This window comes from Pseudomonas sp. F007, assembly GCF_057814275.1.
On the sequence record NZ_JBVATA010000007.1, the window covers coordinates 1 to 54,645 of the forward strand.

The 54,645-nt window shown below is 61.4% G+C and carries 59 protein-coding genes, 1 tRNA gene and 1 rRNA gene (1 of these 61 only partly in view); 40 read left to right on the forward strand and 21 right to left on the reverse strand.

Annotated elements, in window-relative coordinates:
* From rrf to ACZYR5_RS17820, 5 genes are all read left to right on the forward strand, one after another.
* Positions 1-74: ribosomal RNA gene (gene rrf, locus ACZYR5_RS17800) — 5S ribosomal RNA — on the forward strand; the annotation flags it as partial.
* A 214-nt stretch (positions 75-288) separates the two neighbouring features.
* Entirely contained in the window at positions 289-1,893 is a 1,605-nt protein-coding gene (locus ACZYR5_RS17805; protein WP_489090818.1) for a response regulator, read from the forward strand.
* Entirely contained in the window at positions 1,890-2,582 is a 693-nt protein-coding gene (locus tag ACZYR5_RS17810) for a sensor histidine kinase (protein WP_489090819.1), read from the forward strand. Before ACZYR5_RS17805 ends, ACZYR5_RS17810 begins: the two co-directional genes overlap by 4 nt.
* Positions 2,583-2,779: 197 nt before the next feature.
* Positions 2,780-4,021, forward strand: a complete 1,242-nt coding sequence (locus tag ACZYR5_RS17815) for a glutamine synthetase family protein (RefSeq protein WP_489091218.1) — start codon at positions 2,780-2,782, stop codon at positions 4,019-4,021.
* 71 nt (positions 4,022-4,092) lie between these two features.
* Positions 4,093-5,490: an MFS transporter gene (locus tag ACZYR5_RS17820; protein ID WP_489090820.1), complete on the forward strand. Its 1,398-nt coding sequence runs from the start codon at positions 4,093-4,095 to the stop codon at positions 5,488-5,490.
* Between the two features lie 50 nt (positions 5,491-5,540).
* Here ACZYR5_RS17820 and ACZYR5_RS17825 read toward each other — a convergent pair whose 3' ends face one another.
* The 4 genes from ACZYR5_RS17825 to flgA all read right to left on the reverse strand — a co-directional run bounded on the left by ACZYR5_RS17825 (position 5,541) and on the right by flgA (position 8,120).
* Entirely contained in the window at positions 5,541-6,287 is a 747-nt protein-coding gene (locus tag ACZYR5_RS17825; RefSeq protein WP_489090821.1) for a flagellar brake protein, read from the reverse strand.
* Between the two features lie 95 nt (positions 6,288-6,382).
* Complete coding sequence (locus tag ACZYR5_RS17830) at positions 6,383-6,847, reverse strand: flagella synthesis protein FlgN (protein WP_489090822.1); 465 nt, start codon at positions 6,845-6,847, stop codon at positions 6,383-6,385.
* Positions 6,848-6,894: 47 nt separating this feature from the next.
* Complete coding sequence (flgM, locus tag ACZYR5_RS17835; RefSeq protein ID WP_489090823.1) at positions 6,895-7,212, reverse strand: flagellar biosynthesis anti-sigma factor FlgM; 318 nt, start codon at positions 7,210-7,212, stop codon at positions 6,895-6,897.
* Positions 7,213-7,358: 146 nt separating this feature from the next.
* Positions 7,359-8,120 (reverse strand): flagellar basal body P-ring formation chaperone FlgA, encoded by a 762-nt coding sequence (flgA, locus tag ACZYR5_RS17840; RefSeq protein ID WP_489090824.1) that lies wholly within the window; start codon positions 8,118-8,120, stop codon positions 7,359-7,361.
* Between the two features lie 81 nt (positions 8,121-8,201).
* Between flgA and ACZYR5_RS17845 the strand changes: the two genes are divergently transcribed.
* The 6 genes from ACZYR5_RS17845 to flgE all read left to right on the forward strand — a co-directional run bounded on the left by ACZYR5_RS17845 (position 8,202) and on the right by flgE (position 13,201).
* On the forward strand, positions 8,202-9,134 hold the full coding sequence (locus ACZYR5_RS17845; RefSeq protein ID WP_489090825.1) for a chemotaxis protein CheV: 933 nt from the start codon (positions 8,202-8,204) through the stop codon (positions 9,132-9,134).
* Between the two features lie 46 nt (positions 9,135-9,180).
* Complete coding sequence (gene cheR / locus ACZYR5_RS17850; RefSeq protein WP_489090826.1) at positions 9,181-10,008, forward strand: protein-glutamate O-methyltransferase CheR; 828 nt, start codon at positions 9,181-9,183, stop codon at positions 10,006-10,008.
* A 219-nt stretch (positions 10,009-10,227) separates the two neighbouring features.
* Complete coding sequence (gene flgB / locus ACZYR5_RS17855; protein WP_489090827.1) at positions 10,228-10,635, forward strand: flagellar basal body rod protein FlgB; 408 nt, start codon at positions 10,228-10,230, stop codon at positions 10,633-10,635.
* A 3-nt stretch (positions 10,636-10,638) separates the two neighbouring features.
* Complete coding sequence (gene flgC / locus ACZYR5_RS17860; protein ID WP_007937507.1) at positions 10,639-11,082, forward strand: flagellar basal body rod protein FlgC; 444 nt, start codon at positions 10,639-10,641, stop codon at positions 11,080-11,082.
* Positions 11,083-11,097: 15 nt separating this feature from the next.
* Positions 11,098-11,823, forward strand: a complete 726-nt coding sequence (gene flgD, locus ACZYR5_RS17865) for a flagellar hook assembly protein FlgD (RefSeq protein WP_489090828.1) — start codon at positions 11,098-11,100, stop codon at positions 11,821-11,823.
* Between the two features lie 31 nt (positions 11,824-11,854).
* The gene (flgE, locus tag ACZYR5_RS17870; RefSeq protein WP_489090829.1) at positions 11,855-13,201 is read left to right on the forward strand and encodes a flagellar hook protein FlgE; all 1,347 of its coding nucleotides are present in this window, start codon (positions 11,855-11,857) and stop codon (positions 13,199-13,201) included.
* Between the two features lie 270 nt (positions 13,202-13,471).
* On the opposite strand, the gene ACZYR5_RS17875 is transcribed toward flgE, so the two are convergent.
* Complete coding sequence (locus tag ACZYR5_RS17875) at positions 13,472-14,905, reverse strand: M48 family metalloprotease (RefSeq protein WP_489090830.1); 1,434 nt, start codon at positions 14,903-14,905, stop codon at positions 13,472-13,474.
* A gap of 97 nt (positions 14,906-15,002) precedes the next feature.
* On the opposite strand from ACZYR5_RS17875, the gene ACZYR5_RS17880 reads away from it, so the two are divergent.
* Both ACZYR5_RS17880 and ACZYR5_RS17885 read left to right on the forward strand, forming a co-directional pair.
* Positions 15,003-15,242, forward strand: coding sequence for a sulfurtransferase TusA family protein (locus tag ACZYR5_RS17880; protein WP_489090831.1), 240 nt, complete (start codon positions 15,003-15,005; stop codon positions 15,240-15,242).
* Between the two features lie 29 nt (positions 15,243-15,271).
* Entirely contained in the window at positions 15,272-16,342 is a 1,071-nt protein-coding gene (locus ACZYR5_RS17885) for an AI-2E family transporter (protein WP_489090832.1), read from the forward strand.
* Positions 16,343-16,449: 107 nt separating this feature from the next.
* Here ACZYR5_RS17885 and ACZYR5_RS17890 read toward each other — a convergent pair whose 3' ends face one another.
* A complete protein-coding gene (locus tag ACZYR5_RS17890; RefSeq protein WP_489090833.1) occupies positions 16,450-16,923 on the reverse strand; it encodes a peroxiredoxin in 474 nt (157 codons plus the stop codon).
* Between the two features lie 11 nt (positions 16,924-16,934).
* Complete coding sequence (locus ACZYR5_RS17895; RefSeq protein WP_489090834.1) at positions 16,935-17,495, reverse strand: glycine cleavage system transcriptional repressor; 561 nt, start codon at positions 17,493-17,495, stop codon at positions 16,935-16,937.
* A gap of 328 nt (positions 17,496-17,823) precedes the next feature.
* On the opposite strand from ACZYR5_RS17895, the gene dapA reads away from it, so the two are divergent.
* From dapA to ACZYR5_RS17920, 5 genes are all read left to right on the forward strand, one after another.
* A complete protein-coding gene (dapA, locus tag ACZYR5_RS17900) occupies positions 17,824-18,702 on the forward strand; it encodes a 4-hydroxy-tetrahydrodipicolinate synthase (RefSeq protein WP_489090835.1) in 879 nt (292 codons plus the stop codon).
* A gap of 17 nt (positions 18,703-18,719) precedes the next feature.
* Complete coding sequence (gene bamC / locus ACZYR5_RS17905; RefSeq protein WP_489090836.1) at positions 18,720-19,835, forward strand: NlpB/DapX family lipoprotein; 1,116 nt, start codon at positions 18,720-18,722, stop codon at positions 19,833-19,835.
* A gap of 4 nt (positions 19,836-19,839) precedes the next feature.
* Positions 19,840-20,598, forward strand: a complete 759-nt coding sequence (locus ACZYR5_RS17910; RefSeq protein ID WP_027619253.1) for an MBL fold metallo-hydrolase — start codon at positions 19,840-19,842, stop codon at positions 20,596-20,598.
* Positions 20,599-20,626: 28 nt separating this feature from the next.
* On the forward strand, positions 20,627-21,340 hold the full coding sequence (purC, locus tag ACZYR5_RS17915; protein WP_095171833.1) for a phosphoribosylaminoimidazolesuccinocarboxamide synthase: 714 nt from the start codon (positions 20,627-20,629) through the stop codon (positions 21,338-21,340).
* Positions 21,341-21,423: 83 nt separating this feature from the next.
* Positions 21,424-21,513: transfer RNA gene (locus ACZYR5_RS17920), tRNA-Ser, on the forward strand.
* Between the two features lie 60 nt (positions 21,514-21,573).
* Here the strand turns inward: ACZYR5_RS17920 and ACZYR5_RS17925 are convergent.
* The 3 genes from ACZYR5_RS17925 to ACZYR5_RS17935 form a co-directional block, all read right to left on the reverse strand.
* Positions 21,574-22,341, reverse strand: a complete 768-nt coding sequence (locus tag ACZYR5_RS17925; protein ID WP_489090837.1) for a hypothetical protein — start codon at positions 22,339-22,341, stop codon at positions 21,574-21,576.
* Complete coding sequence (locus ACZYR5_RS17930; protein WP_489090838.1) at positions 22,320-23,354, reverse strand: hypothetical protein; 1,035 nt, start codon at positions 23,352-23,354, stop codon at positions 22,320-22,322. The genes ACZYR5_RS17925 and ACZYR5_RS17930 overlap by 22 nt, the downstream gene beginning before the upstream one ends.
* 132 nt (positions 23,355-23,486) lie before the next feature.
* On the reverse strand, positions 23,487-24,605 hold the full coding sequence (locus tag ACZYR5_RS17935; RefSeq protein ID WP_489090839.1) for a succinylglutamate desuccinylase/aspartoacylase family protein: 1,119 nt from the start codon (positions 24,603-24,605) through the stop codon (positions 23,487-23,489).
* Here ACZYR5_RS17935 and ACZYR5_RS17940 point away from each other — a divergent pair.
* The 8 genes from ACZYR5_RS17940 (at position 24,604) to ACZYR5_RS17975 (ending at position 32,590) form a co-directional block, all read left to right on the forward strand.
* A complete protein-coding gene (locus tag ACZYR5_RS17940; protein WP_489090840.1) occupies positions 24,604-24,771 on the forward strand; it encodes a hypothetical protein in 168 nt (55 codons plus the stop codon). The genes ACZYR5_RS17935 and ACZYR5_RS17940 overlap by 2 nt on opposite strands.
* 84 nt (positions 24,772-24,855) lie before the next feature.
* Positions 24,856-26,457, forward strand: coding sequence for a 5-guanidino-2-oxopentanoate decarboxylase (locus ACZYR5_RS17945; RefSeq protein WP_489090841.1), 1,602 nt, complete (start codon positions 24,856-24,858; stop codon positions 26,455-26,457).
* Positions 26,458-26,489: 32 nt separating this feature from the next.
* The gene (locus ACZYR5_RS17950; protein WP_489090842.1) at positions 26,490-28,073 is read left to right on the forward strand and encodes a zinc-binding metallopeptidase family protein; all 1,584 of its coding nucleotides are present in this window, start codon (positions 26,490-26,492) and stop codon (positions 28,071-28,073) included.
* Positions 28,074-28,124: 51 nt separating this feature from the next.
* Entirely contained in the window at positions 28,125-28,940 is an 816-nt protein-coding gene (locus tag ACZYR5_RS17955) for an ABC transporter ATP-binding protein (protein WP_489090843.1), read from the forward strand.
* Between the two features lie 191 nt (positions 28,941-29,131).
* Positions 29,132-29,905, forward strand: a complete 774-nt coding sequence (locus ACZYR5_RS17960; protein WP_489090844.1) for a transporter substrate-binding domain-containing protein — start codon at positions 29,132-29,134, stop codon at positions 29,903-29,905.
* 39 nt (positions 29,906-29,944) lie between these two features.
* Positions 29,945-30,658 carry an ABC transporter permease gene (locus ACZYR5_RS17965; protein ID WP_051550545.1) on the forward strand — a complete coding sequence of 238 codons (714 nt, stop codon included), beginning with the start codon at positions 29,945-29,947 and terminating at the stop codon, positions 30,656-30,658.
* A gap of 12 nt (positions 30,659-30,670) precedes the next feature.
* Positions 30,671-31,360, forward strand: a complete 690-nt coding sequence (locus ACZYR5_RS17970) for an ABC transporter permease (protein ID WP_027619245.1) — start codon at positions 30,671-30,673, stop codon at positions 31,358-31,360.
* Positions 31,361-31,408: 48 nt separating this feature from the next.
* On the forward strand, positions 31,409-32,590 hold the full coding sequence (locus ACZYR5_RS17975; protein ID WP_489090845.1) for a pyridoxal phosphate-dependent aminotransferase: 1,182 nt from the start codon (positions 31,409-31,411) through the stop codon (positions 32,588-32,590).
* A 135-nt stretch (positions 32,591-32,725) separates the two neighbouring features.
* Here the strand turns inward: ACZYR5_RS17975 and ACZYR5_RS17980 are convergent, their stop codons facing one another.
* Positions 32,726-32,935, reverse strand: a complete 210-nt coding sequence (locus ACZYR5_RS17980) for a hypothetical protein (RefSeq protein ID WP_489090846.1) — start codon at positions 32,933-32,935, stop codon at positions 32,726-32,728.
* A gap of 233 nt (positions 32,936-33,168) precedes the next feature.
* Between ACZYR5_RS17980 and ACZYR5_RS17985 the strand changes: the two genes are divergently transcribed.
* Positions 33,169-34,089: a LysR family transcriptional regulator gene (locus ACZYR5_RS17985; RefSeq protein ID WP_489090847.1), complete on the forward strand. Its 921-nt coding sequence runs from the start codon at positions 33,169-33,171 to the stop codon at positions 34,087-34,089.
* A 77-nt stretch (positions 34,090-34,166) separates the two neighbouring features.
* On the forward strand, positions 34,167-34,532 hold the full coding sequence (locus ACZYR5_RS17990; protein WP_489090848.1) for a 5-carboxymethyl-2-hydroxymuconate Delta-isomerase: 366 nt from the start codon (positions 34,167-34,169) through the stop codon (positions 34,530-34,532).
* Positions 34,533-34,541: 9 nt separating this feature from the next.
* Here the strand turns inward: ACZYR5_RS17990 and ACZYR5_RS17995 are convergent, their stop codons facing one another.
* Together ACZYR5_RS17995 and ACZYR5_RS18000 are read right to left on the reverse strand one after the other, a co-directional pair.
* Entirely contained in the window at positions 34,542-35,477 is a 936-nt protein-coding gene (locus ACZYR5_RS17995; protein WP_489090849.1) for a LysR family transcriptional regulator, read from the reverse strand.
* 92 nt (positions 35,478-35,569) lie between these two features.
* Positions 35,570-36,754 carry a cyanate transporter gene (locus ACZYR5_RS18000; protein WP_489090850.1) on the reverse strand — a complete coding sequence of 395 codons (1,185 nt, stop codon included), beginning with the start codon at positions 36,752-36,754 and terminating at the stop codon, positions 35,570-35,572.
* 542 nt (positions 36,755-37,296) lie between these two features.
* Here ACZYR5_RS18000 and ACZYR5_RS18005 point away from each other — a divergent pair.
* The 6 genes from ACZYR5_RS18005 (at position 37,297) to ACZYR5_RS18030 (ending at position 43,820) form a co-directional block, all read left to right on the forward strand.
* Entirely contained in the window at positions 37,297-38,667 is a 1,371-nt protein-coding gene (locus tag ACZYR5_RS18005; protein ID WP_489090851.1) for a glutamine synthetase family protein, read from the forward strand.
* Between the two features lie 147 nt (positions 38,668-38,814).
* Positions 38,815-40,464: a phosphoethanolamine transferase gene (locus ACZYR5_RS18010; RefSeq protein WP_489090852.1), complete on the forward strand. Its 1,650-nt coding sequence runs from the start codon at positions 38,815-38,817 to the stop codon at positions 40,462-40,464.
* Positions 40,465-40,534: 70 nt separating this feature from the next.
* Positions 40,535-41,218: a class I SAM-dependent methyltransferase gene (locus ACZYR5_RS18015; RefSeq protein ID WP_489090853.1), complete on the forward strand. Its 684-nt coding sequence runs from the start codon at positions 40,535-40,537 to the stop codon at positions 41,216-41,218.
* 119 nt (positions 41,219-41,337) lie between these two features.
* Positions 41,338-42,471: a ribonuclease D gene (gene rnd / locus ACZYR5_RS18020; protein WP_489090854.1), complete on the forward strand. Its 1,134-nt coding sequence runs from the start codon at positions 41,338-41,340 to the stop codon at positions 42,469-42,471.
* Complete coding sequence (locus ACZYR5_RS18025) at positions 42,468-42,761, forward strand: YcgL domain-containing protein (RefSeq protein ID WP_489090855.1); 294 nt, start codon at positions 42,468-42,470, stop codon at positions 42,759-42,761. The genes rnd and ACZYR5_RS18025 overlap by 4 nt, the downstream gene beginning before the upstream one ends.
* A 126-nt stretch (positions 42,762-42,887) precedes the next feature.
* Positions 42,888-43,820: a D-2-hydroxyacid dehydrogenase gene (locus ACZYR5_RS18030; protein WP_489090856.1), complete on the forward strand. Its 933-nt coding sequence runs from the start codon at positions 42,888-42,890 to the stop codon at positions 43,818-43,820.
* 39 nt (positions 43,821-43,859) lie between these two features.
* Here the strand turns inward: ACZYR5_RS18030 and ACZYR5_RS18035 are convergent, their stop codons facing one another.
* Positions 43,860-44,453 (reverse strand): nitroreductase family protein, encoded by a 594-nt coding sequence (locus ACZYR5_RS18035; RefSeq protein WP_489090857.1) that lies wholly within the window; start codon positions 44,451-44,453, stop codon positions 43,860-43,862.
* A gap of 277 nt (positions 44,454-44,730) precedes the next feature.
* Here ACZYR5_RS18035 and ACZYR5_RS18040 point away from each other — a divergent pair, with 277 nt between their 5' ends.
* Both ACZYR5_RS18040 and ACZYR5_RS18045 read left to right on the forward strand, forming a co-directional pair.
* Positions 44,731-45,180 (forward strand): YcgN family cysteine cluster protein, encoded by a 450-nt coding sequence (locus ACZYR5_RS18040; protein ID WP_489090858.1) that lies wholly within the window; start codon positions 44,731-44,733, stop codon positions 45,178-45,180.
* 39 nt (positions 45,181-45,219) lie between these two features.
* The gene (locus tag ACZYR5_RS18045; protein WP_489090859.1) at positions 45,220-46,443 is read left to right on the forward strand and encodes a hypothetical protein; all 1,224 of its coding nucleotides are present in this window, start codon (positions 45,220-45,222) and stop codon (positions 46,441-46,443) included.
* 34 nt (positions 46,444-46,477) lie between these two features.
* Here ACZYR5_RS18045 and ACZYR5_RS18050 read toward each other — a convergent pair whose 3' ends face one another.
* On the reverse strand, positions 46,478-46,855 hold the full coding sequence (locus ACZYR5_RS18050; RefSeq protein ID WP_489090860.1) for a YgaP family membrane protein: 378 nt from the start codon (positions 46,853-46,855) through the stop codon (positions 46,478-46,480).
* A gap of 78 nt (positions 46,856-46,933) precedes the next feature.
* Positions 46,934-47,404 (reverse strand): RNA methyltransferase, encoded by a 471-nt coding sequence (locus ACZYR5_RS18055; RefSeq protein WP_027619228.1) that lies wholly within the window; start codon positions 47,402-47,404, stop codon positions 46,934-46,936.
* Positions 47,405-47,510: 106 nt separating this feature from the next.
* Between ACZYR5_RS18055 and ACZYR5_RS18060 the strand changes: the two genes are divergently transcribed.
* Positions 47,511-48,434 (forward strand): LysR family transcriptional regulator, encoded by a 924-nt coding sequence (locus ACZYR5_RS18060; protein ID WP_489090861.1) that lies wholly within the window; start codon positions 47,511-47,513, stop codon positions 48,432-48,434.
* Here ACZYR5_RS18060 and ACZYR5_RS18065 read toward each other — a convergent pair.
* On the reverse strand, positions 48,431-49,570 hold the full coding sequence (locus ACZYR5_RS18065) for a porin (protein WP_489090862.1): 1,140 nt from the start codon (positions 49,568-49,570) through the stop codon (positions 48,431-48,433). The two genes, ACZYR5_RS18060 and ACZYR5_RS18065, sit on opposite strands and share 4 nt — an antisense overlap.
* 386 nt (positions 49,571-49,956) lie before the next feature.
* Here ACZYR5_RS18065 and ACZYR5_RS18070 point away from each other — a divergent pair, with 386 nt between their 5' ends.
* Both ACZYR5_RS18070 and ACZYR5_RS18075 read left to right on the forward strand, forming a co-directional pair.
* A complete protein-coding gene (locus ACZYR5_RS18070) occupies positions 49,957-51,276 on the forward strand; it encodes an MFS transporter (protein WP_489090863.1) in 1,320 nt (439 codons plus the stop codon).
* A 3-nt stretch (positions 51,277-51,279) separates the two neighbouring features.
* Positions 51,280-52,455, forward strand: coding sequence for a M20 aminoacylase family protein (locus tag ACZYR5_RS18075; RefSeq protein WP_489090864.1), 1,176 nt, complete (start codon positions 51,280-51,282; stop codon positions 52,453-52,455).
* Between the two features lie 48 nt (positions 52,456-52,503).
* On the opposite strand, the gene ACZYR5_RS18080 is transcribed toward ACZYR5_RS18075, so the two are convergent.
* Positions 52,504-52,878, reverse strand: a complete 375-nt coding sequence (locus ACZYR5_RS18080; RefSeq protein WP_027619223.1) for a YajD family HNH nuclease — start codon at positions 52,876-52,878, stop codon at positions 52,504-52,506.
* 51 nt (positions 52,879-52,929) lie between these two features.
* Positions 52,930-53,616, reverse strand: coding sequence for a spermine/spermidine synthase domain-containing protein (locus ACZYR5_RS18085; protein WP_489090865.1), 687 nt, complete (start codon positions 53,614-53,616; stop codon positions 52,930-52,932).
* Between the two features lie 111 nt (positions 53,617-53,727).
* On the opposite strand from ACZYR5_RS18085, the gene ACZYR5_RS18090 reads away from it, so the two are divergent.
* Entirely contained in the window at positions 53,728-54,018 is a 291-nt protein-coding gene (locus tag ACZYR5_RS18090) for a hypothetical protein (RefSeq protein ID WP_489090866.1), read from the forward strand.
* Here the strand turns inward: ACZYR5_RS18090 and ACZYR5_RS18095 are convergent.
* Together ACZYR5_RS18095 and ACZYR5_RS18100 are read right to left on the reverse strand one after the other, a co-directional pair.
* Positions 54,015-54,485 (reverse strand): cyclic nucleotide-binding domain-containing protein, encoded by a 471-nt coding sequence (locus tag ACZYR5_RS18095; RefSeq protein ID WP_489090867.1) that lies wholly within the window; start codon positions 54,483-54,485, stop codon positions 54,015-54,017. The genes ACZYR5_RS18090 and ACZYR5_RS18095 overlap by 4 nt on opposite strands.
* A 4-nt stretch (positions 54,486-54,489) precedes the next feature.
* A protein-coding gene (locus ACZYR5_RS18100; RefSeq protein ID WP_489090868.1) for a S9 family peptidase crosses the window boundary here: on the reverse strand, positions 54,490-54,645 show its end. The gene runs 1,899 nt beyond the window's last position; the window shows 156 of its 2,055 coding nt (coding positions 1,900-2,055); its start codon lies beyond the right edge, outside the window; the stop codon is at positions 54,490-54,492.

A 54,645-nucleotide genomic window follows, 5' to 3' on the forward strand; every position in this document is an offset into this window, starting at 1 on the left:
AACTCAGCAGTGAAACGATGCATCGCCGATGGTAGTGTGGGGTTTCCCCATGTGAGAGTAGGTCATCGTCAAGATTAAATTCCGAAACCCCTATCTGCGTATGCAGGTAGGGGTTTTGTTTTTGCGCCCGGGAAATCCATCAGCCAATGACCCGGCGATTAAGTCAAAATCTCGTCCAGATAAATTCACGAATGTTCTTCCAGCCCTTCAAGAGAACGGCACTTGCGGCCGATAACCCGATAGACGGTTGTCTTTTGGGTTCATCTTTCTAATTGCCTGGAATCTTCGATGCTGGCGTACCACCAAAAAAGCTTTTTGATCGTCGATGATTTCTCGGATTTCCGCAGTTCTGTCCGATCAATGTTGCGTGAGCTGGGGGTCAAGGACGTCGACACCGCCGACACCGGCGAAGTCGCCCTGCGTATGTGCTCGCAGAAGCGCTATGACTTCATCCTCCAGGACTACCACCTGGGCGACGGCAAGAAGAATGGTCAGCAGGTACTCGAAGACCTGATGATTGAAAAACTGATCAGCCATGAAAGCGTATTTGTCATGGTCACCGCCGAGAGCAGCCAGGCCATGGTGCTCAGCGCCCTTGAACATGAGCCGGATGCCTACCTGACCAAGCCTTTCACACGCGCCGGCCTGGCTCAGCGCCTCGAGCGCCTGGAGCAGCGCAAGACCCTGCTCAAGCCGATCATGCAGGCATTGGATCGCGGCAAGCCGGTCGAGGTGCTGAACGCGTGCATTGCCCTGTGCAAGCAGGATCCACGCTACTCGCCGCTGTGCCTGCGCTATCGAGCCGATGCGCTGCGCGACATGAATCAGAATGAAGTGCTGGAGCGGCTTTACAACACGATACTGGCCGATCGCCCGTTGCCATGGGCCTACGTTGGATTGGGCCGCTTGCTGTTCAAGCGTGGCCAAATCGGGCAAGCCAAGGCTCTGTACGAAAAGGCCTTGAAAGTCTTTCCGATGATGCCCGGTCTGTACGACGGTCTGGCGGATGTGCTGGTTTCCCAGGGCGAGACCAAATCTGCCCAGCGTGTGCTTGAGGAAGCGGTGCGGCTTTCCCCCCTGGCGGTGCGTCGACAAGCGCTATTGGGCAAGCTGGCCATGACCAACGAGGACTTCGACGCTGCCGCTCGAGCCTATCGCCAGGCGGTCTCCCAGGGGGCACAGTCACGCTTCAAGGATCCCGAAAGCAACCTCGGGCTGGCCCACGCACTGATCAGCAAGGGCAGCGACAGAGGGCTGGATACCCGAGCCCGGCTGGAGATCAACCAAACCCTGAGTGCAGTCGCCAAGGACAACCCCGGTGACCCGGGTATACAGATTCGTGCACGGTTGATGAAAGCCACCAGTTTGCTGATCAACGACGCCGAGACCGCCGACAAGCTCACCGAGCAGGCAATGACTCGCCTCGATGGCATGGAAAAATTCATGAGCGCCGACGCGGCGTTGCTGGTGGCCAAGCAATTGAAGTTGCTTGGCCAGGCACAGGCCAGTGATTCGATGCTGAAGAACTGCGCGGAAATCTACGGTGATGACCCTGCGGTGATGCGCGGCATCGCCAAGCAGACCGACGACCCGGCGATTCTCAACTCAGGCACGGCCGCGGCAGACCTCAATCGCCAAGGCGTTCGCAGCTACAAGGCCGGTGCGCTGACCGAAGCCCGCGAGCTGTTCCGTGGTGCCCTGTTGCTGCAACCGAAGAACATCAGTATTGCCCTCAACATGGCGCAGTCGATCCTGCATGGCGCCACCGCCAGCCTTGATCCGGGACTGCTGGATGAATGCCGTCGCTGTCTGAAGATGGTTGGCTTGATGCCCGAGAGCGACGCACGTTACCCGCGATATCAGAAGTTGCAGAGCAAGGCGTTGGAACAATGAATGAAGCTGACCAGGGGCTGGATTTCTCCACGGTGATCGCCTCCACCGTACACGACATGAAGAACTCCCTGACGGTGCTCATGCAGGCCCACGGGCAGTGGCTTGCGCGCTTGCCCGACGCCCAGGCCCACACCGACGAGCAAGGCGTGATCGATTTCGAGTTTGCTCATCTCAACGGCATGCTGGTGCAGTTGTTGGGCCTCTATAAGCTGGGTGTCAACCAGTTGCCGATACGGCCCGATTACCATGAGCTGGATGACTTCATCGAGGCGCAGTTGGCGGCCCATCAGGAAGTGTTCAAGAGTCGCAACCTGCTGGTCACCTATGAGGTTGATCCGCTGAGCCCGCTGGGTTTCTTCGACCGCGAACTGATCAGTACGGTGCTGGCCAACGCAATCAACAATGCCATTCGCTACGCGCGGCAGTCGTTGCTGATTGGCGTTGGAGAGGAAACCGGGCAATTGGTACTCACGATCAATGACGATGGCGAGGGATACCCGGCGCAGATGATCGAGCGGCAGGCTGAATACGTCCAGGGTATCAACCCAAGCAGCGGCAGCACCGGATTGGGCTTGTACTTCGCTTCCCGCATCGCCCAATTGCATCAGCGCAATGGCGTGCATGGGCGTACCGAAATCAGCAACGGCGGTCCGTTGGGGGGTGGTTTGTTCAGTCTTTATCTGCCTTGATAACTGAGCTGACGGTAGTGCTTGAAATTCCGAACGGCTGAAGCCTATTTTGTACGGGACGCCGTTCGCGGCCCGCACATAACAAGGATAGAGTCATGACGACCGACGGCCAGGGATCACTCGCGCAGCGATTGACCGGTATCTACGAGATTGAATGTGTCACCCCTGACCTGAATGGTGTACCCCGCGGCAAGGTGATGACCGCTGAAGGCTTTCTCGAAGGGCGGCGCCTGCAGATGGCCCGCGGTGTGTTGTTGCAATGCATCATGGGCGGTTATCCGGCGGCACGCTTCTACGGCAGCGACGACGGTGACCTGGCACTGAACGCCGACCCCCGGCAGATCCACCGCCTGCCCTGGAGTGCCCAGCCGCGCGCGCTGGCCATATGCGATGCCGATGAGCTGAGCGGCGAGAGTTCTCGACTGTCCACCCGTGGTCAGCTCAAGGCGGTCATCGCGCGCTATGCGGCACTCGATCTGGCGCCGGTGGTAGCGACCGAAATGGAGTTCTTCGTTTTTGCCCCAAACACCGATCCGACCCAGCCCTTCCAGCCACCGCTTGGCCTGGACGGTCGGCGCGAGGACGGTAGTTCAGCGTTCAGTGTCAGCTCCAACAATGGCCTGCGCCCGTTCTTCAATGAAGTCTATGAATGCATGGCCGCCCTGGGGCTGCCGCGCGATACCTTCATGCACGAGATGGGTGTCAGTCAATTCGAAATCAACCTGCTGCACGGCGATCCCCTGCTGTTGGCCGACCAGACATTCCTGTTCAAGCACCTGCTCAAGGAAGTGGCGCTCAAACATGGCATCACCGTCGTGTGCATGGCCAAGCCACTGGCACACACCGCGGGCAGTTCGATGCACATTCACCAGAGCGTGGTCGAGACAGGTAGCGGGCGAAATGTGTTCAGTGACGAGGCGGGCGCGCCGACCGCGATGTTCCGCCACTTCATCGGTGGGCAACAGGCGGCTTTGGCCGAATTCACCGCGCTCTTCGCGCCGCACGTGAACTCCTACCAGCGGCTGTGCCATCCGTTCGCATCGCCCAACAATGCCTGCTGGTCCCACGACAACCGCGCCGCCGGGCTACGTATTCCCGCCAGCTCGCCTGTCGCGCGTCGAGTCGAGAACCGCTTGCCGGGTGCTGATGCCAACCCCTACCTGGCCATCGCTGCCAGCCTGGCGGCGGGGTTGCATGGCATTGAACATCAGCTGGAGCCCACCGCGCCGATCCAGGGCGAATTCAGCGTACCGGAAAGTTTGTCGCTACCTTGTACCCTGCATGCTGCACTCGAGCGTCTGAAACGTAGCCAATTGGCAAAGGAACTGTTCGGCACAGAGTTCATCGAAGGCTACATTGCTTCGAAGACCCTGGAGCTGACCAGCTTCCTTGACGAAATCACCCCTTGGGAACGCCGAATTTTGGCGGCCCAGGCCTAACCGAACCGTCACCGTCGGGCTATCGTTGAAGCTAGCCCGATCCTCAATTCAAGGAGCCGCTCGGAACGCCGATGCGCCAGATCTGGAAGTCTTTTCGAGCGCTTTACTTCGCCTCGCTGATGATGTTGATCGGCTCGGGCTTGCTCAGCACCTACCTGGCATTGCGCCTTGCCGCGGATCAGGTCGATGGCCTGTGGGTCGGTGCGTTGATGGCCGCCAACTATTTCGGCCTGGTCCTGGGCGGCAAAATCGGCCACCGGCTGATTGCCCGGGTAGGGCACATTCGTGCTTATTCAGCGTGTGCCGGGATTGTTGGAGCGGCGGTGCTCGGGCATGGATTGGTGGACTGGCTGCCGGCCTGGCTGATCCTGCGGATGGTGGTGGGCCTCGGCATGATGTGCCAGTACATGGTCATTGAAAGCTGGCTCAACGAGCAGGCCGATGCCAAGCAACGGGGCATGGTATTCAGTGGCTACATGATCGCCTCCTACCTGGGGCTGGTATTGGGCCAGCTGATTCTGGTCATGCACCCTTCATTGGGACTGGAGCTGCTGATGCTGGTGGCCCTGTGTTTCGCGCTGTGCCTGGTGCCCGTCACGCTCACCCGACGCATTCACCCGGCGCCCTTGCACCCGGCGCCGATGGAGCCGCGCTTCTTCATGAAGCGGGTGCCGCAGTCCCTCAGCACGGTGCTGGGTGCGGGGCTGATCGTCGGCTCGTTCTATGGTCTGGCGCCGCTCTACGCCTCGCAGCAGGGCTTGACCACCGAGCAGGTCGGTCTGTTCATGGGTAGCTGCATTTTCGCCGGGCTGGTGGTGCAGTGGCCATTGGGGTGGTTGTCGGACCGCTACGATCGGGCCTTGCTGATTCGCAGTTTTGCGATCTGCCTGGCGCTCGCGGCCTTGCCCTTGGCGATCATGCCCAAGGTGCCACTGGAAGTGCTGTTCATTGCCGGCTTTGTCTGTTCATTGGTGCAGTTTTGCCTGTATCCGCTGGCCGTGGCGTTTTCCAATGACCACGTCGAAAGCGACCGGCGTGTTTCGCTGACCGCCATGCTGCTGGTGACCTACGGGGTCGGGGCGAGCATCGGGCCCTTGGTGGCCGGTGTGCTGATGAAATTTTTCGGCAGCCAGATGCTCTATGGCTTTTTCAGCTTCTTCGCCCTGGTGCTGGTATGGCGCATTCGGCCGAAAGCGGTGACCAACCTGCATCAGGTCGACGACGCGCCGCTGCACCACGTGGCGATGCCAGACAGCATGTCCAGTTCACCCTTGGTGGCAGCGCTCGATCCGCGGGTTGACGAGCAGGTGGTACAGGACCAGATGCAAACCACCCCAAGTACCGAGCCGGAACCCGACTCCGAGCCTGAACCTGATGCGGCGGACAAGCCTGAAGAGCCTGGCGATGACACGCCGCCAGATGACCCGGACGGCGAGCATCCCCATACCTTCACCGGGGCCAGACCTTGAATTGAAGACAAAAAAAACGGCCAGTCACGGCCGTTTTTTTTGCCTGTCGATCAGAAGTCGTCTTTGTCGAAACGACGTGCCTCGCGCTGTAACTGATAGACGAAGCGTTCGACCTGGCGCTGCACCAGGCCGCTCATGTTATGAAAGCGCACGCCAGCAAAGGTGGTGTCGATCTTTTCTTCATGGTGCAGGTAACGCAGCTCGACCGGGGTTGTCATGCTGCCAAAGGGCAGGGCGGCGAGAAAGCGGTCGTAGACCTGGCCCAGTTGCAGTCCATGGGTGATGTCGCCGTCAAAGCGCAGCTTGCAGCCGGTGGCCGAGATGTCCAGCAGCTTGCCAGCCAGGGGCACCTTGAGCTTTTCGCCGGCCAGTTCGATGCTCACCAGTTGCGCCAGTTTCAAGGCCGCGCGAAAGGCGTTGCGGCGCTGGTGATAGACCACTTCGTCCGGCAGGGTGCCGCGATAGCAGCGCGTGCCGTTGGATTCGTCGATGGTCAGCGGGCCGTTGCTTTCCCAGGCGATACGTACGCCTTCGTGGAAACCTTCGATCCGGAAGGGCTCGCCTGCGAGCAGAAAGCGTTCGCCGTCGCGCGGGATCATTTCATCGAGTGCGATCGAATTGTTCTCACGGTCGACATCGACCACGTAGCTCTGGAAACGCTGGGTGCGCTCGTGGAACGTGATGATCAGAGGATCATGGCTCTCTAGCAGCATTCGCAGGTTGCCGGCGATTTCCAAAGGGGTGGTGAGCACCTTCGGTGGCTGCGGAGCATCTTCCGCGTTTAAGGCATTGGACACGGTTTATCACTCTCCGGACAGAATACGGTCACACGCAGGGGCTAGCATTCTGCCAGCATGTATCGCGCCTTGATAGAGCACGCTTGATGATGAAGTCAAACCTGGCTGAGCGAGCGCTTGACCAGCGTGGCGGTCGATCCGCGAGCGTCGTACAGGGGCGGCGACTCCCCGCCATTGAGGATGCGCAACTGGTTGGCGGTGCTCGCCTGCTGGACCTGGATCGAGCGGCCATTGCGCTCATTGGCGTCGCGGCAATCACTGAGCAATTGATTGAGTACATCGCTCTGGGACAGCAGTTGTTCGCCGATGCTGGAGTGCGTGGCAAGCTGTTCCAGGCCACTGCGATCGGTCGGCAAGCCTAGGCTGGCCAAAATTTCGCTGCGCCGGCGGCCGTGTTGTTCCAGTAAAACGATCAGGCCCTGTTTGCTCGCCAGGATATGTTCGAGCAATTGCATGTCGCGACCGTGCAATGCCAGGGACTCTTGCCCCAGTAGATCGAGCAATTGTTGAGCTGGCGCAAGGTCGTCGGTGATCAGTTGCAGTAGATTGGTATCGTGCATGGCTGGCCTTGGTTTTTAAGCGTCCAAAAGCCTGCGCAGGCCGGTGGCTAGCGCTGGGCTTCGAAGTTGAGCAGTTTGCTGGCTACGCGGTTGCTGTCGACTTTATAGCTGCCATCGGCAATTGCGGCTTTCAACTCGGCCACGCGGGCCTTGTCGACAGCGGGCTGATCGCGCAGCGTGTCGGAAATCTTCTGCAACTGCTGGGCCTCGTTGCTGAGGTGTACCGATTCCCCGCTTTTGCTGGCACTGGCCGTTTCGGCCTGGGACTGCAGCGGCGCGGCTTCAGCAGTGTCTTTACTGGCACTGGTGCGCGTGCTTCCGGTGAGCGTGGGGGAGCTGTTCAAACGGCTGAAATCGATGACCATGATGCTGAAAACCTCTGGGAATTTGGACGCTTGCCATGTTTTCGGCCCAATGCGAGAAAACTTTAGGGACATTTAAGGGGGGCAGCGTCGCCTGTTGCCCTGCGTGAGGCTCAGTTTAGGGAATGGGTCGATAACGCGCCAGTGATCTACATGGCGACTTCCACCTGGCCGGGGGCCGTGACCTGGGCCTTGATCACCCGTTGTGAATTCAGATTCTTCACCCGGATCTGTTCACTCATGCCGCCATTGGCCAGGGCCTCCCCCGGCATCCGCACGCTGAGGGTGCCGCTGCGGGCCGTAATCACCACCTGATCACCCTTGCGCACCACTTCGGCCTGCTCCAGATGAACCAGGGTAATCACCTGATCGTTGACCATTGGTCGGACAAGTTTTTGTCCGATCGCCTGCTCCACGTCTGTCAGGTAGCCCTGGTTGATCAGGCTGATATCGCGCTCGCGCAGCATCACGTCCCCAGGCTCGATAATCCCCGCGCGCTTGAGCGGCCGGGTGCTGGTCACGACCTCGCGAAACAGCCGCACTTGAGCGGGTACGAACACGGTCCAGGGCGAGACCCCATCACAGCGAACCTTCACCGTGACGCGGCCAATCGGCTTGGCCGGGCTCTCCAGCGTGGCTGTCAATTCCTTGTCGCACTGCGGCAGGCGCAGGCGCGGATCGAGCTGTTTGACTTCGATTTCGTAGCGGCCCTGGGTCTGGCTGGTGGCCAGATAGTCTTCGACGGTGAATTCAAGAAAGCCCTGAGTGACGCCGATAAGGAGATCAGGCAAGGTAACCGGATCAGCAACGGCAGGGCTGCCAGTAGCAAAAAGACCGGCCACCGCTGCCGCGCCGAGTAAACGGCGAGGGGCGCGGGTCAGGTGTCGAAAAAATGTCGTGTGCAGGTTCATAGCGGTTAAAAAGCAAGCGCCGTGCCGTTTAGTGATGAATGTGCGTCGCAACACACTTAGCGTTGGTGTAGGGGGCTGGGCATGGCTGGTGTAATGGATTCGGTAAACCAGCGCACGCAACTGGTAGGGCAGAATCGCCTGGAGCTGTTGTTGTTCCGTCTCGACGGTCAGCAGCTCTATGGCATCAATGTGTTCAAGGTTCGGGAAGTGCTGCAATGCCCGAAACTGACCTTGATGCCCAAATCCAATCCTGTCGTGTGCGGTGTGGCAAGTATTCGCGGGGCAACCATTCCGATTCTCGACCTGGCCATGGCCACGGGCTCGGGCGGGTTGCAGGATCAAAGCAATCCCTTCGTGATCATCACGGAGTACAACACCAAGACCCAGGGTTTCCTGGTGCGCTCGGTGGAGCGGATCGTCAACATGAACTGGGAAGAGATCCATCCGCCGCCCAAGGGCACCGGGCGCGATCACTACCTGACGGCGGTGACGCGGGTCGACAACCAGTTGGTGGAAATCATCGACGTCGAGAAGGTCCTGGCGGAAGTCGCTCCTACCCCTGAGGCCATTTCGGTCGGCGTGGTGGACGTCGAGACCCAGCACAAGGCCTTGTCGCTGCGGGTGCTGACGGTGGATGACTCCTCGGTGGCGCGCAAGCAGGTCTCGCGTTGCCTGCAGACAGTCGGGGTCGAGGTGGTGGCGCTGAACGACGGTCGGCAGGCGCTGGACTACCTGCGCAAGCTAGTCGACGAAGGCAAGAGGCCGGAGGAAGAGTTCCTGATGATGATTTCTGACATCGAGATGCCGGAAATGGACGGCTATACCCTGACGGCGGAGATCCGCAGCGACCCACGCATGCAAAAGCTGCACATCATCCTGCATACTTCGCTGTCAGGTGTATTCAATCAGGCGATGGTCAAGAAGGTCGGTGCCGATGACTTCCTGGCCAAGTTCCGTCCTGATGACCTGGCATCCCGGGTAGTCGACCGGATCAAAGCAGCAGATATCAGCTAAGTGGCTTCTGGCCCTGGCGATCAACACGATTTAAGAGGCGGTATCCTTGTCTACGGGTAATTTGGATTTTGAACAGTTCCGGGTCTTCCTGGAAAAAGCCTGTGGCATTTTGCTCGGTGAAAACAAACAGTATCTGGTCTCGAGCCGTCTCAACAAACTGATGGAACAGCAAGGCATCAAGTCGTTGGGCGAGTTGGTCCAGCGCATCCAGACCCAGCCTCGCGGCGGTTTGCGCGAGATGGTGGTGGACGCGATGACGACCAACGAAACCCTCTGGTTTCGCGATACCTATCCGTTTGAAGTGCTGAAGAACAAAGTACTGCCCGAGGCGATCAAGGCCAGCCCCGGGCAGCGTCTGCGCATCTGGTCGGCAGCCTGTTCGTCGGGGCAGGAGCCCTATTCGTTGTCGATGTCGATCGACGAGTTCGAGCGGGTCAACATGGGTCAGTTGCGCATGGGCGTGCAGATCGTTGCCACCGACCTGTCCGGGACCATGCTGACCAACTGCAAGTCCGGTGAGTACGACAGCCTGGCAATCGGTCGCGGCCTGTCGCCTGATCGCCTGCAACGCTACTTCGACCCGAAAGGGCCGGGGCGCTGGGCGGTCAAGGCACCGATCAAGAGTCGCGTGGAGTTCCGCTCGTTCAACCTGCTGGACAGCTACGCCAGCCTCGGCAAGTTCGATATCGTGTTCTGCCGCAACGTGCTGATCTACTTCTCTGCGGAAGTGAAGAAGGACATCCTGCTGCGCATCCACAGTACGCTCAAGCCAGGCGGCTATCTGTTTCTCGGTGCTTCGGAGGCGCTGAACGGTTTGCCGGATCACTACCAGATGGTCCAGTGCAGCCCGGGAATCATCTACCAGGCGAAGTAAAAAGACGGGAGCCCTCAGCGGCTCCCTTTTTTCTGTCCGCTGATTCAACCTCTCACAAGCGGCAGAAAAGCGGCGGGTGCCGGAAAGCGCTTGCCGCTTTTCTGGCATTGCCGCCTTGCCGCTACTTGCCGGGCCCCCTGTTTACGGGCTCCGGCGAGCTGGCACGGCGCTTGCTAAAGACCCGGATACGATAAATCTGGTCACCTGAAGGTTTGCGCCATGAGCATCAGCTTCGACAAAGCGCTCGGTATCCACGAGCAGGCCCTGAGCTTCCGCGCCCAGCGTGCCGAAGTCCTGGCCAACAACATTGCCAACGCCGACACCCCGAACTACAAGGCCCGGGACCTGGACTTTGCGTCTGTGCTGAAGGCGCAGGCGGAAAAGACCAGCAACGGCACCTTTGCCTTGAACATGACCAACAGCCGTCATATCGAAGCCCAGGGCCTGAGCAGTGGCGACGAGTCGTTGCTGTACCGCACGCCGATGCAGCCTTCGATCGACCAGAACACCGTCGACGCGCAGCTGGAACAGTCCAACTACGCGGAAAACTCGGTGAACTTCCAGGCCAGCTTCACGCTGCTCAACAGTAAATTCAAAGGGCTGATCTCGGCCCTGCGCGGAGAGTAATCCATGTCCCTGTCCAGCGTTTTCAACATTGCCGGCAGTGGCATGAGCGCCCAGACCACCCGCCTCAACACCGTGGCCAGTAACATCGCCAACGCCGAGACGGTGTCTTCGAGCATCGACCAGACCTACCGCGCGCGCCACCCGGTGTTCGCCACCATGTTCCAGGGCGGCCAGTCCGGTGGCAGCGATTCGCTGTTCCAGAATCAGGACGCGGCGGGGCAGGGTGTGCAAGTGCTCGGCGTGGTCGAAGACCAGAGCAACCTCGAAGCGCGCTACGAACCCAACCATCCGGCTGCCGACGCCAAGGGCTATGTCTACTACCCCAACGTCAACGTGGTCGAGGAAATGGCCGACATGATTTCCGCCAGTCGTTCGTTCCAGACCAACGCGGAAATGATGAACACCGCCAAAACCATGATGCAGAAGGTCCTGACCCTCGGTCAGTGATAAGGGGCAACTCCGATGAGTGTTACTGATACCACCAGCGGCCTGAGCCTCAAGGACATTCTTGCGAATTCCTCAAAGACCGTCACCAATACCAGCAGTGATGGCCTGGCGGCAGCTACCAAGAGCACGACCGGCAAGAACGAGCTGGGCAAAGATGCCTTCCTGCAGTTGCTGGTGACCCAACTGAAGAACCAGAACCCGCTCGATCCGCAGGACAACAGCGCATTCGTTGCGCAGTTGGCGCAGTTCAGCAGCCTGGAAGGCATCACCACGTTGAACACTTCGGTGAACAACATTTCCGGTTCGTTCAAGTCCTCGCAAGCCTTGCAGGCCTCGTCCCTGGTTGGACGCTCGGTGATCGTGCAGACCAGTTCGGCCTACGTCGATACCACCAAGAGCATGACCGGTTCGGTGGTGGTCCCGACCTCGGTGGCCGGTGCGACCGTGACCGTCAGCGACAAGGACGGCAAGACCGTGAAAACCATCGACCTGGGCAGCCAGGCCCAAGGCAGTGCGAGCTTTGTCTGGGATGGCACCAATACCGCAGGCGAGAAACTCGACCCGGGCACCTACACCTTCAAGGCCAGTGCGCAGATCGATGACAAGGCGACCGACCTGATCACCTACCTGCCGGCGACCGTCAACAGCGTGACCCTGAGCCAGACAGGCGGGGAGATGATGCTCAACCTCGCCAACATGGGCTCCATCGCCCTGTCCAAAGTACAAACCATTGGTCTATAGAGCCGGCTAGCGCGGCACAACGGAGTGGAACATGTCTTTCAATATCGGCCTTAGCGGCCTCTATGCGGCCAACAAACAACTCGACGTTACCGGCAACAACATCGCCAACGTCGCCACCACCGGCTTCAAATCTTCCCGTGTGGAATTCGAAGACGTCTACTCGGCGACCAAGTTGGGGACCGGCAACAAGACCATCGGCAGCGGCGTGAGCCTGGCCAACGTATCCCAGCAATTTCGTCAGGGCGACGTGACCAACACCGGCAACGTGCTGGACATGGCCATCCAGGGCTCGGGTTTCTTCGTGCTCAACGACAGCGGCTCGCTGACCTACACCCGCGCCGGTACGTTCAACGTCGACAAGGACGGCTTCATCACCAACAGCAGCGGTACTGCGCGCCTGCAAGGCTATGCGGTGGATGCCAACGGTAAGATCCTCAAGGACGTGATCGGCGACCTGAAAATCGACCAGTCGAACCTCGAGCCGAAAACCACCGGCAACATTTCCTCGAGCATCAACTTGAACTCCGGCAAGCCGAACATCGACCCGGCGGTCACTCCGTTCGATCCGAGCAAGATCGATACCTACACCGACATGTTCACCACCCCGGTCTACGACAGCCAGGGCAACCAGCACAACATGGACCAGTACGTGGTCAAGACCGGTGCCAACACCTGGCAGACCTACACCCTGGTGGATGGTCGTAACCCAGATGGCCAGGCCTTCGTACCGGCCGGCGTGAACCCGGTGACCGCGAGTAACCAGGCCGCCATGACCATGAACTTCGGTTCCGACGGCAAGCTGCTGAACATCACCGCACCAGCCACTGGCACCCCGTACACCGTCAGCGGCAATTCGATTGTCATGGGCGCGGGCGTCTGGACCCCAGGTACGGTCAAGGATGGCGTGTGGACCGCTAACGGTGCGGTGGGCAACGCGACCGGCATCAGCAACAACCTGGCCAGCACCACCCAGTACAACTCGGCAACCATCCGCAACCTGCCGACCCAGGACGGCTATGCCACCGGCCAGATCACCAACCTGACCATCGACGGCACCGGCACCCTGTTCGCCAACTTCAGCAACAGCAAGTCCAAGGCGATCGGCCAGGTGACCCTGGCCAGCTTCAACAACGAGCAAGGTTTGCAGGCGGTGGGCGGCACCAGTTGGAAAGAGACCTACACCTCCGGCTTCGCGGCCTACGACGTGGGCCAGACCGGTACCCTGGGTTCAGTGGTGTCGAACTCGCTGGAAGATTCCAACGTCAACCTGACCAGTGAACTGGTGGACCTGATCAAGGGCCAGAGCAACTACCAGGCAAACGCCAAGACCATCTCGACGCAAAGCACCATCATGCAGACCATCATTCAGATGGCGTAATTGTGTTGCGCTGACGCGGTGGGGGTGTAGGAGCCGGCTTGCTGGCGAAGGACGTCAACGATGACGCGTGCTATCTGGATGTACGCGGCGCTCTGAGATTTTCGCTGGCAAGACAGCTCCTACAGGGATTTGTGCGGCATCAAATCTTGTGTTCGCCGCAATACCCTGTAGGAGCGAGCCCTGCTCGCGATGAGGCCATCAGCCACACCGCGTCAATTTCATCGCCAGCAGGCTGGCTCCTACAGTGGGTTCATTCTGCAGACGTGCACTTCACCCCATCATGTCCTTGATCATCCGCTCCTGCTCCATCAACTCGCGCTGACGGGCGTCGATGCGTGACGACAGCGGGAAGTTGCCGCTTGCTCGGCGTTTGGCGAAGTCCAGTTGCTGGATGGCCTGGCGGTAGTCGCCCACCAGGGCGAAATACTCGGCACGGGCCTGATGCAGGCCGATGATGTTGCCGGCCTGGCCGCGGGTCTCGGCGACCTGGTACCACACGTCCGGATCGTCCGGGCGGCTCTTGAGCAGGGATTCCAGGGCTTTTTCCGCGTCGGCGGGGCGATTCTGCTTGAGCATAAGATCGACGCGGGCCTGGTTCAGCGGGTAGTTGCCGGGGTACTGCGCAATCATCCGCTCAACCCGGCTCTGGGCATCGGCCAGGCGATTGCTGTCCATGTCCAGCTCGATCTGTGCCAGGTTGTAGATGACTTCGTTGGGCGCCTTGGCCAGCAGTGGCTTGAGGGTCTCGCGTGCATCGTTGAACTGGCTGCCCTTGATCTGGGCGATCGCCAAGCCATACCGCGCCACATCATTTTTCGGATTGTCGTCCAGCTGCGCACGAAAGCGCTTGGCCGCCAGCCCCGAAGTTTCTTCGTAGTACAACTGCACGCGGGCGCGAATCAGTTGGTAGGTCTGGGTGTCTTCCTTGCCGCCTACCGGCGCCTGTTCGGCGCGGTTGCGGGTGTCGGCGATCCGCGATTCGGTGACCGGGTGAGTCAGGAGGAATTCCGGCGGCTTGGCGTCGAAGCGATACTGACGCGACAGGCGCTCGAACATGCTCGGCATCGAGCGCGGGTCGTAGCCGGCTTTCTCCAGATTGAGAATGCCGATACGGTCAGCCTCCTGCTCGTTCTGCCGGGAGAAGCGGCGCTGTTCCTGGATCGCGGCGGCCTGGCTGCCGGCAATCGCGGCGATACCGGCGTCACCGCCACCGGCGGCGGCGACGATGATCCCGGCGAGCAGCGCGGCCATCATCGGCACCTGCATGCGTTGCTGGGCTTCGACGCCTCGGGCGAAGTGGCGTTGCGACAAGTGCGCCAATTCGTGGGCCAGCACCGAAGCATATTCGCCTTCGGTCTGGGCATTGAGAAACAGCCCGCCGTTGACCCCGACAATCCCGCCAGGTGCGGCGAAGGCGTTGAGTTGCGGGCTGTTGATCAGGATGAACTCAAGGCGTCGGTCGTTGAGCTGGCTAGTCTCCACCAGGCGATAGACACTGGTTTCGACGTAGTTTTTCAGCTGTGGGTCATTGAGTTGCGACACCTGGCTGCGCAGCATGGCCAGCCAGGCCCGGCCCAGGTCGTGCTCTTGCTGAGGGGAGACAATGGCAGAACTGGCGTCGCCGAGTGACGGCAGGTCGTCGGCGAAGCCCGGTGAGGCAAGCAGGCAAGCCAGCGTCAGCAGGGTAGGGCGCAGAAAAGTCATGCACGAAGCCTTAGTCGACAAAGAGCTTACTGTAGCCGGACACTTGGCCTGGGACCAGATATTCTAGGCGGCTCAATCACCTGAACGGAGTGACGCAATGACCGACGCTGTAGCCCATGATGCCGAACTGGATGCCAGCGGGCTCAATTGTCCGTTGCCACTGCTCAAGGCCAAGATGGCCCTCAACGCCCTGGCCAGCGGCGCGGTGCTCAAGGTGATTGCCACCGATGCCGGCTCACAGCGCGACTTTCGCACCTTTGCCCGCCTGGCCGGTCATACCCTGCTGCGCGAAGAAGATGATGCTGGCGTCTACCGCTACTGGCTGAAAAAAGCCTGACTGACGACCCCTCCGATTAAGGAAGATTGATGTTTAAAGTGCTACGCGACTGGATTCAGCGCTACTTCTCCGACGAAGAAGCGGTGGTGCTGGCCGTACTCCTGGTTCTGGCGTTCACCGCCGTACTCACCCTGGGCGGCATGCTTGCACCGGTCCTGGCGGGGATGGTCCTGGCGTACCTGATGCAGGGGCTGGTGAGCACCCTGGAACGCCTGCGCCTGCCGGGCGGTCTTGCGGTGGGCCTGGTCTTCGCCCTGTTCATGGGGCTGTTACTGCTGTTCATCGTGGTCGTGGTGCCGCTGCTCTGGCATCAGCTCATCGCCTTGTTCAACGAATTGCCGGGCATGCTCGCCAAATGGCAATCGCTGCTGTTGCTGCTGCCCGAGCGCTATCCGCACCTGGTCTCCGACGAGCAGGTACTGCGGGCGATCGAAGTGGCGCGTGCGGAAATCGGAAAATTCGTGCAGTGGGCGCTGACGTTTTCGCTGTCCAGCCTGCCGTTGCTGGTCAACATCATGATCTACCTGGTGCTGGTGCCGATCCTGGTGTTCTTCTTCCTCAAGGACCGGGCCATGATCGGCCAGTGGGTGCGCGGCTACCTGCCTCGGGAGCGCGCGTTGATCACCCGGGTCGGCCAGGAAATGAACCGGCAGATCGCCAACTACATTCGCGGCAAGGTCATGGAAATGGCGATCTGCGGCGGGGTGACCTACATCGGCTTCATCGCGATGGGGCTCAACTATTCCGCGCTGCTGGCGTTGTTGGTGGGGGTGTCGGTGGTGGTGCCCTATGTCGGCGCTGTGGTGGTGACGGTGCCGGTGGCGCTGATCGCCTTGTTCCAGTGGGGCTGGAGCGACCAGTTCATCTACCTGATGGCGGTCTACGGGATTATCCAGACCCTGGATGGCAACGTGCTGGTGCCGCTGCTGTTCTCGGAGGCAGTGAACCTGCACCCGGTGGCAATCATCTGTGCGGTGCTGCTGTTCGGCGGATTGTGGGGATTCTGGGGGGTGTTCTTCGCGATTCCGCTGGCGACCCTGTTCAAGGCCGTTCTGGATGCCTGGCCGCGCAAGGAGCCTGAGGTGGCGCCGTTGTTGTAGTGTGAGTATTTAGGCCCCCATCGCGAGCAGGCTCGCTCCTACAGACGATACGCGATCCCCTGTAGGAGCGAGCCTGCTCGCGATGGCGTCAAATCAGACGATGCAACTCAGCCCTGATTCAACGCCTGAGCCGCCGCCAACACCGCATCAACGTGCCCCGGCACCTTCACCCCACGCCATTCCTGACGCAGCACGCCATTCTTGTCGATCAGGAAGGTGCTGCGATCAACGCCCATGTATTCCTTGCCATACAGCTTCTTCAGCTTGATCACATCGAACAGCTGGCAAAGGGCTTCGTCCTTGTCGCTGATCAGCTCGAAGGGGAATTCCTGCTTGCACTTGAAGTTCTCGTGGGACTTCAGGCTGTCGCGCGAGACGCCGAACACTTCGGTGTTGGCAGCCGTGAACTGCGGGTACAGGTCGCGAAAACCCTGGCCCTCGGTGGTGCAGCCCGGCGTGCTGTCCTTGGGGTAGAAGTAGATCACTACCTGCTTGCCCTTGAGGGCTGCGAGGTTCACGGTCTGGCCGCTGGTGGCGGGGGCCGTGAAGTCGGCAACTACTTGGTCGATGGCTACGGCCATGGCAAGCCTCCTTACATTGGGTTCTGTGGACGCCACGGCTCGATCAGCGCATCGAGGTTCAGCGCGTCGGCGAAATCGAGGAACTGGTCACGCAGCCAGCTGATCTGCACGCCGGCTGGCAAGGTCACGGTAAACGTGGCGTTGAGCATGGTGCCGCCGGTCTGAGGCGCCTGGTAGGTGTCGCAGGTCAGGTTTTCCAGCTCGACGTTGTGATCCGTGAAGAACTGGCACAGTTCATTGATGATGTCGGAGCGATAGGCGGCGCTGACATAGGCGACGTAGGGCAGGGCTTGCGGGCGGTTTTCCAGGGCCGCACTGCGCACCACATTGACGGTGAACGCATGCTTCTTGGCCAGGCTCGGCAGACCGGTCTCCAGGCGCGCCAGGGCGTCCCAGGAGCCGGAGATCTCGAGGACCAGCGCGCTGCACGTGCCATGGCGCGTCAGGCGGGAGGTGACCACGGCGCAGCGGTTTTCATGGCTGGCGCGGCACAGGACGTTAGTCAGCTCCATGGGGTTGGCGCCGAGGGCACTGATGACAAGGAATTGTTCGCGAACTGTGGGGGTGGACATGCAGCATTCCTAAAGCGATGAGCGGTCGGTACCTGGACAGGCTTGCACGTCGGTCAGGCGTCCGGATGCGAAATCTACAAGGTCCGGACCAAAGGGTTGCTTCGAGCTTGCGCAAGGCAGGTTCGGCGGCGTGGCAACGCAGGAACGGGGCTTGTGAGGCCGAAAATGGAGGCGTGAACCCGGCGCGCGAGGCGGTCGGTACGGATCAAAGTCTGAAGGGTAGCGAAAAGCGGCGCCAAGGGGAATGGCATGAGCGCAGTACTTCGCTTGTGCAAGCATCTTGGCGCCAGTACCATTACCGCTCTCTTTTTCCGGCAGGAGCGTTTGCATGATTGCGGGCAGTATGGTGGCACTGGTCACTCCCATGGATGCACAAGGGCGTCTTGACTGGGACAGCCTCAGCAAACTCGTAGACTTCCACCTCAACAACGGCACCCACGCCATCGTCGCCGTCGGCACGACCGGCGAGTCGGCCACCCTTGACGTCGAAGAACACATTGCCGTCATCAAGGCCGTGGTCAAGCAGGTTGCCGGGCGTATCCCGGTGATCGCCGGCACCGGCGCCAACTCGACCCGCGAAGCTGTCGAATTGACCCGCAACGCCAAGGAAGCCGGCGCCGACGCCTGCCTGCTGGTAGTCCCGTACTACAACAAGCCGACCCAGGAAGGCCTGTACCAGCACTTCAAGCACATCGCCGAAGCCGTCGACATCCCGCAGATCCTCTACAACGTTCCCGGTCGCACCTCCTGCGACATGCAGGCTGAGACCGTGATCCGCCTGTCCAGCGTGCCGAACATCATCGGCATCAAGGAAGCCACTGGCGACCTGAAGCGCGCCAAGGCCATCCTCGATGGCGTGAGTTCGGATTTCATCGTGCTGTCCGGCGATGATCCGACCGCGGTCGAACTGATCCTGCTGGGCGGCAAGGGCAACATTTCCGTGACCGCGAACGTCGCGCCGCGGGAAATGGCCGACCTGTGCGAAGCCGCACTCAAGGGCGACGCCGAGACCGCACGGGCCATCAACGAAAAACTCATGCCGCTGCACAAGGACCTGTTCATCGAAGCCAACCCGATTCCGGTGAAATGGGCTCTGGTCGAAATGGGCCTGATGCACGAAGGCATTCGCCTGCCTTTGACCTGGTTGAGCGCTCCTTGTCATGAAACGCTTCGCTCGGCCCTGCGCCAGTGCGATGTATTGGTTTAATTGAGGAAGTAATACGCATGAAGCGACTGGCCGGACTTTCCGCACTTGCCTTGATCATCTCCAGCACCAGTGGCTGTGGATGGGTCTGGGGCCCGGAAGGTTATTTCCGTGACCGTGGTAGCGACTACCTCGAAGCGCAACAGACTGCACCGATGCAACTGCCGCCGGACATCCAGACCTCCAAACGTCTGGATCCACTGCTGCCGATCCCGCGCAACGTGGCCGACGACACCGCCAAGGGTGAGTACGTCGTGCCGCGTCCGCAACCGTTGTCCGCCGTTGCCGAAGCCAGTGACTACAGCCTGCAGAAAAGCGGCGACTCGCGCTGGCTGATGGCTCAACGTCCGCCGGCTGAAGTCTGGCCGGTAGCCGTACAGTTCTTCCAGGACAACGGTTTCCGCCTGGACCAGCAGCGTCCGCAAACTGGCGAGTTCACCACCACCTGGCAGCGCTCCGACGAATTGTCGGCGGCGATGGCCAAGCGCCTGGCCAGTGCCGGCGTCGCCGCCGATGCCGAGACCCGCGTACGGGTACGCATCGAGCCGGGCGTGCAGCGCAACACCAGTGAAGTCTACGTAGTCAGCGCCGAGCGTCCTGCCGGCAGCAGCGATGACGTGGCCTTCACCAACCGTTCGGTCAACACCGGTCTCGACGCCGCGCTGGTCGACGACATGCTGGCCAGCATGAGCCGCATTTCCGAGAAAGGCGGTTCGGTCTCGATGCTCGCCTCGCGTGATTTCGACACCCCGAGCCGCGTCAGCCTGATCGAAGACGGCAGCGGCAACCCGGTGCTCAACGTCGGCAACGACCTCGACCGCGCCTGGTCGAGCGTGGGTCGTGCGCTGGAGCAGGGTGAATGGCGCGTTGAAGACATCAACCGCAGCCTGGGCCTGTACTACATCAACCTGGCGGAAAAAGCCGAGAAGAAAAACGAGAAGCCTGGCTTCTTCGCGAGCCTGTTCGGCAGCTCTCCAGCCAAGGAAGAAGTCGAGGCGCGCGCCGAGCGTTATCAGGTACGCCTGAGCAAGGTCGGCGAAAACGTCCAGGTCACCGTGGAAAAAGACATCAACACCGTGGCGCCGGCTGAAGTGGCGCGCAAAGTGTTGGGCGTGATTCAGGACAACCTGGGCTGATCGAATGCGTTTTGCCGTTCTCGGCAGCGGTAGCCAAGGGAACGGCACGCTGATAGCCAGTGACGACACCTGTGTCCTGGTCGATTGTGGTTTCTCCCTGCGGGAAACCGAAAAACGCCTGCTGCGCCTGGGTGTATGCCCGACGCAGCTGAGCGCGATACTGGTAACCCACGAACATGCCGACCACGTGCATGGCGTGGGTTTGCTGTCTCGGCGCTACAATATTCCCGTTTACCTCAGCCGTGGCACCTTGCGCGGGATGCGCAAGCCGGTCGAACCGGCAGGGTTCGTGGCTGGAGGTGAACAATTGCAGATCGGCGGGCTGAGCATCGGCGTGATCGCCGTGGCCCATGATGCACGGGAACCGACGCAATACGTCTTCAGTGACGGCACGCGGCGGTTTGGCCTGCTCACCGATCTGGGTTCGTATTGCGCGACCGTGCTGGACGGCTACAAGGACCTCGATGCATTGATGATCGAGTCCAACCATTGCCGTGACCGCCTGGCGCGCGGCCATTACCCGACCTTTCTCAAGCAGCGGGTGGGTGGCGAACTGGGACATTTGAACAACCACCAGGCGGCATTCCTGGTGTCCGAGTTGGGCTGGAAAGACCTGCAACACCTGGTACTGGCCCATCTGAGCAGCAAGAACAACCTGCCGCAGCTGGCCCGGCAATGTTTTGTCGACACCCTCGGGTGCGACCCGGACTGGCTGCAACTGGCCGATCAAGATTCAGGGCTCGACTGGCGACACATCGCCTAGCCCATCTACTTAGCAAGCGGAGCCCATCATGGAAAAACGTGAAGAACTCTACCGCGGCAAAGCCAAGTCGGTTTACCAGACCGACGACGCCAACCGCTTGATCCTGCTGTTTCGCAACGACACTTCGGCGTTCGACGGCAAGCGCATCGAACAACTCGACCGCAAGGGCATGGTGAACAACAAGTTCAACGCCTTCATCATGCAGAAACTCGAAGCGGCCGGCGTACCGACCCAATTCGACAAACTGCTGGGCGACAACGAGTGCCTGGTGAAGAAGCTGGACATGATCCCGGTTGAATGCGTCGTGCGTAACTACGCCGCCGGCAGCCTGGTCAAGCGCCTGGGTGTCGAGGAGGGCATGAAGCTCAACCCTTACACCTTCGAGCTGTTCCTCAAGGACGACGCCAAGGGCGACCCGTTCATCAACGAATCCCACGTCGTGGCATTCGGTTGGGGCACGGCCGAGCAACTGGTGCGCATGAAAGAACTGTCGCTCAAGGTCAATGAAGTCCTGAGCAAACTGTTCGACGACGCCGGCTTGCTGCTGGTCGACTTCAAACTCGAATTCGGCGTATTCCACGACGGCTCCATCGTCCTGGGCGACGAGTTCAGCCCGGACGGCTGCCGCCTGTGGGACAAGGCCACCGGCAAGAAGATGGACAAGGACCGCTTCCGCCAGGGCCTGGGTGACGTCATCGAAGCCTACGAAGAAGTCGCCAACCGCCTTGGCGTACCGCTGTAATCGACGCAAGCATCTGATAGCACGGAAAAAAATTCACCAGAGGGCTTGCTTTCGGTGACCGTGCTGTTATGATTCGCGCCGTTGGAGAGATGCCAGAGTGGCCGAATGGGACGGATTCGAAATCCGTTGTACCTTCACCGGTACCTAGGGTTCGAATCCCTATCTCTCCGCCATTACACAGAAAAGCCCCCGTAGCTGAAAAGCGCGGGGGCTTTTTCGTTTCCGGGATTGGGCTACTTCACCCCGAAGCTCAAGGCCAGGCGTTCCACGTACAGCTCCAGGGAGCCTTTCAGTCCGATGTCCTTGAGATTGATCTCTTCCTTAGCCAAGTGTTCGAGGAAGGTTCGCATGTCGTTCCGTATGCCGTCTGGCAGCGTTATGGGGTCGCCGGTCAATTGACCGCTCAACTGCAAGACGTCATTGCGGTGTTTTCGAATGTTCCTGCTATCGAGTTGTTCGCCCGCTTGTCTGCGCGCTGATAAGTCGAGCCAGGCATGAGCCTTGAGTGGAATCAAGCGATCGGCGCCGATGAAGGTGATTTCCTCATTCGACTGACGACCTTCCAGGAGGAAGTGATAGTAGTGGTCATCGAGCAGGATCGCTGACAGGTTTGAGACTGACTCGTCTGTCGGAACAGGGGTCAGTGTCGCGTTCTCCGAATGCTCGATCCCTTCCGGTGCCCGCGAAAACAATTCGATCTGGGCGGGGTAGGATTCATCTCTTGGATTCTGGAACCGATAGAAAACCGGCCGTCGACCGCCCGTGCCGACCACCTGCCTGATCGCGTAGCCACCTTCGTGAATGAAGGCCCAGAATGCCGAGACAAATTCGGCGTCAAGGGCCTCGATAACCAGAACAATATCGAGATCCTTGGTGGCTCGAAATGTTTGGCCAGATGCGTCCATGGTGAGCCAGGAGGCAACACCACCGATGAGGACGTATTGATGTTGGAATGCGCTGAAGTAGTGCCCGAAAACGTCTAATCCTCGGATTTGAGCCATGTCACGTTCTCCCTGAGTTCATCCAGAGCCTGCTGTACCCGCTCATCCGGGTTGTCTTGCAGGCTCAGCAGCAACGACGCTTCGTCGGCGATGTGCTGGTCTTCCTTGAGGCTGGAATAAGCCCAGATTTCTATCCAGGCCTTGGTCATATCAAGCGATTCGGCGACCTTGAATGCCTGCTCCCCGCGCATGCGGTCGAACTGATTTTTGCTCATGCCAAAAACCGGTTGTGCTGGATCTGCAAGCATCGTGAGTGTGGCCAGGGCGCTTTCGCCGCTTAGAAATACGCCGTTGTCCGGCTGAAGCAAGCGGTCAATTGCGACTTTGCGTTTTACCGGCGAGCGCAGGCAAGGGCGGGCCTTTGCGTAGACCGCTGCAGGAGTGGCGGTAAATGAATAGAGTTTTTTGAATCCAGGGTTTTCAGTGGCGTGGATGATCTCCAGCGTCGTCAATTGATCGATGACTTTGCCAAGGGTGACCCGGCTGTACTTGAACCCTTCCATGATGGCGTGGGAACTGAAGGGCTTTTCGCGGTCCCAGCCCTCATACAGGCGTGCCAGCAGCATGGCTTGGGCCGCAGGAAAAAGTGCCGACACCGCCTGCTCGTTTCGTCGCGCGCGAATCCTCTCGCGCAGGTCCATCGCCAGTTCGGGGATGAATAGCTGGTAGCCAGGCTGGATAAAGTTGATCTGGCTTGCGATCAGACTTCGCCGTTCTGACACCGAGAGTGACCTACACGCGTACACGATCACTTCGTCGGTGACTTTTCGAACCTGGACGAGGTGTTTGCCGAGGGTGACGACGCCCGGGTACTGGTCGTTGACCGGTAGCAGCAGGATCATCGATAGGTGAGATGCCCTTGATGCGTCGCCTAGCGAGACGACCAGATTGGCCAGTTGGTACGACTCTTTGATGTAGTGAGGAACCTTGAGCGCCGAAGCCGGCTTTATTGTGACATCCGCACCGAGTATCGATTCGAAATAAAGCCTGATGTCGTCCTTTAAAGCCGGCATTTTACGTCACCTTGTAAACCTGTTTTTTTAACTGTAAGCCGGCATGGTTAACAGGTCAAAAAATTGGTTAACACAATGCGGCATTGCCGGTATGCATTTCGCCCGATGGCTGGGGCGATTTGTGAACCCTCCTCACGCCGAAACCCCGCCCCCACCCACCAAAACCTCCGCCCCCGCCACCTTGCACAACTCCACCCCTGCCGCCGCAAACCGAATCGCACTGCGCATGTACATCACGCCGCTGACGGAACTGCGCACCACCTCGGTGTGCCCGCTGACAGGATCAATGATGTGCACCAGCGCTTCGTCACGTTCAATCCAGGCACCCGGTTTGTGCAGGAACACCACCAGCCCGGCGCACGGCGCGTGGAGGGTGAGGGAGCCTTCGAACGGGGTGATCGGTTGCAGCAGTTCTGGCAGCGGGGGAGCTGTGCCGGCGAGGATGCCTCGGTGTTGCAGGAAGGCATAGAGCGCGGCGGCGTCGGTGGCAGCCAGAGCGTGTTCGACCTCGGCTTCGCCGCGCAATTCGACGGTGGCGGCGACGCAGCCGGCGGGGATCGGGAAACGGTCGGCGAACCGTTCTGCCAGGCGCCACCAGGGTTGGCCGCAGGCTTCGTCGAACGAGCCGGCGCCGGTGCCGCTGGCCAGCAGCGTGGCCTGGGCACCGATGTAGCGGGCGAGGGGTTCGAGCTCGTCCCGGTAGGGCGTCTCGCCGTACAGATGAACCACCGCCTGGGCATCGCAATGCAGGTCGAGGACAACATCGGCATCCACCGCCAGCAGCAATTGCGCCTGGCGCAAGGAGTCAATTTCGCTGCCTGGCTGTAGGTGTTGCAGGGCTTCGATCATCGCCTGGCGAATGATCCGGCGGTTCTCCAGCGCATCGCTGCCCAGTTCGTCGCCGATGCGCTGAACGATCATCGCAGCCAGGTCCGGATAGCGGCGGTTGAAGTTCTCGCCGCTGTTGAAGTCGAAGCGGCCCATGGCGTCGTGCATCAGGGTCTGTTCCAGGCCGATCGGATTGGCGATCGGCACCAGGACGATTTCGCCGAGTATCTCGCCGCGCGCTTCGGCAGCGTCGAGCCGTTGCCGCAAGTGATGCAACACCAGCATGCCCGGCAGTTCGTCGGCGTGCAGGCTGGCTTGCAGATAGACCTTGCCGGCGCCACCGGCCTGACCGTAATGCAGGCTGATCAACTCTCGCCGCGTGCAGGGCGTGCGGGTCAGCAGGGGATGATGGTGCACGCGCATGGGACGCTCCTTGTCAGGTCAGGCGTTGCATCTTTATGAAAATTTACGCCCCCAACAATCGAATAATTTACCTGTCACTGGTGAACCAGATGATCCATTCGGCGCCCCAAGAGGCCCAGGTTTTGTTCAATTAAATTGGACGAAGGCGCAAATTTATTTCGATTGATGTAATTGTTTTGTCACCAATACTAGAGCCCTCGAAACAGGCAGGGATATGCCCGCCTCAATACAAGAATAAAGAGGTGCTCCCATGACCAGCTGTGCCCAGGCGCTCGTCCAGTTACTCGAAGGCTACGGTGTGGAGTCGGTGTTCGGCATTCCCGGCGTGCACACCGTCGAGCTGTATCGCGGACTGCACGGCAGTTCGCTGCGCCACATCAGCCCGCGCCATGAGCAGGGCGCCGGTTTCATGGCCGACGGCTACGCCCGCGCCAGCGGCAAGCCAGGGGTGTGCTTCATCATCACCGGCCCCGGCATGACCAACATTCTCACCGCCATGGGCCAGGCCTACGCCGACTCGATCCCGATGCTGGTGATCTCCACCACCAGCCGCCGCGAACACCAGCGCCTGGGTCATGGTTACCTGCACGAAATGCCCGATCAACGTGCAGTGGTCGCCGGCGTCTGCGCCTTCAGCCATACCCTGCAACGGCCGCAGGAATTGCCGGAAGTCCTGGCCCGCGCCTTTGCGTTGTTCAGCTGTGCACGGCCACGTCCGGTGCACATCGAAATTCCCCTGGACGTGCTCGAGATGCCGGCCGAGGGTCTCGATCTGCGTCCACGCAACTTGCCGCAAGCCCCGGCGCCGGCCGCCGCGAACATCGACGCGGCGTTGCAATTGCTGGCGGCGGCACGCAAGCCGTTGATTCTCGCCGGTGGCGGTGCACGGCGTGCCGGCCCGGCCTTGCAGGCACTGGCCGAGCGTCTGCAGGCCCCCGTCGCGCTGACCACCAATGCCCGTGGCTTGCTGGCGCCGGAGCACCCGCTGTTGCTCGATGGCGTGCAGTCGTCGGCTCACGGTCGGGCGTTGTTCGGCGAAGCCGATGTGGTGCTCGCAGTGGGCACCGAGCTGGGCGAAACCGACTACGACTTTTTCGGCCTCGGGCCATTGGCGTTGAACGCGCCGCTGATTCGCCTGGACATCGATCCGTTGCAAATCCTCGGCGCCACCCGTGCCGACGTCGGCTTGCTGGGTGACGCCGAGTTGGGCCTGCAGGCGCTGTTGAATGGCCTGCCAGAGACTCAGGTCAGCGACTGGCCGAGCCTCAGCGTGGCCCGCACCAATGCCGCCGAGCGCAGCAGTTGGAACCACAAACAGAACGTCATGCAGCAGATGCTCGACACCCTGCGCGACAGCCTGCCGGCGCCGATTGTGGTCGGCGACTCGACGCAGCCGGTGTACCAGGGCGCGTTGGGTTACCGGGCGCCGCAAGCCAACAGCTGGTTCAACGCCGGCACCGGTTTCGGCACCCTCGGCTACGGTTTGCCGGCGGCGATTGGTGCCAAATTGGCGATGCCCGGGCGTCCGGTGCTGGCAGTGGTCGGCGACGGTGGCGTGCAGTTCTCCAGCGCCGAATTGATCGCTGCCCGTGAGGCGCAGGCCGGGGTGATCGTGGTGCTGTGGAACAACCACTGCTACGCCGAGATTCGCGACTACATGACTGCGCGCGACATCCCGCCATTGGGCGTCGACATTCTGCCGCCGGACTTCGCCGCGCTGGCCAAATCCTGCCACGTGCAGCACCGGTCGATCAGCAGCCGCGCGCAATTGCGCGATGTGCTCGCGGGTCTTGTCGATACCCGTCAGCCGGTACTGCTGGAACTCGACGCTGCCGCCTTCCTGTCTGCCTGAGCAGCCTCCGCCGAACCCTTGGAGAAAGTCGCATGGAATTGCAGAAAAGATTTGCCCGTAAATGGATCGACCAGCACCGCCAGCAGTTGTCTGACTGGCACCAGATCATCTGGCACTACGCGGAGCCGGCGTTTCGCGAATACAAATCCTGCGCCTGGTACGTCGAGCTGCTGCGCAAGGAAGGATTCACCGTCGAAGAGGGCAGCGGCGGCATGCCGACCGCGTTCTGTGCGACCTTCAGCAATGGCGACGGTCCGGTGCTGGCGACCTACGCCGAGTATGATGCAGTGCCCGGCAACTGCCAGGCCGCAACCACCCGCAAGATGCCGCGTGACGGCCTGTCACGCTTCGCCCCGGGTCATACCGACCCGCATTCGGCGTTGGGCATCAGTGCCCTCGGCGGGGTGCTGGCGGCCAAGGCGGCAATGCTCGAATTCGGTATCCAGGGCACCATCCGCTTCTTCGGCGAGCCGGCGGAAAAACTCCGGGCCTCGAAACCGGTCCACGCCGCCAAGGGTTACTACGACAACCTCGACGCGGCGATCAGCTTTCACCCGACCTACATGCTGCCGCTGAACAACACCACCACCTGGGACACCCATTGTGGTATCGCCTACGCCTACATTTACAGCTTCACCTGTGAGGATCCGGAGAACTGGATCGCCGCCGACCGCTACAGCCCGATCCCGCAGAACCACCTGGCCGCCCGCGCGCCGGGGGCCAACGATGCGTTGATGCACTTCTACAACCTCAACGAAAGCCTGCGCCGTTCGACCCTGCCGTTCACCGGGCTGTGGAGCTACAACGAAGCCATCCTCACCGCCGGCCAGGCCACGGCCGACAACCTTCCGCCGCACCTGTCGCAGATTCAGTACCTGCTGCGCTGCGACTCGATCGAGCAGGCCGAGACCATTTCCTCGGTGATGGATAACAACGCGGCCGCGGCGGCGATGGCCACCGGTTGCCAGTGGAAGAAGACCTGGGTCTGCAAGTCCCGTGGCGGCCTGGCCAACCACGTCCTGGCCCAGGCCACCTACGACAACCTGGCCGCCATCGGCGCGCCGCAGTGGGGGCTGGAAGCCTGCGAGATCGCCCGGGAAATCCAGGTCAACCTGGGCCTGGAACCGATGGCCGAACCTTTCCTGCCAGCCATCGAGCAACTGATCGATCCGCAGGAATGCGAACGGCAGATGCGCCTGCAAATGCCGGCCTGGCAGAAGTACCTGACCTCCGACGACTACCCGGAATACACCTGGCATTGCCCGACCGTGCGCCTGCTGGTGGCGCGGCCGATGCTCGCTGCGCCGGCCGGTCACGTCTACCCGGACTGGGTCTCGAATGCCCTCGGCGGCATCCCGCAGACCATCGATCCGATGATCGACGTCGCCTCGAAAACCATCGCCACCACCTTGCTCGATCTGTTCTGCAACGAAGATCTGCTGGCCGCCGCCAAGGCTGAATTCGACCAGCGCACCGGCGGTGGCATCGGCGGCGAACACTGGCAGGCGCCGTTGCTGCCCAGCGACTTCCAGGCCCCGCACCGTTTCCGCTGGCCGGAGTACATCAGCACCGCGCGCGGTGAGGAATGGTGGATCCCGGCGCGCGAAGACGAGTGATCCCGGCGCCAGCCCTGCGTACCGAAACAACCAGAATTCGAGGAACCAGACGTGCAAGCACTGACCAACGTCCACATCCCGCAGCCCGAGGCGGACACCGCCGTCGTCGCCATCGACGACCTGCACAAAAGCTACGCCGATCACCACGTGCTCAAGGGCATTTCGATGCGCGCCAAAGAGGGCGAGGTGGTCTCGCTGATCGGCTCCAGCGGCTCGGGCAAAAGTACGTTGCTGCGCTGCATCAACCTGCTGGAAATCCCCTGCAGCGGCAGCCTGCGGATCAATGGTGAGCAGGTGAAGTTGAAGACCGGACGCCACGGCGAGGCGCAAGTCGCCGACCCGCGTCAGGTCGAGCGCCTGCGCACGCGCCTGAGCATGGTGTTCCAGAGTTTCAACCTGTGGCCCCATCGCACGGTGCTGGAGAACGTCATCGAAGCGCCGGTGTATGTGCTCGGTGAGGACCGCAAGGAGGCCACCGCCCATGCGGAACACTTGCTGGAAAAAGTCGGCCTGATCGACAAGCGCAATGTCTATCCGGCGTTCCTGTCCGGCGGCCAGCAACAGCGCGTGGCGATCGCCCGGGCGCTGGCCATGCGTCCGCAAGTGATGCTGTTCGACGAACCGACCTCGGCCCTCGATCCGGAGCTGGTGGGCGAAGTGTTGCGGGTGATCCAGGGCATCGCCGAAGAAGGCCGCACGATGATTCTGGTGACCCACGAAATGGCCTTCGCCCGTGATGTGTCGAGCAAGGTGATCTACCTGCACCAGGGCCGTGTCGAGGAAGAGGGCACGCCGCAGCAGGTATTGCTGGACCCGCGCAGCGAGCGCTGCCGGCAGTTTGTGATGGCCCAGGATAACCGCGGATAAAAGAGCAATGGATACCCTGTAGGAGCGAGCTTGCTCCGGGCGGCGTTCCGATGAAGAACGTCAACGATGACGCGGACATTCTGTATGTACGCGGCGTCCTCAGGATCTTCGCGAGCAAGCTCGCTCCTACAGTGGTGGTCCGTGTCGTAACTGCAACCTCGAAAACAACACTCCCAAAGAGGCACTCTTCCATGAAAAAAACGCTCTTGGTTACCCTGCAAGCCTGCGTGCTGGCCGCTATCGCCAGTAGCGCCGTGGCCGCTGACAAACTGGTGTTCGGCATCGCCCTGGAACCCTATCCGCCGTTCTCGTTCAAGAGCGGCAAGGGCGACTGGAGTGGTTTCGAGCCGGAGATGATCACCGCCGTCTGCGCGCAGATGAAGGCTGAGTGCACGCTCAATGAGATGTCCTGGGACGGCCTGATTCCGGCCCTCAAGTCGCAGCAGGTGGACGTGGTCCTCAACTCGCTGTCGATCACCCCCGAGCGCCAGCAGGTGATCGACTTCACCCAGCCGTACTTCTTCACCCGCGCCCTGTGGATCGGCGAAAGCGCGCTGCCGCTGGAAGCCACCCCGGAAGGCCTGAAGGGCAAGATCATCGGTGTGCAGGGTTCGACCACCCACTCGGCGTTCGTCAAGAAGTACTACGGCGCGACTTCGACCATTCGTTACTACAACGACCAGGACGACATCCTCTCCGACCTGCGCAGCGGCCGCATCGACATCATGATCGGTGACCAGTTGGTGGTCGAACCGCTGCTCGACCAGCCGGAAAACGCCATGCTCGCCAGCAAGGGTGTGGCGCCCCTCGATCCGCTGTTCGGTGAAGGCGTCGGTGCCGGCGTGCGCAAAGGCAACGATGCCCTGCGCGAGCGTTTGAACGTGGCCCTGCAAGCGCTGCGTGACGACGGCACGTACCAGAAGATTCAACAGCGTTACTTCAAGACCGACATCTCGGCTCTTTAGTGATCCGCTGAATCAAGCAAACCCAGCGAAGGTGTGCGCATGACTGTTACTGAAATTTCCCGGCTGTTTTTTGCCGACGGTTGGCTGCAGGCCCTGGCCGAGGGCATGGTGAAAACCCTGGGTATTTCCCTGGGCGCCTTCGTCCTGGGATTGTCGATCGGCTTGATCGTGGCCATGGTCAAGCTCAAGGGCCCGCGCTGGATGGTGGTCTGTGCCAATTGGTACACCACCCTGTACCGCGCGGTGCCGGAACTGCTGCTGATCCTGTTGCTGTATTACGCCGGTGCCGACCTGATCAACCTGACCATGGCCGCGCTCGGTCAACCCGCGGTCGAGATCAACGGTTTCATGGCGGCGGTGGTGGTGCTCGGTATTGTCCAGGGCGCCTACTCGGGTGAAATCATCCGCGGTGCCATCGAGTCGATTCCCCATGGCCAGATCGAGGCGGCACGCGCTTATGGCATCAACCGGTTGATGCTGGTGCGCCGGGTGATCCTGCCGAGCATGCTGCCGTTCGCCATCGCCGGCCTGTCCAACCTGTGGCTGGTGCTGGTCAAGGAAAGCGCGCTGATCAGCGTGGTCGGCTACAGCGAACTGCTGACCGCCGGCCGCCAGGCAGCGGCCTCGACCAAGCACTACCTGCTGTTCTACCTGGCGGTCGCGGCGTTCTATTACCTGATCACGCTGGTCTCCAGTTCGGTCTTCCGGCAGGTCGAAGTGCGCTTCGAACGCTGGATGCCACGGCACTCATAGGGAAGGGCGGTAATGGACTTTCAATGGATAAGCAGTTTTTACAATGAATTGGTCAGGGGCCTGGGGCTGACGCTCCAATTGCTGTTGATCTCGGGGTTCTTCGGTTTCCTGATGGCGATTGGCGTGGCCCTGGGGCGTTTGTCGAAGAATCCGTTCCTGGCCAACGGCCTGCGGTTCTACACCAGTGTCCTGCGTGGCACGCCCTTGCTGGTGCAGATCTACGTGCTTTACTACGGCGTGGGCAGCCTGTTCGCCACCTTCCCGTTGATTCGCGGCAGCATGTTCTGGCCTTACTTGCGTGAAGGTTTCTGGTACGTTGCGTTTGCCCTGACCCTGAGTGTGTCGGCCTATGTCGGCGAAGTGCTGCGCGGCGGTTTGCGCGCGGTGCCGCGCGGTGAGCTGGAAGCGGGGCGGGCCTATGGCATGCGGCCGTGGCTGGTGCTGCGGCGGGTGTGGATGCCACGGGCGCTGCAGATGTTGCGGCCGACCCTGGCGGGCGAGAGCGTGATGTTGCTCAAGGCCACGGCGCTGGCCTCGACGGTTGCGGTGACCGACCTGCTCGGCGCAGCGAACCTGGTGCGTGCGCAAACGCTGCGGGTCTATGAACCGTTGCTGGTGGTCGCGGTGATCTACATCATTCTGGCGATCGTGATCGAACAAGGCTTTGCCCGTATCGGCAAGACGCCCCAACGTCAGGCCTGACTTCAAGGTTATTGAAACCTCGGCCCGAGGGCTCACAAGGAGTTTCACATGAAATATTCGTCCATGGTCCAGCGCATCAGCGGTGAAACCGTCACCGCCTGGGACATTCACTACGCCGCCTGCGATGCGCAGGAGCGCGGTGAAGATGCGATCGTGCTGAGCATTGGCGATCCGGATTTTGCCACCGCCGACGAGATTTGCGCAGCGGCGGTGCAGGCCTTGAACGAGGGCGACACCCACTACTGCCACGTGATCGGCCGCCCGGCCCTGCGCGAGGCGATTGCCGCCAAGCAGAGCCTGTTGCTCGAACAGCCGGTGTCCGCCGAGAACGTGGCATTGGTGGCCGGTGCGCAGAACGGCTTGTACTCGGTCGCCATGTGCCTGTTCGAAGCTGGCGATGAAGTGCTGGTGCCGGCGCCGATGTACCTGACGTACGAAGCGAGCATCCAGGCCAGCGGCGCACGCCTGGTGCCGATTGCCCAGCCGGCGGAAAACGATTTCCGCCTGACCCTGGCGGCGATCGAAGCGGTGATCACTGACAAGACCCGTGGCATTGCCCTGGCGACGCCGAACAACCCCACCGGCAACGTCTACACCCGCGAAGAGCTGGAAGCCGTGGCCCTGGTGGCGCAGCGGCACAACCTGTGGGTGATCAGCGACGAGGTTTACGGCCAGTTGACCTACGACCGTCCGCACCAGAGCGTGGCGACCCTGGAGGGCATGACCGAACGCACAGTGGTGCTCAACAGCCTGTCGAAATCCCACGCCATGACCGGCTGGCGTGTCGGCTGGGTGGTCGGCCCGAAAGAGCTGATCGGCCATCTGGATAACCTGCTGCTGTGCATGCTCTACGGCTTGCCGGGGTTCATCCAGGCGGCGGCGTTGAAGGCGCTGGAGCTGGACGAGCAGGTGGTGGGTCACGCCCGCGAGCTGTATCGCCGGCGGCGGGATCTGGTGGTCGAGGGTTTGCGCAACGTGCCGCTGCTCAAGTGCAAGGTGCCTGAGGCGGGCATGTTCATGCTGGTGGATGTGCGCGAGACCGGGCTGTCGAGCACTGACTTTGCCTGGCAACTGTTCCGCGCCACCGGTGTCTCGGTGCTTGACGCCAGTGCCTTCGGCGCCAGTACCACGGGCTTTGTGCGGATCTCCTTCACCGTCTCCGATGCGGCGTTGAGTGATGCCTGTGGGCGAATTGCCGGGTTTATCGATGGGCTCAAGGCCCGCGTCTGAAAATCCCACCTCCACCTGTGGGAGCGAGCCTGCTCGCGAAGAATTCAAAGACACCGCGGTCAGTCTGAATGTCCGCGTTATCGTTGACGTCCTTCGCGAGCAGGCTCGCTCCCACAATGGTGTGGCGTCGTTTTTTTACGGCACCTTATGCCCCAACTCCAGCTCAATCAGCGCATACACCTGTTTGTGCGTGGAGTTTTTCAGGGTGTTTTCCTTGCAGGCCTTGTTCAGCAGGTCCTTGACACCCTGCTTGTGTTTTTCCGGGTACAGACCGGCCACATAGTCGGTCTCGTGCTTCTGGCTGCAGTTGAAATGCAGGTCATCCTTGGCTTTGTCTCGGGCCATGGTGGTGCTCCTTGAGTCGTGTTCGTTTCGGGCGAATGCGTCGAAATCGGTCTCAGGGTAACGACGATTTCTGCTCCCGCCAGACGCTGCTGGAAAAAAGGAAAAGCCTGTACGACGCTGCTGTCATCGAGCGGATTTTTAAACGCACTGACCTGATCCTGCGCCAATGCCGATGGACGCCGCTCCCTGCGCCTCCCTAAACTGTCGCCAGTCATGGAGAGTGGGGGCGGAAGATGAATCGCAATGAACTGCGCAAGGCCGACATCAATCTGATGGTGGTGTTCGAAACGCTGATGCTCGAGCGTAACGTCACCCGTGCCGCAGAAAAACTCTTTCTCGGCCAGCCCACCATCAGCTCCGCGCTCAATCGCCTGCGGACCATGCTCAACGATCCGCTGTTCATTCGCGTCGGCCATCGCATGGAACCGACGGCTCGCGCCGAAGAGTTGATCCAGCACCTCTCGCCGGCGCTTGACGCCCTGTCCTCGGCCCTGAGCCTGACCCGCGAATTCGATCCGCTGAGCAGCACCATGACTTTTCGCATCGGCCTGTCGGATGACGTTGAATTCGGTCTGTTGCCACCGCTGTTGAGTGCCTTGCGCAAGGAAGCACCGCAAGTGGTGTTCGTGGTCCAGCATGTCGATTACTGGCGCATCCCCGACCTGCTGGCGTCCGGCGACATCACCGTCGGCATCAGCCAGACCCGTGGCCTGCCGGCCAATGCCAAGCGAAAGTTGCTGCGGCATATCCAGCCGAGCATCCTGCGCGCCGATGCCAGCGACACCCCGCTGACCCTCGACGAATACTGCGCCCGCCCGCACGTGCTGGTGTCGCACACGGCCAACGTCAGCGGCTTTGCCGATGAGTGGCTGGCGGAGATCGGCCGCACCCGCCAGGTGGTGCTGTCGGTGCCGCAATACAGCGCCTTGCCGGCCTTGCTTGCCGGCACTGACCTGATCGCCAGCCTGCCGGATTACACCGCGACTGCTATGGCGGCTTCGGGGCATCTGTTCAAGGAGCCGTTCCCGTTCAAGACCCCGACCCTCGACCTGTCGATGGTCTGGCTCAGCCACGTCGACACCGACCCGGCCGAACGCTGGCTGCGCTCGCGTCTGGAAGCGTTCATGAGCGACCGCGAGACGCCCAGGGTCTAAGGTTTTCCCGCATGGAGCGCGAGGTGTACTGCGTGCTATATCTAACGTTTTTGACCGCAACCTTAAGGAAGACTGCAATGCCCCACCTGCACATGGAATACACCGCCAACCTGCCCGAGCTGAACGTTGATCTGGCGCTGCTGCGCTGCAACCAGGTGCTGGTCGCCTCCGGGCAGTTCGGCGACGAGTTCGACATCAAGAGCCGGGCAATCAAGCTGGACACGTTCCGGGTTGGCACCGGTATCGGTGAGCGCGGATTTGTTGCGGTGCGGCTGTCGATGCTCAGTGGCCGTTCGACGGTGGCGAAAAACCAGTTGTCGCAAAGCCTGCTGGCGATTCTCCAGGACCTCGGTCCATGGCCGGTCGGGGTTGAAGTGCAGTTGTCCGTCGAAGTGCTGGACAACGACCGTGACACCTACAAAAAGCTTGCTATCGGTCGCTGATCCAAGCCTTCAGGCCTGCTCCTGCGCGGTGCAGGCCTTGATCACCTGTTCGCGCAACCAGCGGTTGGCGCTGTCCGACTCGCGAGTCGGGCTCCATAGCATGTCCAGGCTGAAGCCCGGCAAACCCTGCGGCGCAGCGCAGTGGCCGAACATCGGTGCTGTGGCGATTGCTTGCTGGATGCGTCGCGGCATGGCGAGGATGTAGTCGGTGCCGGCGATCAGCTTCAACGCGGCACCATAGCTGTTGGCGCGGGCCACCACCTGACGCTTGTGGTCCCGCTGTGCGAGCCAGCCATCGACCATGTTGGTGCTGGAGGTCCAGGGCGTGGGGTACAGGTGCCGGCGCTCGGTGAACTCCGCCAGGCTCATGGGCGACGTCGCCGGCAGGGTGCTCTTGTCGACCACGCAAACCAACTCGTCTTCGAGCAGCACCTGCGAGCTGAATTCGCTGTGACTTGGATGAAAGTTCGGGCCGAAGCCGATTACCAGGTCGATGCTGCCATCGCGCAATGCGTCGGCGGGGATGTCGGCTTCGAGCTTGTGCACATTGATGGTCACCGGCCAGTCGAGCGCGGCGAAGTGCTGCAGCAGGCGCGGCAACACCAGGTGCTCGAAATACTCCGGCGCACACAGGTTGAAGGTCACCGCCTGGCGCGTCGGATCGAAGGCCTGGACCCCGGCATGGCAACGGTTGAGGCTGTCGATGATTTGCAGCACATGGGGGTACATGTCGGCGGCCCTGGGCGTCGCTTGCATGCCGGTGCGGGTGGTGATGAACAACTCGTCGGCGAAACTGTTGCGCAACTTCTTCAGGCAATAACTCGCCGTCGACTGACTGACACTGAGTGCCTCGGCGACGTCGGTCAGGTTGCCGTGTTGATACACCGCCACGAAGACCATCAGGTCCTGCATGTCGAGTTTGCGCAGCACGTTACTGTTGAGCATCCACACCGTCTCGTTCAGCGGCCTGCCCATGAACGGCGCAGGCCTGAAACGGCGATGCTAACGCATGTGGTCGGGATTTTGGGGGGAGGCGCTCAGGCGATGTGCCGGGCGTAATACCGAGGGTCGAGGCGCAAGACCATCAGGATCATCACCAGCATCACCGCCGTCAGTGACCACCAGGCCCATTCGAAGCTGCCCGACAGGTCGCGGATCAGTCCGGCGAGCAGCGGCGAAATGCCGGCGATCAGGTAGCCGATGCCTTGCACGAACGCGGTCAGGCCGCCGGCACGCTGCGGGTTGTCGAGGTGGTCGAGGCAGACAATCAGGCTCATCGGGAACAGACCGCCGATACCCAGGCCCAGCAGGCTGGTCCACAGCAGGCTGAGGGCGAACGGACTGAGGATCAGGCCAACGAAACCAGCGACGATCAGGCTCAGTAGAATCACCAGGACCAGGCGCTTGTCGCGGCTGCGGTTGGCCAGGGCCGGGGTCAGCAATCCGGAGACCACTTCCATGGCAGTGAGGAAACCCAGGAGCAGGCCGGCGTCCTGTTCGCTCCAGCCTTGCTCCACGTAGTACGGCGCCAGCCAGGCCAGTACGCAGGTGTAGGATGCCGTGCCGAGGCCGAAGAAGATTGCCAGCAGCCAGGCGCGGGCATTGCCGACGAAGGTGCTCCTGACCTGCGAGCTGGCTGCTGGCGCCGGCAGGGCTGAGCGCTGCGCGTACCAGAACAGCAACGCCGCCACCGCCAGCGCCGCCCAGATCGCCAGGCCGATGCGCCAGCTTGCGGTGCGCGCCATCACCAGTGGCGCAAATGAAGCGGCAATCGCCGCGCCGCCCATGATCGAGGTGACGTACAGGCCCATGAACAGCGAGACGTTGTCGCCAAAGCGCGATTTTATCAGCGCCGGCATCAGCGCCTGGATCAACGCAATGCCGATGCCGGCCAGCACTGCGCTGAGAATCAACTCCACGGCCGAATCGAGAAACAGCCTGGATGCAGTGGCCACAGCGATGATCAACAGTGACCAGACTACAGTGCGATGCTCCCCCAGGCGCCGACTGACCGCCAGGCCGAAAAACATCGCCAATCCCATGGCCATCACCGGCAGCATGGTCAGCAGCGAAGCGAGGCTGAAGCTCAAGGGAATGTCCGTGCGGATACCCGAAAGCAACGGACCGACGGCGGCCATCGACGGCCGCAGGTTCAGCGCAACCAGGACCACGGCGAGCATCAGCCAGACGGCGGGGCGGGAGGTGGAGCGTACATTTTCCATAAGCGGGGCCTTGATCAACGAGACTCGAATTAGGCCGGGAGGGCGGAGGGGGCGGCAAATCAGAAAGTCCGGGGCGGGATTTAGAAATTAAATCGGTGGGCTTGTGAACGGGATTTATGGAGCTTGCACAATCTTGTAGGAGCTAGCCTGCTAGCGATGAGGCCATCAGCAACACCGCATCAACTTCATCGCCAGCAGGCTGGCTCACACAAAGGTTTGCTGTTTTGCATAAATCGCATTCACAGCAGAATGAAGATGAACAGCAATGTTTAGCCCATCCACAACCAAACTCCTTCAAACCTGGATTTAACGACGCTTTCCCACATGTGACGCTGCTCAGCCTCTGTGTTCCGCGATTGAGCTTATGGACCTGTCAGCCCTGCCTTCGCAACTGGCCTTCTGGGCGCTGTGGCATTGTCGCCATGCGCGTCCACCGGATGTTCGTCTTTCCCGTTGATTGACTTCAAGCGGTCCCGGTATTGCGCCGGGGCCTGACTGGCGGTGCCTGCGCGCCTGCCTGACCTGGAAATACGAGCGTCCCCATGAGTCCCTTTGCCTCCCTGCAAGAAGCCAACGATTTTCTGCAAGCCAACCCCGATATCGAAATGTTCGAGTTGTTCATCCTCGACAACAACGGCGTGCCCCGGGGCAAGTTGTTGCACCGCGATGAGTTGCTGGCGGTGTATGAAAGCGGGCGGCCATTGCCCAGCACCATCCTCGGCCTGACCATCAACGGCGATGACGTGGAAAACTCCGGGCTGGTCTGGGAGGTCGGTGACATCGACTGCCGCGCCTACCCGCTCAGCGGCAGTCTGCAGCGCATGCCGTGGCGGCAGATTCCGACGGCGGCGGTGCAGGTCAGCATGCACCCCAAAGAGGGCATGCCGGCGACTATCGCCGATCCGCGGCAGTTGCTGGTCAAGGTCATCGACGGGCTCAAGGCCGACGGTTATTACCCGGTGATGGCAGCCGAACTGGAGTTCTACCTGCTCGATCAACAACGCGACAGCCAAGGGCGACCGCAACCGGCGCGGGACGTCGACGGTGGTCGACCGCGCTCGACCCAGGTCTATGGATTGCGCGAACTGGAACAGATCGAACCTTTCCTCGCCGACCTCTACAACGCCTGCAAACTCCAGGGGATTCCGGCGCGCACGGCGATTTCCGAGTACGCCCCCGGCCAGGTGGAAATCACCCTGGAACACCGCAGCGATGCACTGCAGGCAATGGACGAGGCGGTGCGCTACAAGCGCCTGGTCAAGGGCGTGGCGCACAAGCACGGGATGAGCGCCTGCTTCATGGCCAAGCCGTTCGACGACCTGGCCGGCACCGGCATGCACATGCACGTCAGCATCGCCGACGAACACGGCAACAACCTGTTCGCCAGCGAAGCCGCGGATGGCACGCCGCTGCTGCGCCAGGCGGTGGGTGGCATGCTCAGCACCTTGCTCGACTCGCTGCTGCTGTTCTGCCCCAACGCCAACTCCTATCGTCGTTTCCAGAGCAACAGCTACGCGCCGCTGGCAGCCACCTGGGGCGTCGACAACCGCACCGTCAGCTTGCGCGTGCCCGGTGGCCCGGCGTTTTCCCGGCATATCGAGCACCGCATTTGTGGCGCCGATGCCAACCCTTACCTGGCCGCCGCGGCGATTCTGGCGGGTATCCATCGCGGCATTCGCGAACAGCGCGACCCCGGCGCTCCGGTCGAAGGCAATGGCTACGCCCAGGCCAAGGAATTGCTGCCCACCGATTGGCTGACCACCCTGCGCGCGCTGGAAAACTCGTCCTGGGCGCGCGATGCCTTTGGCCCTGAATTCCTCGGCGTGTACCTGGCGGTCAAGCGTGCCGAGTACCGCCAGTTCATGGGCGAAGTCGGCGAGCAGGACTGGCGCTGGTACCTGCACCAGGCCTGAGCCACGGCAAGACCTTGAAGCCAACTATTTGTTGGCTTCTTTTTCACGAAAAATTGATGCCGGGCTGCTTAAAGTTTGTGCTGTCGTCAGTAAGGAATAGTTCGTTCCTGGCGGGTGGCACTTACTTCAGGAATTCGCAGACCTCTCATGTTAAAAATCAAAGCCGTGCGCCCGGAATGGGTGACGTTGATTGCCAGCGCGTTATTTTTGGCGGGATTCAATTCCGTGCTCTGGCAACACCTGTTCGAGATCACCAGCAGCGATGCCCAGGGCATTGGCATGCGAGTGGCGTTCGGCGTGATGATTCTCTGCGCGTTCAACATTGTCCTGACCTTGCTGGCCGTGCGTCCGCTGTTCAAACCGCTGTTGACCCTGATGTTCATGATCAGTGCCGGCGTGGCGTACTTCATGAGTCAGTACGGGGTATTGATCGATGCCGGCATGTTTCGCAACTTTGCCGAGACCAATGCCACGGAAGTACGAGATTTATTATCTTTAAAGTTGCTGGCTTACCTATTATTCCTTGGTGTATTGCCGTCCTGGTTGTTGTGGAAAACCCCCGTCAGTTATCGTCGCTGGCACCGTGAGTTGATCAGTAAAGTGCTGGCCGCAGGCGCATCCGCGGCCGTCATTGGTGCCGTGGCGCTGATCAACTACCAGGGATTGTCATCCTTGTTTCGCAATCACCACGAATTGCGCCTGATGGTGGTGCCGAGCAACTACATCGGCGCATCCGTCGGTTACCTGCGCGAACAGGTGAAATCGGCCAGCCAGCCTTTCGTCAAAGTCGGTGAAGACGCGCAGCGCAATCCGGCCTTGCAGACTCGCGGGCGCAAATCCCTGACCGTGCTGGTGGTGGGCGAAAGTGCCCGCGCCGAAAACTTCGGTGTCCTGGGTTATGAGCGTGACACCACGCCCAAACTGAGTAAGGAAGCCGGCCTGATCGCCTTCACCGACGTGCATTCCTGCGGCACTGAAACCGCCGTCTCGGTGCCCTGCATGTTCTCCAACATGGGGCGCAAGAACTACGACGCGAGCACCGCGAAGAACGAAGAGGGCCTGCTGGACGTGCTCAAGCGCGCCGGGCTGGATGTGATCTGGCGTGACAACCAGTCGGGCTGCAAGGGCACCTGCGACCGCGTGACCATGCAAAACGTCAGCAACCTCAAGGATCCGACCCTGTGCGCCAACAGTGAGTGCCGCGATGAGATCCTGCTGCAAGGCTTGCAGCAATTCATCGACAACCTCGACAAGGACACGGTGCTGGTCCTGCACCAGATGGGCAGCCACGGCCCCGAATACTTCAAGCGTTATCCGAAGGAGTACGAACGCTTTACGCCGGTGTGCGAGAGCAATGCCCTGAACAATTGCAGCCGGGAAAGTATCGTGAACGGTTACGACAACACGCTGGTCTATACCGACCATGTGCTGTCGAGCCTGATCGACGTGCTGCGCAGCAATCAGGAGAAAGTCGATACCGCCATGCTCTATCTGTCCGATCACGGCGAGTCGCTGGGCGAATACAACCTGTTCCTGCACGGCACGCCTTATATGTTGGCCCCCGAGCAGCAGAAGCATGTGGCGATGCTCGCCTGGTTTTCCGACAGCTACCAGAAGTCGTTCTCGGTCGACACCCATTGCCTGCAATTGAGCCGCGAGAAGCCACTGAGCCAGGACAATCTGTTCCACTCGATGCTCGGTCTGCTGGAGGTCAGCAGCAAGGTCTACAACCCCGACCTGGATATGTTTGCCGGATGCCGTGGGGCGGTGGTCGATGGCGTTCTGGCCAAGGATTGAGTGCTGCAGCGTTGCTCACAGGCCAGCTCCTGAGCTGGTCTTGGTAGATACCTTACAAGAGTCGCCCGTCATGTCCGCCCATCCCCCTTCCTTTATCGAGCGTGAATTCGCCGAGCGCCATGGCCAGCAGTACAGCTGTGCCTGCGTCGAGCCCCAGCCCCAGGGTTGGCGCCAGCGCCTGGCGCGCTGGCGCAGCGAGCAGTTGCTGCGCAATGCCCTGGATGAAGCGGGGGAGCCAGGGCTGGTACTCGATGTCGCCTGTGGGGCAGGGCGGTTCTGGCCGGTGCTGGCGGAACACGGCAACCGGGTGATCCTCGCGGTCGACCAATCCAGCGACCGCCTCAACCATGCCCGAACCCATCATCCGGCGAGCCTGCTGGCACGCATCCGCACGTTCCAGAGCTCGGCGTTTGCCATCGGCCTGCCGGACAACGCGGTGGATTGCATCGTCTGCTCGACCTTATTGCAGTACCTGCCGGGCACTCAGCACCGGATGGCGTTGCTGGAAGAGTTCTACCGGGTCAGCCGCGACACCCTGATCGTCAGTGTGCGCATCGGTGGGCGCCTGCAATGGGGGCTGGACCAGTCGACTGCGGCGGGCCTGACGGCGACTCAATCGCGCGCTCAGGTGGACAAACACACCCTGGAGGCAGAGTTCAAGGCGGCGGGCTTCGAGATCCTGACCCATCAGGACCTGTTTCCCGGCGTGGCCGCGCCACGGGTCTACGTGCTGCGCAAAGTCAGCCCGGACTGACCGCGCACGGACTACGCTTGTCCCGCGGAGGATGATTTCCTGCAAGCTCTCGCTCAGTGGATGCGCGGAAATCGCCGGGGGCGATATATACTGCGCGCCATTCATCAAGGGAGAGCCGTGTGGCCATCGATATTCACTGGATTCGCGACAACGATAGCCTCGGTCAGTTTTGCGCCCAATGGCAGCAACTGCCGTTCGTCGCCCTCGATACAGAATTCATGCGGGTCGACACCTTCTACCCGATTGCAGGCTTGCTGCAGATTGGCGACGGTGTGCGCGCCTACCTGATCGACCCGTTGACCATCGACAACTGGCAGCCGCTCGCCGCGTTGCTGGAAAACCCGGCGGTGCTCAAGGTGCTGCATGCCTGCAGCGAGGACCTCGAAGTCCTGCTGCGCCTGACCGGCAGCCTGCCCGCGCCACTGTTCGACACGCAACTGGCAGCCGCCTACCTGAACCTGGGTTTCTCCATGGGCTATTCGCGCCTGGTATCGGAAGTCCTGGGCATCGACCTGCCCAAGGGCGAAACCCGTTCCGACTGGCTGCAACGCCCGCTGTCCGAGACCCAGATCAGCTACGCCGCCGAAGATGCCCTGCACCTGGCGCACGTGTTCGTGAAGTTGCGTCCCAAGCTATCGGACGACAAGTTCGCCTGGGTCCTGGAAGACGGTGCCGAGCTGGTGGCCAACCTGCGCCGGGAAACCGATCCCTACGAGGTCTACCGCGAGGCCAAGCTGGCCTGGAAACTGTCCCGTGCGCAACTTGCGGTGCTGCGTGAACTGTGCGCCTGGCGCGAGCGCGAGGCCCGGGCCCGCGACCTGCCGCGCAACCGCATCGTGCGCGAAAACGCCTTGTGGCCGCTGGCCCGTACCCAGCCGGACACTCTCTCGGCGCTGGGCAAAATCGAAGACATGCACCCGCGTACCGTGCGTCAGGACGGTGAGTTCCTGCTGGACCTGATCAAAAAGGCCGGCAGTGTTTCGCCCGACCAGTGGCCACCGGCGATCCCCGAGCCGCTGCCGATCGAAGCCGCTGCTCTGGTCAAGCGCCTGCGTGCGCTGGGTCAGGCCGAGGCGGAGCGCCTGAACGTCGCCCCGGAACTGATGCTGCGCAAGAAAACCCTCGAAGCCTTGCTCAAGAGCGGCTTTCCCGAGGGTCCTTACCAATTGCCCGAATCGCTGCGTGGCTGGCGCCGCGAATTGATGGGCCAGGCCCTGCTCGACAGCCTGGCCTCTGCAGGAGAACAGCCTTGAAACGTATCTGCTCGATCTACCGCAGCCCGAAGAAAAACGAAATGTACCTCTATGTGCTCAAGAGCGAAGCCCTTGAGCGCGTGCCGGAGCCCCTGCTGCAGGCCTTCGGCAAACCCGTGCACGCCTTCGACCTGGTGCTGAGCCCCGAGCGCAAGCTCTCGCGCGAAGACATCGCGGTGGTCCTGGAAAACCTTGAAACCAAGGGCTACCACCTGCAAATGCCGCCCGCCGAAGACGAATACATCGAGCACCTGCCTGAAGAGTTGCTGCGACGTAACGATCCGGTTTGACGGGAACCTGCACCGGCCCTGTCCTGGGCCTGATGCACCCATGGCACCGATTATCCTGGCAGAGGCCACGAACCGGAGAGCACACTCCGGTGGCGGCCTTGTATCCTGTTTTTGAAGGTTTGAAGCATGCGCGTTCTGATTGCCGAACACGACCACGCGGTCTATGCCCAACTGCTCCGCCAGCAGGCTCCCGAGTTGCAGGTGCTGACCAGTGGCGATTCCGCGGAATTGGCCAACCTGGCCGCTGACTGCCCGGTGTGGCTGGGCCAGCCGGACCTGCTGGCGACCCTGCTGCGCCAGGGCCATGCCCCGCAGTGGATGCAATCGACCTGGGCCGGTATCACGCCGCTGCTCGCCGACGGCTTGCCACGCAACTACCGCTTGACCCGGGCGGTGGGTATCTTCGGCCAGGTCATGGCCGAATACGTGCTGACCTACATGCTCGGTCACGAGCGCGAGGTGCTGCCACGCCTGGTCAGCCAGGTCGAACGTAAATGGGACAACCGCCAGGGCGTCAGCCTGAGCGGACGCAAGGTGCTGATTGTCGGCACCGGCGATATCGGCCAGAGCGTCGCGCAGTTCCTCCAACCCTTTGGCGTCGAGTTGTACGGAATCGCCAGTACGCCGCGCGAGCAGGCACCGTTCATCGAAGTGGCAGGCCTGGCAGACCTCGGTCGGCTGGTCGGCGAGGTCGATTACGTGATCAACCTGCTGCCCAACACGCCGAGCACCCACGATCTGTATGACGCTGCGCTGTTCAAGCAATTCAAGCCCAGCGCATTGTTCATCAACGCTGGCCGCGGCGTCGCGGTGGTTGACGCGGATCTGGTGGCAGCCTTGAAAGAGGGTCACCTGGCGGGCGCGGTGATCGATGTGTGCCGGCAGGAACCCTTGCCGCAGCGTCATCCGTTCTGGACCGCCTGGGGCTTGCTGCTGACCGGCCACAGCTCGGCACCGACGTCGCCGACGCTGATGGTCAAGCTGTTCCTGGAAAACCTGCGCGCCTATAAGGCCGGCGAGGCGTTGCGCGGCATCGTCGACTTCGACCGCGGCTACTGAGTCGAGGGGCGCCCGAGCAATCGCGCCCCCCAAAAACGCTTACAGGCTGAAATCGCCTTCGGCGGCCAGCTCGCTCAGCGGTTTGCGCGGGCTCGGCACTTCACGGGCCTGCAGGTACTCGGCCAGCGAGGCCTTGTCGCCCAGCTTGCCGATCGCAACGGCGGCATGCAGCGCATAACCTTCTGGAATGTTCAGCTCGCTGCGGGTCAGCTCCTGGTCGAAGCCGGCCATGCCGTGGGTGTGCCAGCCACTGATGGACGCTTGCAGGGCCAGGTGACCCCAGGCCGAACCGGTGTCGAAGGTGTGCCACAGGGCCGGGGATTCGGCTTCTGCACCAGGCGCGGTGAAGGTGGTTTTCGAGATCACGATCACCAGGGCCGAGGCGTGCTGGGCCCAGCTGCGGTTGAATTCGTTGAGCAAGCCCAGGTAGCGCTGCCAGTTTGGCGTGTCGCGGCGCGCGTAGAGAAAGCGCCAGGGTTGCGAGTTGTAGGCCGATGGCGCCCAACGCGCGGCTTCGAAAAAGCTCAGCAGGGTTTCTTCGGGAATGCTTTCGCCGGTGAAGGCGCGTGGTGACCAGCGCTCGGTGAACTGCGGGTCAATGGCGTAATCGGCAACACGTGGGTTAGCGCTCATGGAGAAAATTCCTGAGGTGGATGAAGGGATAAACGAGCAAAAACCGCGGTGCACCAGTTGGCTGGGCAGTGGGGTTTGCCGACCCTGAAACGTCACCGCAATGCGACGCCGTCGGGCGTTAATGGCATAGGGGCATGGGTCGTGGTGACTGGCAAAACTACTTGGCCCGGTGCCAACTGACAAGTGCCGGCGTACCGGCAGTCGCCAGCGCTTGGCCCAAGCGGCCTTGGGCACTAGACTGGCGGCCTTTTCTCCCCCTGATGCAGATGTTTGAACCATGGCCGCCAAAGTTGAACCCTTCTGGATACGCAAGACCCTCGAGCAACTCGACCCGCAGGAGTGGGAGTCGTTGTGCGATGGCTGTGGCCTGTGCTGCCTGCAAAAGCTCGAGGATGAAGAGGACAACAGCGTCTATTACACGCGCATCGCCTGCAAACTGCTGGATCTGAAGACCTGCCAGTGCAGCGACTATCCTAATCGTCGGGATTCGGTGCCGGACTGCATCCAGCTGACGCCGGGCAAGGCCGATGAATTCAAGTGGTTGCCGCCGACCTGCGGCTACCGCCTGGTCAGTGAAGGCAAGGATTTGCCGCTCTGGCACCATCTGGTCTGCGGCGATCGTGATGCCGTGCACCACGAACGCATCTCGCAGTCCGGGCGCATGCTCGCCGAGGGCAGCGTGCCCGAGGAAGACTGGGAAGATCATCTGATTTTTCGCGCAGGCTAAGTCTCGCGCGCCGAACCCATGAGTCACGAAGGAGTGTGTATGGCTGTGCGCTTGCCGTTGGCGCTGTCGCTGCTGATGCTGAGCCCCTGGGTGTGGGCGGCGAAGAAAGTCGACCTGGATTATCACGTGCGCCTGTTGCCGCAGAGCGATCAGGCCGAAGTGCGCCTGACCCTGGCCCAGGGTTCGGCGGTGCGCAGCCTGGATTTCGATCTGGCCGACGGCAGCCGCTACAGCGATTTCAAGGCCGATGGTCAATGGCAACTGACGCCGGGCAAGGTCACCCGCGGGGTCTGGCACCCGGCGGCGGACAAGGCCAGCCTGACCTACCGGGTGCGCATCAGCCAGTCACGCAAGAACAACACCTTCGAAGCGCGCATGACCCCAGGCTGGGCCCTGCTGCGCGGTGACGACCTGGTGCCGGCGGCGCGCCTTGATCAACAGGACGGCATCGAGTTGGTGTCGCGCCTGGCATTCGAGTTGCCCAGCGGCTGGAAAAGCGTCGAGACCGCCTGGCCGCGCATCGGCAAGAACCGCTTTCGCGTCGACAACGTTTCCCGGCTGTTCGACCGGCCCACCGGCTGGATGCTCGCCGGCAACCTGGGCTCCCGCCGCACCCGCCTGGGCGAGACCGAAGTCACGGTCGCTTCGCCACGCGGGCAGGGCATGCGGCGCATGGACGTGCTGACGTTGCTGACCTTTGTCTGGCCGCAGGTGCAGGCGGTGTACCCGCGTCATCCGGGCAAGGTGCTGATTGTCGGCGCTGGTGACCCGATGTGGCGCGGCAGCACGGCGGGTCATGAGTCGATCTACCTGCACAGCCGCCTGCCGCTGGTCAGCGAGAGCGGCAGCAGCCCGCTGTTGCGCGAACTGGCGCAGATGTTCGGGCGGATCAGCGATGACGACCGCAGCGACTGGATCAGTGAAGGGTTTGCCGAGTTCTACGCGGTCGAACTGTTGCGCCGGGCCGGTGGCATGAGCGATGAGCGTTATCAGGTACTGCACGACAACCTGCTCAAGGTCGGTGGCAAAGTCAGCAGCCTGCGCGGCGAACAGGCCAGTGCCGCCCAGGTCGCCCGGGCGGTGGTGCTGTTGCAGGAACTGGATCGCGAGATTCGCCTGCAAACCCGCAACAAACGCTCACTGGACGACTTGCTGCACAGCGTCATGCGCCTGGACAAGGTCAGCACCAGGGAGTTCGTGGCGCTGGCCGAAAGCATCATCGGCGAGCCGTCGAAGGTGTTGCAGAGCGACCTGCTCAAGTGAACCGGCCCCCTTGCCGCTGGCAAGGGGGCCGCGATCAGACGCCGGCCTTCGGCGATTTCAGTGAGTCATTGCCGGTGACGGTGGCCGTCCTGGTCGCCGATTCGGCATTGGCCTTGAGGGCTGCCAGTTCCTCGCCGGCGCGCTCGATTTTCGCCCGCACGTTATTCATGTCCTGACGGCTTTTCTCCAGGAAACTCTTCGCCGAGCTGTGACCGGTGATGCCCCGCGCCAGCGCAACACCGCCCAGCGCGACCTGGATCAGGCCGAACACGCCGCCACGGCGCAGGCCCTTGCCGACCATCATCACCCCACCGGCCAGCGAGCCGATGCGCTCCCAGCCGTGCACGTTCTGGCCCGGTTGGCTCTGGAACGGCGTGGAGTCGATACGTTCTACGCGTTTGAGTTCGTGCATCATCTGTCTCCTCGAGGGGCAATGGATATATGACTGACTGCGCGGCTGTTCGAGTCGTTCAATCGAGCGTGACGGGAATCAGCGAAATTTCGGTCCGGAGCGGGTATTCAGGCCCTTGGCCATGCGATCGTAAAGCACCACGTTGACCGTGGCCGCCAGGTTCATGCAGCCGGTGGTCGGGATGTAGACCACGTCTTCGCACCAGTCGCGGATTTCTTTATCCAGCGAACCGTCTTCCGGGCCAAAGATGTACAGCGCCCGGTCCGGATGGGTGTATTCCGGTAATGCGCGGGCGCCTTCGACCAGCTCAACCGCCACCGGCACGCAGCCCAGGGGAAGGATTTTCTTCAGGTCGTCGATGCCGATCAGCGGGATGTCGTAGTGCACGCGCTTGGTGTCGGTGACGAAATCGGCGGCGCGTTCATAACGCTTGCCGGTGTAGAACACCGACGCCACGCCGTAGCAGCCAGCGGCGCGCATCACCGAGCCGACGTTTTCCGGTGATTTGGGGTTATACAAACCAATGCAGCTGTACCGTTTATCTGCCACGAGCGGGGTGCCTTCGGGTAAAAGAGGGCGATTATACGGGGAATATCGGTTGCTGGCCGGCATCTTGCTTTATCGTTAGGGGATAAATAATAACGAGTGGGACGCCGTGAAATTCCATCAAATCAGAGCCTTGGTCGCCATCAACCAGTGCGGCAGCATCATTGAGGCCTCGCAGATCCTGCACGTTACCCAGCCCGCGTTGAGCCGCTCGATCAAGGACCTGGAACGCGAACTGGGCCTGACCTTGTTGCAGCGCTCCTACAAGGGCATGTCGCTCACCGATGAAGGGCGACGGGTGATCCGGCATGCGCAGATGGCGGTCGAGAGTATGCGGCGCCTGCAAATCGAGGCCGACAATATTCACGAGACAGCCGTCGGCGAGGTGACGATTGGTGTCACCTCGCTGACCGCCATGCTCCCGGGTTTTGATCAGTGCATCAGTGATTTCCAGGCGAAAAACCAACGGGTGCGGATAAAAATCAGCGAGCAACGTCCCAGTCACCTGGTGCAGTTGCTGCGTGACGGCACCCTGGATTTCGCCCTGACCTCGCAGCAGAACACCCAACGGTTGAATCTGGATTGGGAAGCGGTGAACCGCATTCAGGGGACGGTCATCTGCTGCCCCGACAATCCCCTGCGCCATTCCCGGTCGCTGCGCCAGTTGCAGTACGCCAACTGGATCAGCATGGATGAAATCGATGATCGCTCCTCGCAGTTCTACCAGATGTTCGAAGTCAACGACATTCACCCACCGCAGAAGGTGATCGAGTGTTCCTCGCTGCTGTTGGCCCTGCGCCTGGTGGAGAACGCCGACGCGTTCATGACCTTGAGCAAGCTCTCGGTCAGGGACTCGCTCCCCCCCGGGCGCGCCCCCGACCTGGTGTGGGTCGAGGTCGAAGAGATCATTCCGGAATACCCGATCTACCTGGTCTGCATCGACCGCCACTCGCTGACCTCGCCCGCCCGGGACCTGTTCTACGGCCTCAAGTCGAAACTGGCGGCGCAGGCGCTCGCCGAGGCCGATGGCTAAAAGTGGTAGTACATGCCGATGGCCAGGTTCTGCGGATTGTCGCCGGCTTGCTCGATCGGTATCCCGGCATAGCTGACGGACGACTCGGGGCGGTTATCGATCAGCGCAACACGGGCGTACAGCGCCCAGTTCGGGCGCAGGAAGTGGTCATAACCAAGCATCATGCCGAAGGCGTCCTTGTCGCCGGCATCGATGTCGCGCTTGACCAGGCTCAGGCGCGCCACGTCGGCTTTGCCCACGGGCGCGGAAATGCCCAGGGTCCAGGCGGTCATGCTTGGCGTCCCGGAGTAGTCGACGTCCTGGCGCTGCCAGTTGAGGCTGGCGGCCAGCGGCCCGAAGTCGTAGAGCGCGAGGGCGCTTTTGAAATAGTTGTGGGTCTGGCGCTGTCGACCGCCATCGTCCCAAGGGTCGCTCAGATAGTCGTTGAAGGAGGCGACCCATATCCACCGGGCATCGCCGTACTGCACGCCCAGGCCTTTGCCGCGCAGGGTCTTGCCGGAACTGGCGGTGTCGTTCAAGCCGAAGCTCAACGCACTGCCCAGGCTCCAGCCCGCGTACTTGGGCGTGGTGTAGGCCAGCGTATGCTTGGGCCGCAAATCCAGGTAGTACGAACCCCGTCCGGCCGGCGGGCCACTCAGGTAGGTGTAGGGCGAGCCGTAGGTGGCGAGAAATGGATCGGCAAAGGTCGGCGTGGCCATGCCGTAGGTCTTGCCGAACTCCAGCTTGCCCCAGGTTTTCGAGCGTAACGCGGCAACCGCCAGGCGCAATGTCCCCACCTGCTTCCAGTGCTCGTCGAAGGCCTGGCCATTGAGGTTGAATCCCTCCTCGACATCCACTTCCAGCACCGTATCGGGGTCCAGCGCCTTGCGCATGTACAGCCCGAGCTTGTTGGTCCAGGCCGCGCCGCCAGCGACCTTGAATCCCGAGTAGTGCCCCGAGTCCTGATAGTTCGCAAAGGCATCGACGGTGCCGTACACCTTGAGTTTGTCATCGTAGCCTTTGTCGATGTTGTAGTAGCCAAACCCGGATGCCACCCGGGCTATCGAGGGGAAGCCCTCGGCCAGGCCAGCGACCGGAAAGCCGAGGCCCAGCAACAGGGCGGCCAGGGCGCAATTGCACGCGGGGGTATGACTCATTGCAGACGCTCCATGTGTTTGACAGCTGAGGAGCAGCAGACTCTGCGAAATAAAAACGCCGCGGAAATGATGAATTTCGTATGGCTATGCCTGAATGATAATTTCCCGTCGCGAATTCAAGCGCTCAGGGTTCAACCCTTGGCGTGAATCGTCGAAAGCTTGGCCAAAACAAAGTTCTGGGTGGGGGAGAACGGGCGAGGGTTGTTGGGCTTGTGTGCGGCAAAAGCGCAAAGCGGTCCGTCAGGCGCACTGTTCTAGCGCCGAAACGCGGTCTTGAAAGCAGGTGAATTAACTTTTGGTTAACTGCCTGCATAAAGTGCAAGTGATTCACTCGAGAAGTTGCCCGATAGTGGGTCCAGGACAACAACGACTCGGAGAGAGCTCCCATGACCACCTTGCACTCGGACACTCACTTGACCAGCGGCTCGATACGACCCCAGAGGACTGCGGTCGGTTCTCGCAAAGCCACTGTGGCCTGTGCTCTGGGCAACGCTCTGGAAATGTACGACTTCACCATCTACAGCTTTTTTGCGGTGGTGATTGCCAAAAACTTTTTTCCGGCGGCGTCACCGATAGCGTCGTTGCTGATGTCGTTGACCGCGTTCGGTGTGGGCTTTCTGATGCGCCCGGTGGGGGCGATGGTGATCGGCCGCTACGCGGATCGAAAAGGTCGCAAGGCCGCGCTGACCCTGACTATTTTCCTGATGACACTGGGCACGGCATTGATTGCGTTTGCCCCCACCTTTCAGCAGGCCGGGGTCATCGGTACGGTGCTGTTGGTGATAGGTCGTCTCACCCAAGGGTTCTCTGCCGGCGGCGAAATCGGCACCGCCTCGGTGCTGATGATGGAATCGGCAGCCACCACGAACCGCTGCAGCAGCGTCAGTTGGCAGGCCGCCAGTCAAGGTTATGCGGCCCTGGTGGGGGCGGGTATCGGGCTGCTGCTGAGCAATGTCTTGAGCACGCCGGACCTCGAGAGCTGGGGCTGGCGCATCCCCTTCGTGATCGGTCTGTTGATCGGCCCCGTCGGTTGGTACATCCGCCGCTGCCTGCCGGAAACCCTGGAGCAGGAAGCTCCGACTCCAACGCCATCGACCCGCCACAAGCCGCACTGGCGCGAAGTGATCGACCTGCGCAACACCCTCCTGGCGACGGGCTTGATGGCCAGCGCCACCATCGGCATGTACCTGTTTATCTTCTACATGCCCTCGTACCTGGTCACTACGCTTCACTATCCGCAACGCAGCGCACTGGCGATTGCCTGTGTCGCGGCCGCGTGCCTGGCAATCATCACACCGATCGCCGGACGTTTTGCCGATCGCCACGGCTTGCGCAAGAAACTGCTGGTGTGGACCGTCGCCTTGCCGGTGATTGCCGCATGGCCGGCGCTGTGGCTGTTGTCGCAGACCACCGACCTCTATGTGGCGATGCTGATCGTGGCGCTGCTGGTATTGCCGGGGTGTGTCGGGTCGGGGGCCTTCTTCGCCATGATCATGGAAGCCTTCGCCAAGCCGCACCGCGCCCTCGGCACCTCGGTCAGCTACAGCTTCGGCGTCACGCTGTTCGGTGGCTTCTCGCCGCTCATCGCCACCTGGCTGACGTCCACCCTCGAAAATCCGGTGGCCCCGGCTTTTTACTTACTGGCCGGCGGGGTGATCAGCCTGATCTGCCTGAAGCTGTTGCCGGAAAACATCGGAAGAGACTGACCCATGACGACTCGACAAAATTGCACGACCTTCAGCGACAGCGAGCTGCAAACCTTCATTGATCTGCGCCGGCAGATTCACGCCGCGCCGGAATTGGGCGCCGAGACGCCACACACCGCCGAGCTGGTTGCCGCCAGGCTTGAGCAGTGGGGTTACCAGGTTCATGCCGGCATCGGCGGGCATGGCCTGGTCGGGGTCCTGAAAAAAGGCCAAGGCACTCGTTGCATTGGCTTGCGTGCCGACATGGACGCGTTGCCGATGCAGGAAAAAAACCCCTTTGCCCACGCCAGCAAGATCGCCGGCCGTATGCACGCCTGTGGCCATGACGGGCATACGGCGATCTTGCTCGCCGCGGCTTACCGCTTGGCCAACAGCGACTTCAACGGCACCCTGAACCTGATTTTCCAGCCGGACGAGGAGGGGTTGTGCGGTGCCAAGGCAATGATCGATGACGGCCTGTTCCAGCGTTTTCCCTGTGATGCGATATTCGCCTTGCACAATATGCCCGGTGCGCCGGTGGGCTCGGTCGTGGTCCAGGCCGGACCGACCATGGCCTCTTCCGAGCGGGTCAGCCTGACGATTGGTGGCAAGGGTGGACACGGCGCCATGCCCGAGCTGGCGGTCGATCCGGTGCCGGTGGTGGCCAGCCTGATCAACGCTATTCAGACCATCAAGTCGCGTAACCTCGGCCCTGAGGAATACGCGGTCATCAGCATTGGCATGCTTCAGGCCGGAAGCGTCTACAACATCATTCCCGATGAGGCGAGCATGCTCATCAGCGTGCGCACCGATACCCCGCAGACCCAGCAAAAGATCAATCAGCGCCTCGAGCAGATCGTCCGTGGCCATGAGCAGTCATTCGGCGTGCGCATCGACCTGCAGATCACCCAACTGGCGCCGGCGCTGATCAATGATCCGGAAGCAGCACAACGGGTGCGTGCGAGCCTGGCGCCGCTGTTCGAGCCTGGCCAGATTCATCATCGCGGGCCGAAAGTGATGGGCACCGAGGACTTTGCCTGGATGCTCGGCGAAGTGCCGGGGTGTTACTTCATGCTGGGCAACGGAGAGGGTGAATTCCACGGCTGCTCGGTGCACAACCCCCACTACGACTTCAACGATGCGTTGATTGGCTTGGGCGCCAGGTGCTGGGTCGCGTTGGTGGAGGACTTTCTGGTGTAGGTTTGCAGGTGAAGGGCCTCCAGTACAGGAGGCCCTTGACCTGCGGCTTTACTCGTCGTCTTTCTTCATCAACCCGGCCAGGGCGGCAAACGGATTGTGGGTGGCCTTGGCGATTTTCGGGGTGCTCAGGGAGCCGTCGCCGAAGTACTGCTGGTCGGTGTAGCGCGAGTGTTCGTTGTCGTGGCAGTACAGGCACAACAGTTCCCAGTTCGAGCCGTCCTGGGGGTTGTTGTCGTGGTTGTGGTCACGGTGATGCACGGTCAACTCGCTCAGGCGCTTGCCGGAGAACTCACGGGCGCAGCGGCCGCAGACGTGCGGGTACATCTTCAGGGCCTTGTCGCGGTAACCCATTTCCCGGTCGCGCTGGGCGTCGGCGAGGATGCGGTCGAGCTTGGCGGTGTTGGTGGGGGTGGACGAACTCATGGGTTCACCTTTGTAGAAAAAGACTGATGACGGTTATACAGGCAGTTTAGCTCAGCCCTTGAGCTTCTCGGCAATCCAGATGGTGTGGCGGGTGCCGCGGTTGCCATGGGCGAATACCTGGACTTCCTCGGCCTTGAACCCGGCTTTTTTCAGTTTGTCGGAAAACTGCCGGTCAGCGCTGGCCGACCAGACGGCCAACACGCCTTTGGGCCGCAAGGCCTTGGCGCAGGCTGCCAGGCCCGCCGCCGAATACAGCCAGCTGTTGGCTTTCTGGGTCAGGCCTTCGGGGCCGTTGTCGACGTCGAGCATGATCGCATCGAACCCCTGGGGCTCGGCCTGCAGCACCTTGGCTACGTCTTCCTGGCGAATCACCGTGCGCGGGTCGAGCAGCGGCATGCCGGCTTTCTCCCCCAGCGGGCCACGGTTCCACTCGACGACCCCGGGCACCAGCTCGGCGACCACCACTTGCGCACGCTTGCCCAAGTGTTTGAGCGCCGAAGCGAGGGTGAAGCCCATGCCCAGCCCGCCGATCAACACCCGCGAGTCCGGGCGCCCGGCCACCTTGCGGCAGGGAATCTCGGCCAGGGCGTCTTCGGAGCCGTGCATGCGAGTGTTCATCAGTTGCCCGCCGTCCCCGCCCTGGATCTTGATGACGAAATCCTCGCCATATTCGAACAGGCACAGGGCTCCGCCGTTGTCGGGGATCGGGGTGGTGTCGAGCAGAACGAAACGTTTCATGTGACTCTCATCCGGAAAACTGCTTTTTAAACGTAAAACCGCATTGAGCAGGGCATTCCTGCGCGGTTGGGAGTAGCCTTGAAGTATCCAGCAAGGGCAACGGAGCCATTGATGAAGCGCACCATTCTAACGGTCATTGTGTTGGCCGCGCTCTCGATAAGTACGGCGCAGGCACAGGAGCTGCAAGCGATCCCGATCACCCCTTCGGCGGTACCCGGTTCACCTGGCACCGCCACCCCCACGCCGTACCCGCAAATCACCCCCACCGCCGCGCCCAAGAGCGGCAGCGGTTCGGCGAGCAAGCTGCCGTTGCCGCCGATCATCAAGCCCAACCCGCCCAAGGACCAGACCTTGCCCGGCCTCGACCTGCCGGCACCCAAGGCCAAGTCGCCGGGCGGTTAATCCTGCTGCGCGAGCAACTGGCCGTCGACCATGCGCAGGCGCCGCGACAACGACACCGCCAGCGCGCGGATGATCTTCGCGGCAACCCTCGGTGCATCATTGATCATTTTCTCCAGCGAGTCCTTGCCCAGGTTGAGCAATCGGCAAGGACTCGCCGCCACGCAACTGGCCGAGCGCCGCTCGCCATCGAGCACCGCCATTTCACCGAAGGCACCCTTGCGCAGGGTGGCGACGGTCACGCGTTGCCCGTCGCTGTTGGTTTTCTGCACCGAGACCTGGCCGCTGTGGATGATGCACATGAAGCTGCCGGCATCGCCCTCCTGGAAGATTTCCTCGCCGGTGGCAATGCTGCTGATGCTGAAATAACCCGCAGCCGCGGTGAAGTCCGCCGCTTGCAGTTGCGGGAACAGGCCGCAATCCATCAGCCAGTCGCGGATTTCCCGGTTCAGTGAAGTCGGATCAGACATGGTTTCAGGCGATTCCCAGTTGCTTGAAGACAAAGGCGTATTCCAGGGCCACGTCACGCAAGCCCTGATAGCGACCGCTCATGCCGCCATGGCCGGCGCCCAGCTCGGTCTTGAGCAGCAGCAGGTGGTCGTCGGTTTTGCTCACCCGCAGCTTGGCCAC

What these genes read in the sequence shown, in the direction of transcription:
- ACZYR5_RS17805 (WP_489090818.1), top strand. Translation starts at nt 289, where the DNA reads ATGCTGGCGTACCACCAAAAAAGCTTTTTGATCGTCGATGATTTCTCG.
- ACZYR5_RS17810 (WP_489090819.1), top strand. Translation starts at nt 1,890, where the DNA reads ATGAATGAAGCTGACCAGGGGCTGGATTTCTCCACGGTGATCGCCTCC.
- ACZYR5_RS17815 (WP_489091218.1), top strand. Translation starts at nt 2,780, where the DNA reads ATGACCGCTGAAGGCTTTCTCGAAGGGCGGCGCCTGCAGATGGCCCGC.
- ACZYR5_RS17820 (WP_489090820.1), top strand. Translation starts at nt 4,093, where the DNA reads ATGCGCCAGATCTGGAAGTCTTTTCGAGCGCTTTACTTCGCCTCGCTG.
- ACZYR5_RS17830 (WP_489090822.1), bottom strand. Translation starts at nt 6,847, where the DNA reads ATGCACGATACCAATCTACTGCAACTGATCACCGACGACCTTGCGCCA.
- flgM (WP_489090823.1), bottom strand. Translation starts at nt 7,212, where the DNA reads ATGGTCATCGATTTCAGCCGTTTGAACAGCTCCCCCACGCTCACCGGA.
- flgA (WP_489090824.1), bottom strand. Translation starts at nt 8,120, where the DNA reads ATGAACCTGCACACGACATTTTTTCGACACCTGACCCGCGCCCCTCGC.
- ACZYR5_RS17845 (WP_489090825.1), top strand. Translation starts at nt 8,202, where the DNA reads ATGGCTGGTGTAATGGATTCGGTAAACCAGCGCACGCAACTGGTAGGG.
- flgB (WP_489090827.1), top strand. Translation starts at nt 10,228, where the DNA reads ATGAGCATCAGCTTCGACAAAGCGCTCGGTATCCACGAGCAGGCCCTG.
- flgC (WP_007937507.1), top strand. Translation starts at nt 10,639, where the DNA reads ATGTCCCTGTCCAGCGTTTTCAACATTGCCGGCAGTGGCATGAGCGCC.
- flgD (WP_489090828.1), top strand. Translation starts at nt 11,098, where the DNA reads ATGAGTGTTACTGATACCACCAGCGGCCTGAGCCTCAAGGACATTCTT.
- flgE (WP_489090829.1), top strand. Translation starts at nt 11,855, where the DNA reads ATGTCTTTCAATATCGGCCTTAGCGGCCTCTATGCGGCCAACAAACAA.
- ACZYR5_RS17875 (WP_489090830.1), bottom strand. Translation starts at nt 14,905, where the DNA reads ATGACTTTTCTGCGCCCTACCCTGCTGACGCTGGCTTGCCTGCTTGCC.
- ACZYR5_RS17880 (WP_489090831.1), top strand. Translation starts at nt 15,003, where the DNA reads ATGACCGACGCTGTAGCCCATGATGCCGAACTGGATGCCAGCGGGCTC.
- ACZYR5_RS17885 (WP_489090832.1), top strand. Translation starts at nt 15,272, where the DNA reads ATGTTTAAAGTGCTACGCGACTGGATTCAGCGCTACTTCTCCGACGAA.
- ACZYR5_RS17890 (WP_489090833.1), bottom strand. Translation starts at nt 16,923, where the DNA reads ATGGCCGTAGCCATCGACCAAGTAGTTGCCGACTTCACGGCCCCCGCC.
- ACZYR5_RS17895 (WP_489090834.1), bottom strand. Translation starts at nt 17,495, where the DNA reads ATGTCCACCCCCACAGTTCGCGAACAATTCCTTGTCATCAGTGCCCTC.
- dapA (WP_489090835.1), top strand. Translation starts at nt 17,824, where the DNA reads ATGATTGCGGGCAGTATGGTGGCACTGGTCACTCCCATGGATGCACAA.
- bamC (WP_489090836.1), top strand. Translation starts at nt 18,720, where the DNA reads ATGAAGCGACTGGCCGGACTTTCCGCACTTGCCTTGATCATCTCCAGC.
- ACZYR5_RS17910 (WP_027619253.1), top strand. Translation starts at nt 19,840, where the DNA reads ATGCGTTTTGCCGTTCTCGGCAGCGGTAGCCAAGGGAACGGCACGCTG.
- purC (WP_095171833.1), top strand. Translation starts at nt 20,627, where the DNA reads ATGGAAAAACGTGAAGAACTCTACCGCGGCAAAGCCAAGTCGGTTTAC.
- ACZYR5_RS17925 (WP_489090837.1), bottom strand. Translation starts at nt 22,341, where the DNA reads ATGGCTCAAATCCGAGGATTAGACGTTTTCGGGCACTACTTCAGCGCA.
- ACZYR5_RS17930 (WP_489090838.1), bottom strand. Translation starts at nt 23,354, where the DNA reads ATGCCGGCTTTAAAGGACGACATCAGGCTTTATTTCGAATCGATACTC.
- ACZYR5_RS17940 (WP_489090840.1), top strand. Translation starts at nt 24,604, where the DNA reads ATGGGACGCTCCTTGTCAGGTCAGGCGTTGCATCTTTATGAAAATTTA.
- ACZYR5_RS17935 (WP_489090839.1), bottom strand. Translation starts at nt 24,605, where the DNA reads ATGCGCGTGCACCATCATCCCCTGCTGACCCGCACGCCCTGCACGCGG.
- ACZYR5_RS17945 (WP_489090841.1), top strand. Translation starts at nt 24,856, where the DNA reads ATGACCAGCTGTGCCCAGGCGCTCGTCCAGTTACTCGAAGGCTACGGT.
- ACZYR5_RS17950 (WP_489090842.1), top strand. Translation starts at nt 26,490, where the DNA reads ATGGAATTGCAGAAAAGATTTGCCCGTAAATGGATCGACCAGCACCGC.
- ACZYR5_RS17960 (WP_489090844.1), top strand. Translation starts at nt 29,132, where the DNA reads ATGAAAAAAACGCTCTTGGTTACCCTGCAAGCCTGCGTGCTGGCCGCT.
- ACZYR5_RS17965 (WP_051550545.1), top strand. Translation starts at nt 29,945, where the DNA reads ATGACTGTTACTGAAATTTCCCGGCTGTTTTTTGCCGACGGTTGGCTG.
- ACZYR5_RS17970 (WP_027619245.1), top strand. Translation starts at nt 30,671, where the DNA reads ATGGACTTTCAATGGATAAGCAGTTTTTACAATGAATTGGTCAGGGGC.
- ACZYR5_RS17975 (WP_489090845.1), top strand. Translation starts at nt 31,409, where the DNA reads ATGAAATATTCGTCCATGGTCCAGCGCATCAGCGGTGAAACCGTCACC.
- ACZYR5_RS17980 (WP_489090846.1), bottom strand. Translation starts at nt 32,935, where the DNA reads ATGGCCCGAGACAAAGCCAAGGATGACCTGCATTTCAACTGCAGCCAG.
- ACZYR5_RS17985 (WP_489090847.1), top strand. Translation starts at nt 33,169, where the DNA reads ATGAATCGCAATGAACTGCGCAAGGCCGACATCAATCTGATGGTGGTG.
- ACZYR5_RS17990 (WP_489090848.1), top strand. Translation starts at nt 34,167, where the DNA reads ATGCCCCACCTGCACATGGAATACACCGCCAACCTGCCCGAGCTGAAC.
- ACZYR5_RS17995 (WP_489090849.1), bottom strand. Translation starts at nt 35,477, where the DNA reads ATGCTCAACAGTAACGTGCTGCGCAAACTCGACATGCAGGACCTGATG.
- ACZYR5_RS18000 (WP_489090850.1), bottom strand. Translation starts at nt 36,754, where the DNA reads ATGGAAAATGTACGCTCCACCTCCCGCCCCGCCGTCTGGCTGATGCTC.
- ACZYR5_RS18005 (WP_489090851.1), top strand. Translation starts at nt 37,297, where the DNA reads ATGAGTCCCTTTGCCTCCCTGCAAGAAGCCAACGATTTTCTGCAAGCC.
- ACZYR5_RS18010 (WP_489090852.1), top strand. Translation starts at nt 38,815, where the DNA reads ATGTTAAAAATCAAAGCCGTGCGCCCGGAATGGGTGACGTTGATTGCC.
- ACZYR5_RS18015 (WP_489090853.1), top strand. Translation starts at nt 40,535, where the DNA reads ATGTCCGCCCATCCCCCTTCCTTTATCGAGCGTGAATTCGCCGAGCGC.
- ACZYR5_RS18030 (WP_489090856.1), top strand. Translation starts at nt 42,888, where the DNA reads ATGCGCGTTCTGATTGCCGAACACGACCACGCGGTCTATGCCCAACTG.
- ACZYR5_RS18035 (WP_489090857.1), bottom strand. Translation starts at nt 44,453, where the DNA reads ATGAGCGCTAACCCACGTGTTGCCGATTACGCCATTGACCCGCAGTTC.
- ACZYR5_RS18040 (WP_489090858.1), top strand. Translation starts at nt 44,731, where the DNA reads ATGGCCGCCAAAGTTGAACCCTTCTGGATACGCAAGACCCTCGAGCAA.
- ACZYR5_RS18045 (WP_489090859.1), top strand. Translation starts at nt 45,220, where the DNA reads ATGGCTGTGCGCTTGCCGTTGGCGCTGTCGCTGCTGATGCTGAGCCCC.
- ACZYR5_RS18050 (WP_489090860.1), bottom strand. Translation starts at nt 46,855, where the DNA reads ATGCACGAACTCAAACGCGTAGAACGTATCGACTCCACGCCGTTCCAG.
- ACZYR5_RS18065 (WP_489090862.1), bottom strand. Translation starts at nt 49,570, where the DNA reads ATGAGTCATACCCCCGCGTGCAATTGCGCCCTGGCCGCCCTGTTGCTG.
- ACZYR5_RS18070 (WP_489090863.1), top strand. Translation starts at nt 49,957, where the DNA reads ATGACCACCTTGCACTCGGACACTCACTTGACCAGCGGCTCGATACGA.
- ACZYR5_RS18075 (WP_489090864.1), top strand. Translation starts at nt 51,280, where the DNA reads ATGACGACTCGACAAAATTGCACGACCTTCAGCGACAGCGAGCTGCAA.
- ACZYR5_RS18080 (WP_027619223.1), bottom strand. Translation starts at nt 52,878, where the DNA reads ATGAGTTCGTCCACCCCCACCAACACCGCCAAGCTCGACCGCATCCTC.
- ACZYR5_RS18085 (WP_489090865.1), bottom strand. Translation starts at nt 53,616, where the DNA reads ATGAAACGTTTCGTTCTGCTCGACACCACCCCGATCCCCGACAACGGC.
- ACZYR5_RS18090 (WP_489090866.1), top strand. Translation starts at nt 53,728, where the DNA reads ATGAAGCGCACCATTCTAACGGTCATTGTGTTGGCCGCGCTCTCGATA.
- ACZYR5_RS18095 (WP_489090867.1), bottom strand. Translation starts at nt 54,485, where the DNA reads ATGTCTGATCCGACTTCACTGAACCGGGAAATCCGCGACTGGCTGATG.